The 55,221-nt window shown below is 60.3% G+C and carries 56 protein-coding genes, 1 tRNA gene, 1 pseudogene and 2 riboswitches (2 of these 60 cut by a window edge); of the genes and pseudogenes, 24 read left to right on the forward strand and 34 right to left on the reverse strand.

Translation table 11 applies throughout. The features are described 5' to 3' along the window. The 3 genes in view from OIK44_RS07625 to OIK44_RS07635 are tightly spaced (at most 57 nt apart) and all read right to left on the reverse strand, a layout consistent with a single transcriptional unit that may run on beyond the window. Positions 1-131 carry the 5' portion of a hypothetical protein gene (locus tag OIK44_RS07625; protein WP_273670128.1) on the reverse strand. The gene continues 97 nt to the left of window position 1, outside the view, so only the first 131 of its 228 coding nucleotides appear in the window; the start codon lies at positions 129-131; its stop codon lies off the left edge, out of view. 57 nt (positions 132-188) lie between these two features. Further along, a complete protein-coding gene (locus tag OIK44_RS07630; RefSeq protein ID WP_273670129.1) occupies positions 189-1,106 on the reverse strand; it encodes a LysR family transcriptional regulator in 918 nt (305 codons plus the stop codon). Between the two features lie 17 nt (positions 1,107-1,123). Further along, the gene (locus tag OIK44_RS07635) at positions 1,124-1,423 is read right to left on the reverse strand and encodes an antibiotic biosynthesis monooxygenase family protein (protein WP_273670130.1); all 300 of its coding nucleotides are present in this window, start codon (positions 1,421-1,423) and stop codon (positions 1,124-1,126) included. Positions 1,424-1,599: 176 nt separating this feature from the next. On the opposite strand from OIK44_RS07635, the gene OIK44_RS07640 reads away from it, so the two are divergent. The 4 genes from OIK44_RS07640 to OIK44_RS07655 all read left to right on the forward strand — a co-directional run bounded on the left by OIK44_RS07640 (position 1,600) and on the right by OIK44_RS07655 (position 5,022). After that, complete coding sequence (locus OIK44_RS07640) at positions 1,600-2,181, forward strand: DJ-1/PfpI family protein (RefSeq protein ID WP_273670131.1); 582 nt, start codon at positions 1,600-1,602, stop codon at positions 2,179-2,181. Between the two features lie 87 nt (positions 2,182-2,268). Further along, positions 2,269-3,534, forward strand: a complete 1,266-nt coding sequence (locus OIK44_RS07645; protein WP_273670132.1) for a GAF domain-containing sensor histidine kinase — start codon at positions 2,269-2,271, stop codon at positions 3,532-3,534. A gap of 39 nt (positions 3,535-3,573) precedes the next feature. After that, the gene (locus OIK44_RS07650; protein ID WP_273670133.1) at positions 3,574-4,227 is read left to right on the forward strand and encodes a response regulator; all 654 of its coding nucleotides are present in this window, start codon (positions 3,574-3,576) and stop codon (positions 4,225-4,227) included. 102 nt (positions 4,228-4,329) lie between these two features. Continuing rightward, positions 4,330-5,022, forward strand: coding sequence for a Crp/Fnr family transcriptional regulator (locus OIK44_RS07655; RefSeq protein WP_273670134.1), 693 nt, complete (start codon positions 4,330-4,332; stop codon positions 5,020-5,022). 46 nt (positions 5,023-5,068) lie between these two features. On the opposite strand, the gene OIK44_RS07660 is transcribed toward OIK44_RS07655, so the two are convergent. Next, on the reverse strand, positions 5,069-5,815 hold the full coding sequence (locus OIK44_RS07660) for a GntR family transcriptional regulator (RefSeq protein ID WP_273670135.1): 747 nt from the start codon (positions 5,813-5,815) through the stop codon (positions 5,069-5,071). Between the two features lie 195 nt (positions 5,816-6,010). On the opposite strand from OIK44_RS07660, the gene OIK44_RS07665 reads away from it, so the two are divergent. The 5 genes from OIK44_RS07665 (at position 6,011) to OIK44_RS07685 (ending at position 14,201) form a co-directional block, all read left to right on the forward strand. Next, positions 6,011-6,790 (forward strand): ABC transporter ATP-binding protein, encoded by a 780-nt coding sequence (locus OIK44_RS07665; RefSeq protein ID WP_273670136.1) that lies wholly within the window; start codon positions 6,011-6,013, stop codon positions 6,788-6,790. A gap of 27 nt (positions 6,791-6,817) precedes the next feature. Further along, the gene (locus OIK44_RS07670; RefSeq protein WP_273670137.1) at positions 6,818-7,804 is read left to right on the forward strand and encodes an ABC transporter substrate-binding protein; all 987 of its coding nucleotides are present in this window, start codon (positions 6,818-6,820) and stop codon (positions 7,802-7,804) included. A gap of 3 nt (positions 7,805-7,807) precedes the next feature. Next, positions 7,808-8,563: an ABC transporter permease gene (locus OIK44_RS07675; RefSeq protein WP_273670138.1), complete on the forward strand. Its 756-nt coding sequence runs from the start codon at positions 7,808-7,810 to the stop codon at positions 8,561-8,563. A gap of 134 nt (positions 8,564-8,697) precedes the next feature. Next, the gene (locus OIK44_RS07680) at positions 8,698-11,112 is read left to right on the forward strand and encodes a hypothetical protein (protein ID WP_420213833.1); all 2,415 of its coding nucleotides are present in this window, start codon (positions 8,698-8,700) and stop codon (positions 11,110-11,112) included. A gap of 464 nt (positions 11,113-11,576) precedes the next feature. Next, the gene (locus OIK44_RS07685; protein ID WP_273670140.1) at positions 11,577-14,201 is read left to right on the forward strand and encodes a TonB-dependent receptor; all 2,625 of its coding nucleotides are present in this window, start codon (positions 11,577-11,579) and stop codon (positions 14,199-14,201) included. Between the two features lie 89 nt (positions 14,202-14,290). Here the strand turns inward: OIK44_RS07685 and OIK44_RS07690 are convergent, their stop codons facing one another. Continuing rightward, a complete protein-coding gene (locus OIK44_RS07690) occupies positions 14,291-15,511 on the reverse strand; it encodes an MFS transporter (protein ID WP_420213834.1) in 1,221 nt (406 codons plus the stop codon). Positions 15,512-15,615: 104 nt separating this feature from the next. Here OIK44_RS07690 and OIK44_RS07695 point away from each other — a divergent pair, with 104 nt between their 5' ends. After that, positions 15,616-16,080 (forward strand): winged helix-turn-helix transcriptional regulator, encoded by a 465-nt coding sequence (locus OIK44_RS07695; RefSeq protein WP_273670141.1) that lies wholly within the window; start codon positions 15,616-15,618, stop codon positions 16,078-16,080. Positions 16,081-16,186: 106 nt separating this feature from the next. Then, positions 16,187-16,287, forward strand: a riboswitch (glycine riboswitch). A 4-nt stretch (positions 16,288-16,291) separates the two neighbouring features. After that, positions 16,292-16,391: riboswitch (glycine riboswitch) on the forward strand. 52 nt (positions 16,392-16,443) lie between these two features. Beyond that, the gene (locus OIK44_RS07700; protein WP_337587196.1) at positions 16,444-17,712 is read left to right on the forward strand and encodes a D-amino acid dehydrogenase; all 1,269 of its coding nucleotides are present in this window, start codon (positions 16,444-16,446) and stop codon (positions 17,710-17,712) included. 129 nt (positions 17,713-17,841) lie between these two features. Here OIK44_RS07700 and OIK44_RS07705 read toward each other — a convergent pair whose 3' ends face one another. Beyond that, entirely contained in the window at positions 17,842-20,163 is a 2,322-nt protein-coding gene (locus OIK44_RS07705) for a putative bifunctional diguanylate cyclase/phosphodiesterase (RefSeq protein ID WP_273670143.1), read from the reverse strand. A 208-nt stretch (positions 20,164-20,371) separates the two neighbouring features. Here OIK44_RS07705 and OIK44_RS07710 point away from each other — a divergent pair, with 208 nt between their 5' ends. From OIK44_RS07710 to OIK44_RS07720, 3 genes are all read left to right on the forward strand, one after another. Then, on the forward strand, positions 20,372-21,229 hold the full coding sequence (locus OIK44_RS07710; protein WP_273670144.1) for a PA4780 family RIO1-like protein kinase: 858 nt from the start codon (positions 20,372-20,374) through the stop codon (positions 21,227-21,229). A gap of 89 nt (positions 21,230-21,318) precedes the next feature. After that, positions 21,319-21,395 (forward strand) — tRNA-Gln (locus OIK44_RS07715). A gap of 131 nt (positions 21,396-21,526) precedes the next feature. Next, complete coding sequence (locus OIK44_RS07720; protein WP_273670145.1) at positions 21,527-22,033, forward strand: GNAT family N-acetyltransferase; 507 nt, start codon at positions 21,527-21,529, stop codon at positions 22,031-22,033. A 65-nt stretch (positions 22,034-22,098) separates the two neighbouring features. On the opposite strand, the gene OIK44_RS07725 is transcribed toward OIK44_RS07720, so the two are convergent. Then, entirely contained in the window at positions 22,099-22,395 is a 297-nt protein-coding gene (locus tag OIK44_RS07725; protein ID WP_273670146.1) for an addiction module antidote protein, read from the reverse strand. A gap of 90 nt (positions 22,396-22,485) precedes the next feature. Next, positions 22,486-22,671 carry a type II toxin-antitoxin system RelE/ParE family toxin gene (locus tag OIK44_RS07730; protein WP_337587197.1) on the reverse strand — a complete coding sequence of 62 codons (186 nt, stop codon included), beginning with the start codon at positions 22,669-22,671 and terminating at the stop codon, positions 22,486-22,488. Between the two features lie 370 nt (positions 22,672-23,041). On the opposite strand from OIK44_RS07730, the gene OIK44_RS07735 reads away from it, so the two are divergent. Both OIK44_RS07735 and lanKC read left to right on the forward strand, forming a co-directional pair. Next, positions 23,042-23,236, forward strand: coding sequence for a hypothetical protein (locus tag OIK44_RS07735; RefSeq protein WP_273670147.1), 195 nt, complete (start codon positions 23,042-23,044; stop codon positions 23,234-23,236). An 84-nt stretch (positions 23,237-23,320) separates the two neighbouring features. Beyond that, positions 23,321-26,014 (forward strand): class III lanthionine synthetase LanKC, encoded by a 2,694-nt coding sequence (gene lanKC / locus OIK44_RS07740; RefSeq protein WP_273670148.1) that lies wholly within the window; start codon positions 23,321-23,323, stop codon positions 26,012-26,014. Positions 26,015-26,145: 131 nt separating this feature from the next. On the opposite strand, the pseudogene OIK44_RS07745 reads toward lanKC, so the two are convergent. From OIK44_RS07745 to OIK44_RS07755, 3 genes and pseudogenes are all read right to left on the reverse strand, one after another. Then, positions 26,146-27,109, reverse strand: a pseudogene (locus OIK44_RS07745) (IS481 family transposase). Between the two features lie 138 nt (positions 27,110-27,247). Next, the gene (locus OIK44_RS07750) at positions 27,248-27,661 is read right to left on the reverse strand and encodes a MerR family transcriptional regulator (protein ID WP_273670149.1); all 414 of its coding nucleotides are present in this window, start codon (positions 27,659-27,661) and stop codon (positions 27,248-27,250) included. Then, the gene (locus OIK44_RS07755) at positions 27,658-28,482 is read right to left on the reverse strand and encodes a type 1 glutamine amidotransferase domain-containing protein (protein ID WP_273670150.1); all 825 of its coding nucleotides are present in this window, start codon (positions 28,480-28,482) and stop codon (positions 27,658-27,660) included. Before OIK44_RS07755 ends, OIK44_RS07750 begins: the two co-directional genes overlap by 4 nt. 238 nt (positions 28,483-28,720) lie before the next feature. Between OIK44_RS07755 and OIK44_RS07760 the strand changes: the two genes are divergently transcribed. From OIK44_RS07760 to OIK44_RS07785, 6 genes are all read left to right on the forward strand, one after another. After that, complete coding sequence (locus tag OIK44_RS07760; RefSeq protein WP_273670151.1) at positions 28,721-29,959, forward strand: NADH:flavin oxidoreductase/NADH oxidase family protein; 1,239 nt, start codon at positions 28,721-28,723, stop codon at positions 29,957-29,959. A gap of 445 nt (positions 29,960-30,404) precedes the next feature. After that, a complete protein-coding gene (locus tag OIK44_RS07765; RefSeq protein ID WP_273670152.1) occupies positions 30,405-31,217 on the forward strand; it encodes a hypothetical protein in 813 nt (270 codons plus the stop codon). 388 nt (positions 31,218-31,605) lie between these two features. After that, positions 31,606-32,771, forward strand: a protein-coding gene (locus OIK44_RS07770; RefSeq protein ID WP_420213835.1) for an IS3 family transposase whose coding sequence is annotated in 2 segments (ribosomal slippage) — positions 31,606-31,882 and positions 31,882-32,771 — 1,167 coding nt in all. Because the reading frame shifts where the segments join, the coding sequence is not laid out codon by codon here. Positions 32,772-33,164: 393 nt separating this feature from the next. Next, a complete protein-coding gene (locus OIK44_RS07775) occupies positions 33,165-33,398 on the forward strand; it encodes a hypothetical protein (RefSeq protein WP_273670154.1) in 234 nt (77 codons plus the stop codon). A 344-nt stretch (positions 33,399-33,742) separates the two neighbouring features. Then, positions 33,743-34,642, forward strand: coding sequence for a radical SAM protein (locus OIK44_RS07780; protein ID WP_273670155.1), 900 nt, complete (start codon positions 33,743-33,745; stop codon positions 34,640-34,642). 203 nt (positions 34,643-34,845) lie between these two features. Next, positions 34,846-35,622 (forward strand): hypothetical protein, encoded by a 777-nt coding sequence (locus tag OIK44_RS07785; protein ID WP_273670156.1) that lies wholly within the window; start codon positions 34,846-34,848, stop codon positions 35,620-35,622. A gap of 736 nt (positions 35,623-36,358) precedes the next feature. On the opposite strand, the gene OIK44_RS07790 is transcribed toward OIK44_RS07785, so the two are convergent. The 10 genes from OIK44_RS07790 to OIK44_RS07835 form a co-directional block, all read right to left on the reverse strand. After that, entirely contained in the window at positions 36,359-37,918 is a 1,560-nt protein-coding gene (locus OIK44_RS07790) for a hypothetical protein (RefSeq protein WP_273670157.1), read from the reverse strand. Between the two features lie 47 nt (positions 37,919-37,965). Further along, positions 37,966-39,120, reverse strand: coding sequence for an Arm DNA-binding domain-containing protein (locus tag OIK44_RS07795; protein WP_273670158.1), 1,155 nt, complete (start codon positions 39,118-39,120; stop codon positions 37,966-37,968). Positions 39,121-39,286: 166 nt separating this feature from the next. Beyond that, positions 39,287-39,508, reverse strand: coding sequence for a hypothetical protein (locus OIK44_RS07800; protein WP_273670159.1), 222 nt, complete (start codon positions 39,506-39,508; stop codon positions 39,287-39,289). Continuing rightward, complete coding sequence (locus tag OIK44_RS07805; protein WP_273670160.1) at positions 39,505-39,654, reverse strand: hypothetical protein; 150 nt, start codon at positions 39,652-39,654, stop codon at positions 39,505-39,507. Before OIK44_RS07805 ends, OIK44_RS07800 begins: the two co-directional genes overlap by 4 nt. Next, positions 39,651-41,486, reverse strand: a complete 1,836-nt coding sequence (locus tag OIK44_RS07810) for a replication endonuclease (protein ID WP_273670161.1) — start codon at positions 41,484-41,486, stop codon at positions 39,651-39,653. Before OIK44_RS07810 ends, OIK44_RS07805 begins: the two co-directional genes overlap by 4 nt. Continuing rightward, on the reverse strand, positions 41,476-41,853 hold the full coding sequence (locus tag OIK44_RS07815; RefSeq protein WP_273670162.1) for a hypothetical protein: 378 nt from the start codon (positions 41,851-41,853) through the stop codon (positions 41,476-41,478). Before OIK44_RS07815 ends, OIK44_RS07810 begins: the two co-directional genes overlap by 11 nt. A 101-nt stretch (positions 41,854-41,954) precedes the next feature. Then, the gene (locus OIK44_RS07820) at positions 41,955-42,398 is read right to left on the reverse strand and encodes a hypothetical protein (protein WP_273670163.1); all 444 of its coding nucleotides are present in this window, start codon (positions 42,396-42,398) and stop codon (positions 41,955-41,957) included. A 128-nt stretch (positions 42,399-42,526) separates the two neighbouring features. Further along, positions 42,527-42,787, reverse strand: a complete 261-nt coding sequence (locus OIK44_RS07825; protein ID WP_273670164.1) for an Ogr/Delta-like zinc finger protein — start codon at positions 42,785-42,787, stop codon at positions 42,527-42,529. Next, positions 42,784-42,972, reverse strand: a complete 189-nt coding sequence (locus OIK44_RS07830; protein ID WP_273670165.1) for a hypothetical protein — start codon at positions 42,970-42,972, stop codon at positions 42,784-42,786. Before OIK44_RS07830 ends, OIK44_RS07825 begins: the two co-directional genes overlap by 4 nt. 50 nt (positions 42,973-43,022) lie before the next feature. After that, on the reverse strand, positions 43,023-43,220 hold the full coding sequence (locus OIK44_RS07835) for a hypothetical protein (RefSeq protein WP_273670166.1): 198 nt from the start codon (positions 43,218-43,220) through the stop codon (positions 43,023-43,025). Between the two features lie 313 nt (positions 43,221-43,533). Between OIK44_RS07835 and OIK44_RS07840 the strand changes: the two genes are divergently transcribed. Both OIK44_RS07840 and OIK44_RS07845 read left to right on the forward strand, forming a co-directional pair. Next, positions 43,534-43,983 carry a helix-turn-helix domain-containing protein gene (locus tag OIK44_RS07840; RefSeq protein WP_273670167.1) on the forward strand — a complete coding sequence of 150 codons (450 nt, stop codon included), beginning with the start codon at positions 43,534-43,536 and terminating at the stop codon, positions 43,981-43,983. Positions 43,984-44,011: 28 nt separating this feature from the next. After that, positions 44,012-44,701, forward strand: coding sequence for a hypothetical protein (locus OIK44_RS07845; protein WP_273670168.1), 690 nt, complete (start codon positions 44,012-44,014; stop codon positions 44,699-44,701). Here OIK44_RS07845 and OIK44_RS07850 read toward each other — a convergent pair. The 13 genes from OIK44_RS07850 to OIK44_RS07910 all read right to left on the reverse strand — a co-directional run. Continuing rightward, positions 44,698-45,957, reverse strand: a complete 1,260-nt coding sequence (locus tag OIK44_RS07850; RefSeq protein WP_273670169.1) for a phage late control D family protein — start codon at positions 45,955-45,957, stop codon at positions 44,698-44,700. The genes OIK44_RS07845 and OIK44_RS07850 overlap by 4 nt on opposite strands. Continuing rightward, complete coding sequence (locus tag OIK44_RS07855) at positions 45,954-46,562, reverse strand: phage tail protein (RefSeq protein ID WP_273670170.1); 609 nt, start codon at positions 46,560-46,562, stop codon at positions 45,954-45,956. Before OIK44_RS07855 ends, OIK44_RS07850 begins: the two co-directional genes overlap by 4 nt. A gap of 12 nt (positions 46,563-46,574) precedes the next feature. Further along, the gene (locus OIK44_RS07860; protein ID WP_273670171.1) at positions 46,575-49,232 is read right to left on the reverse strand and encodes a phage tail tape measure protein; all 2,658 of its coding nucleotides are present in this window, start codon (positions 49,230-49,232) and stop codon (positions 46,575-46,577) included. After that, entirely contained in the window at positions 49,233-49,346 is a 114-nt protein-coding gene (locus OIK44_RS07865) for a GpE family phage tail protein (RefSeq protein WP_071650277.1), read from the reverse strand. Positions 49,347-49,354: 8 nt separating this feature from the next. Further along, positions 49,355-49,663 (reverse strand): phage tail assembly protein, encoded by a 309-nt coding sequence (locus OIK44_RS07870; RefSeq protein ID WP_273670172.1) that lies wholly within the window; start codon positions 49,661-49,663, stop codon positions 49,355-49,357. Between the two features lie 69 nt (positions 49,664-49,732). Beyond that, on the reverse strand, positions 49,733-50,242 hold the full coding sequence (locus OIK44_RS07875) for a phage major tail tube protein (protein WP_273670173.1): 510 nt from the start codon (positions 50,240-50,242) through the stop codon (positions 49,733-49,735). A 56-nt stretch (positions 50,243-50,298) separates the two neighbouring features. Next, positions 50,299-51,474, reverse strand: coding sequence for a phage tail sheath protein (locus OIK44_RS07880; protein WP_273670174.1), 1,176 nt, complete (start codon positions 51,472-51,474; stop codon positions 50,299-50,301). A gap of 96 nt (positions 51,475-51,570) precedes the next feature. Further along, positions 51,571-51,786, reverse strand: a complete 216-nt coding sequence (locus tag OIK44_RS07885; protein WP_273670175.1) for a hypothetical protein — start codon at positions 51,784-51,786, stop codon at positions 51,571-51,573. Further along, complete coding sequence (locus OIK44_RS07890) at positions 51,787-53,316, reverse strand: phage tail protein (protein ID WP_273670176.1); 1,530 nt, start codon at positions 53,314-53,316, stop codon at positions 51,787-51,789. Then, positions 53,313-53,933, reverse strand: a complete 621-nt coding sequence (locus OIK44_RS07895) for a phage tail protein I (RefSeq protein ID WP_273670177.1) — start codon at positions 53,931-53,933, stop codon at positions 53,313-53,315. Before OIK44_RS07895 ends, OIK44_RS07890 begins: the two co-directional genes overlap by 4 nt. Continuing rightward, the gene (locus tag OIK44_RS07900; RefSeq protein WP_273670178.1) at positions 53,926-54,837 is read right to left on the reverse strand and encodes a baseplate assembly protein; all 912 of its coding nucleotides are present in this window, start codon (positions 54,835-54,837) and stop codon (positions 53,926-53,928) included. The genes OIK44_RS07895 and OIK44_RS07900 overlap by 8 nt, the downstream gene beginning before the upstream one ends. Next, positions 54,834-55,178 carry a GPW/gp25 family protein gene (locus OIK44_RS07905; protein ID WP_273670179.1) on the reverse strand — a complete coding sequence of 115 codons (345 nt, stop codon included), beginning with the start codon at positions 55,176-55,178 and terminating at the stop codon, positions 54,834-54,836. The genes OIK44_RS07900 and OIK44_RS07905 overlap by 4 nt, the downstream gene beginning before the upstream one ends. Continuing rightward, positions 55,175-55,221, reverse strand: partial view of a phage baseplate assembly protein V gene (locus OIK44_RS07910; protein WP_273670180.1) — the final stretch only. Its footprint extends 616 nt past the window's final position; 47 of the gene's 663 nt are visible here — the last part of the coding sequence; the start codon falls outside the window, past its right edge; its stop codon occupies positions 55,175-55,177. Before OIK44_RS07910 ends, OIK44_RS07905 begins: the two co-directional genes overlap by 4 nt.

Raw genomic sequence — 55,221 nt, forward strand, 5'->3', positions numbered from 1 at the left:
GGACCGCCGTCGGCGATCCAGCCCAGCGCCAGCGTGTCGAACTGCTGCACCGGCAGGCGCAGCATTTGCGCCGTGATGACAAAGCGCGCGCCATCCTTTTGTTTGTTAATGAAGTCGTCAATTGCGGCCATCGGCTTATCCTGTTGTGCTTGAATTCGCGGCCATGATACCGCGCCCGGCTTTGCGTCTCAAAAGCCGCGCTCCAGCAAATGCGGCAAATGCCCGGCGAAGCGATCCAGCAACCACTGCGCGGCGTGGCCCGGCTGCTGGTCGCCGCGGTGGATCAGGTGGACGGGATAATGCATCACGTCGCCGTCGCCCAGGTCCAGTCGCACCAGCCGGCCCGACGCCAGGTCTTCGCGCACCATCGACTCCGGCATGCTGCCCCAACCCAGGCCGGCGCGCAGCAGCTCGTGCTTCGCGCCCAGGTCGCCCAAACGCCAGTTGCGCAAAGCCAGCACGCCGAAGTCCTGGCCCTCGGTCAAGGCGCTGCGGTCGGTCAGCACCAGTTGCGTGTGCTCGCGCGCCAGCGAGGTGGGGATGGTGCCGCGCAGCTGCGCCAGCGCATGGCAGGGCGCGGCCACCGGCATCATGCGCACATGGCCGGAGGCGAGCCGCTCGATGGCGTCCGTCGCCACCGGCATCCAGCCGCCGACGCCGATATGGCAGACGCGTTCGAGCACCAGTTGCGTGACGGCGCCCAGCGCCTCCACGCGCAGGCGCAGCGCGACGGTGGGGAATTCCAGCTGGAAGGCTTCCAGCACCTCGACCAGCACGCTGGTCGGGAACATCACGTCGACCACCAGCGACACCTCCGCCTCCAGCCCGCCGGCCAGCGCCCTGGCGCGGGCGCGCATGCCGTCGACCTTCAGCGAAACGGCGCGGGCGTCCGCCAGCAGCGCCTTGCCGGCCTCGGTCAGCGTCGGCTTGCGCTTGCCGCGGTCGAGCAGCACGACGTTGAGCTGCTCCTCCAGGTTGGCAATCGTGTAGCTGATGACCGATTGCGTGCGGTGCAACTGCCGCGCGGCGTGGGCGAAGCCGCCGGCGTCGATGACGGCGATAAAGACGCGCAATTGGTCGAGGGAGGGCAGGCCGGGTTCACGCATCTCTGGGCGTCGTCTGCTCAGAAGCCCGTCAGCACGGTGTGCATGTGCTCAACCTGCGGCGGCGCCGCGAAAAAGCCGCCGACCAGTCGGCGCCATTCCTGGAAGTCGGCGCTGCCGCGGAAGTCCACCGTGTGGTTTTCCAGCGTTTCCCAGCCCACCACCAGGCGGTAGTGGTCGCCCTGTTCGATTGAACGTTCCAGACGGGTCGAGAGGCAGCCGCGCGCGCGGCGGAACAGCGGCACGGCTTCCTTGACGGCGGCCTCGAAGGCGGCGTGCGTGTCGGGTTTGATGTGGATGTGGGCGATTTCAAAAATCATGGTCGGATCCTTGGTTGAGAGCGCATATTCTGCCTGAAAGCGGCCGGCCGCGTGCACGCCGCGCGCATGTGCCGCCGCGCCGTCCGCCCGTCGCCGGCCGCAAGACGCGCTAAGATAGGGGCTGCAAGCCGGTCCGGGCGGAGCGGCATCGTGGTGATCTTTCATGGGAGAACTCAATGGCAGCGAAGAAAATTCTGTTTTTGACGGGCGATTTTGCGGAGGACTATGAAACGATGGTGCCGTTCCAGGCGCTGCAGATGGTCGGCCACACGGTGCACGCCGTCTGCCCCGGCAAGCGGGCCGGCGACAAGATCAAAACGGCGATCCACGACTTCGAGGGCGACCAGACCTACACGGAAAAGCCGGGCCACCTGTTCGCGCTCAACGCCGCCTTCGACGGCGTCGACGTGGCCGCCTATGACGCGCTGATGATCGCCGGCGGCCGCGCGCCCGAGTACCTGCGCCTGAACCCGCGCGTGATCGAGGTGGTGCGGCAGTTCGCCGCCGCCGGCAAACCGATCGCCGCCGTTTGCCACGGCGCGCAACTGCTGGCGGCGGCCGGCGTCATCGACGGCAAGCGCATCTCGGCCTACCCGGCCTGCGCGCCGGAAGTGCGCCTGGCCGGCGGCCACTACGCCGAGATCGACGTCAGCGCCGCCGTCACCGACGGCAACTTCGTCACGGCGCCGGCCTGGCCCGCGCATCCGCAGTGGCTGGCGCAGTTTCTCACCCTGCTAGGCACGGAAATCCGCCTGTAGGCCCGCCGCCGTTTTTTTGCCATGGGCGGCGCGCATGCGATGATATGGCCTGTCGCCCGTTTTTTTAACCAACACCCGAGCAAGAGCATGAATTTGCCCCGCAGTGCCACACCCGGCAAGCGCACCTCGTTGCGCACCTCCAACCGTTCGCCGGCCGACGGGCCGGACGGCCCCGCCGCGCTGGCGCGCCGCGTGCGCGAGCAGGCCGCGCTGCTGGACGCCCAGGGCGAGCAGATGGCGGCGTTGCAAGACATCACGGCCCTGCTGGCCGGCCAGCACACCATCGAGGAATTGTGCCGCGGCTTCCTGCGCCGCGTCATGCGCTACGCCGGCGCCGACGGCGGCACCGTGCGCACGCTCGACCGGCCGCGCGACAACGTCCACATCGTCGTCCACGAAGGCATCTCCGAGCAGCTCATCGACGAGGAGCATTGCATGAAGACGGACGCCTGCCTGTGCGGCGAGGCGATCAACGACGGCGTCATCGTCATCCAGGATTTCCGCAAGCTCAACACGGGGCGGCGCTACCGTTGCCAGGAGGAGGGCTTCGTCTCGCTGGCCGTGTTCCAGATCGTCGCGCGCGAGGCGGTCATCGGCAGTTTCTCGCTGCACTTCGCGCGCCAGCACGATCTGGCCGCCGACGCCCTGCGCCTGCTGGAAACGCTGGGCTGCAACCTCGGCATCAGCATCGACAACCAGCGCCTGATCGCGCTGGAAAAAGAGGTCGCCGTGGCGCAGGAGCGCAGCCTGATGGCGCAGGGCTTGCACGACAGCATAGCGCAGGGCTTGAACCTGCTGAACCTGCACGCCCAGATGCTGGAAGACTCGGTGCGGCGCGACAACCTGGCCGAGGTGGCCGAAGTCGTGCCGCTGCTGCGCGCCGGCGTCGAGGAAAGCTACCGCGACGTGCGCGAGCTGCTGCTCAATTTCCGCACCCGCTGGCCCGGCGGCGACGTCGACGCCAAGGTGCGCGACGTGCTCGGCAAGTTCGAGCAGCAGAGCGGCCTGCCCTGCAAGCTCGACATGCGCGGGCGCGGCGCGCCGCTGGCGCCTGAGCAGCAGTTGCAAGTCCTGTTCATCCTGCAGGAAGCGCTGTCGAACATCCGCAAGCACGCCCAGGCCGGCGGCGTCGACGTGCGCATCGACAACGGCCGCGACTTCACGCTGCGCGTGCGCGACGACGGCCGCGGCTTCGCCCCGGCGCTGCTGCTGGAATCGGACGAGCACGTCGGCTTGAGCATCATGCGCGAACGGGCGCTGCGCCTGGGCGCCCAGCTCGACATCAGCAGCGCGCCGGGCGCCGGCGCCACCGTCTCGCTGCTGCTGCGGCGCGAAGGCCGGCTGGTGGCATGACATAATGTGAGTAATTAGGCAAACTGAAGGCGCGTTGGCATGACTATCAAGATTCTCATCGTGGACGACCACACCCTGCTGCGCAGCGGCGTCAAGCTGCTGTTGCAGCGCAATCCGGAATTCGACGTCGTCGGCGAGGCGGCCGACGGCCTGGAAGGCGTCAAGCGCGCCAAGCAACTGCGGCCCGACGTGGTGCTGATGGACTTGAACATGCCGGGCCTGTCCGGCCTGGAGGCGCTGCAACTGATCATGCAGGACTTGCCGCAGACGGCCGTGCTGATGCTCACCGTGTCGGAGGAGGCCGACGACCTCGGCGCGGCGCTGCAGAACGGCGCCCGCGGCTATCTGCTGAAAAACATCGAGGCCGACAAGCTGATGCAGGCGATCCGCCGCGCCGCCGCCGGCGAGGCCGTCATCGCCGAATCGATGACGGCGAAACTGGTGGCGCAGTTCCGCGCCGGCCCGACGGCCGCCGCCGCGCCCAGCGCACCGCCGCTGGTCAAGCTGACGCCGCGCGAGCGCGAGGCGATGACCTTCCTGGCGCGCGGCCAGAGCAACAAGGAAATCGCCCGCGAGCTCGACGTCGCTGAAAGCACCGTCAAAATCCACGTGCAGAACATATTGAAGAAACTGCAACTGAGCAGCCGCGTGCAGATCGCCGTCTACGCCGTCGAGCACGGCATAGGCAAATAGCCCCTTCCTTTGGCGCGCCGGCCTAGTTCCATCGGCGGATGGTCGGCGTCTGGTCGCGCCTCTACACTTGATCTTAGTCAAATTGATTGAAAAGAGTGTGTCATGACCAAGATCAATGTCGGTGGTTTGCTGTCGACCCAGGCGCTGTTCCGCCATATTTCCCCGTTCCAGCTTGAGCAATTGCGCAAGGACGTCAGCCGCGTCGAACTCGACAAGGGACAGATCCTGTTCCGCAAGGGCGAGGCCGCCGAAGGCGCCTATATCGTCGTGTTCGGCATGATCAAACTGAGCATCACCACGCCGGACGGCGGCGACAAGGTGCTCGAACTGATACGCCCGGGCCACAGCTTCGGCGAACCGATGATCTTCCTCGACGAGCCCTATCCGTTCTGCGCCGAGGCGCTCGACAACACGCTGCTGCTGCGCATCCCGCCGGCCGCGCTGCTGCGCCTGCTGGACCAGTCGCCGCGCATCGCCCGCCAGATGATGGCCAGCCTGTCCGACCATCTGCTGGGCTTCATCCGCAACGTCGAGCGCTGCTCCGTGCAAAGCGCCACCCAGCGCGTCATCGAGTACCTGCTGCAGGCATCGCAGCTGCAGCGCTCCACCGAAGTGCGGCTGGAACTGAAAAAGAGCCTGCTCGCATCGCTGCTGAATCTGGCGCCGGCGACGCTGTCGCGCGTGCTGCACCAGCTCACCGACCTGCACCTGATCAAGGTGAGCGGCTCGCTGATCCAGATCGAATCGCCGGACGCGCTGAAATCGTACTCGCACGGCACCGCGATGCTGCAATAAACGCCGGCGCCGAACCGGGGCCCGTCCCCGGCCAGGCATTCGCGCCTCACCCCGGCTTGAACGCGCAGCTCGCCACGAACTCGTAGCGCTCCGGCCGTATATAAAAAACGGAATAATCGCAGCAATCGCCATTCAACAACGTTGACGTGCGCGTCATCACCAGCAGGGCGCTGCCCGTCTTGACCTTGAGCACGCTGGCCAGCTCGCGGTCGGCCAGGCGGGCGCCGATCGCCACGTCGGCGCGCGCCACGCCGTGGCCGTCGAGGCTCTTCAGCAGCGCATAATTCGGCTGGCGCTGCGTCTCCTCCCAACCGAGGGCCGCCAACTGGCGCGGCAGATAACTGGCGCCGAAGGCGATCGGCTCGCCGTCCACCAGATGCAGGCGCTCCAGCAGCAAGGCATGCGTGGCCTGGCCGCCGAAGCGCGCCGGCAGATGCGCGGGCAGGGCCACCACCGCGCGCGACAACAGCCGCATCTCCGGCTTCAAACCCTGCATCAGCAAGGAATCGTGGAAACTGCGCACCGCGTCGAGCCCGTGCCGCACCTGGCGGCCGGCCACATACGTGCCCTTGCCCTGCTTGCGCTCGACCGTGCCCTGCTGCGCCAACTGCTGCAGCGCCAGCCGCACCGTGATGCGGCTGACGGCGAAGCGCGCGCACAACTGCGCCTCCGACGGCAGCTTGCCGGACGGATCATACAAACCGCTCAAAGCCTCGTCGCGCAATTGCGCGGCGATCTGCTCGTACAGCGAAGTGACACTCTGGCGTACCAGTGGCGTTGCTGCGTTCATCATCCCATTTCCATCATCGCTAAGCCGGTCGCGGCGGCCGCCGCCGGCACGCAATTATTCCCCATCCGGGCCAATGATTGAAAAGTTAAAACGCATATGGATATGCGGATAGCTTCGTTTGTTATTCATACATTAATACGTAATATAACAAGTTGACGGTGCGCGCCCGCGCCGCCCGACCCAGCCGGAGACACCACCATGCACACCCAACAAATGGCGCAGCTATCCGTCAACCACCTCGACTTCGCCTACCCGAACGGCCAGCCGGTCTTCCGCGACCTGTCGCTGCACGTCCGCCCGGGGGAATTCATCGCGCTGCTGGGGCCGTCCGGCTGTGGCAAAAGCACCTTGCTGAACCTGCTGTCCGGCTTCCACCAGCCGAGCCGCGGCAGCGTCACCGTCAACGGCGCGGCCGTCACGCCGGAAACCCCGGAGCTCGGCTACGTCTTCCAGTCGCCGCAACTGTTCCCGTGGCTGAACGCCCTCGACAACGTGCGCTTCGGCCTGCGCATGGACGGGCGCATCGGCGCCGCCGCGCAGCGCGAACGGGCGCACCACTACCTGGCGATGGTCGGCCTGGCGGACGCCGCCGACAAACTGCCCTACCAACTCTCGGGCGGCATGCAACAGCGCGTCGCGCTGGCGCGCACGCTGGTGATGGAACCGACCCTGCTGCTGATGGACGAACCGTTCGCCGCCCTCGACGCCATCTCGCGCAACAGCATGAACGAAGAAACCCTGCGCCTGTGGTCGAAGCTGGGCCAGACGGTCGTCTTCATCACCCACGACATCGACGAAGCCGTCTTCCTGGCCGACCGCGTGGTGGTGCTGGGCGCGGCGCCGGCCGGCATCCAAAGCGAACTGCGGATCGAACTGCCGCGCCCGCGCATCCACCGCGACACGCGCAAGCTGGCCCGTTTCAACGACTACCGCAACGAACTGCTGGACCGGATCGCGCCGGCCGCGCAGCCCGCCTGAAACGGCCCCGACGACGAAAGCGCACACATGATCAAAACACTCCTCACCGCCCTGTGGCTGCTGGCGCTGGCCGCGCCGGCGCACGGCAAGGCGATCCGCATCGGCTGGGTCCACGCGATGGCCAACGCGCCGGCCCTGATCGCCGACAAAAAAGGCTACTTCGCCGACGAGGGGCTGCAAGTCGAACTGCGCGCCTTCGGCGACGGCCCCGTGCTGCAGCAGGCGCTGGCGGCGGGCGAAATCGACATCGCCTACATCGGCGCGCCGCCCGTGTTCCAGTGGTACGCGCGCGGCCTGAACAGCCGCATCCTGGCCAAGGTCAACTACGGCCAGGCGGCGCTGATCGGCAACGCCGGCATCACCGGCGTGGCCGGGCTGCGCGGCAAAAAAGTGGCCGGCGTCGCCAAGGGCAGCGGCATGGACGTACTGCTGCGCGGCTATGTGCTGAAAGAAGCGGCGCGGCTGGAACCCGAGCGCGACGTCGACATCGTCAGCATGCCGGTCGGGAACATGGCGGCGGCGCTGGAGCGCGGCCTCGTCGACGCCGCCTTCACCTGGGAACCGTTCGTCTCCGACGCCCTGCTGCGCGGCAAACGCCTGCTGCTCGACGTCAACCAGAGCCTGCCGCGCTACCCGTGGTACGTCGTCATGGCCGTGCCGAAAACCCTGGCCGAGCGGCCCGACGACGTCGTCAAAGTACTGCGCGCGCACCGCAAAGCCATCGCCTTCCTGGAACAGCAGCAAGACGAATCGAACCGGCTCATCGCCGCAGCCTTCCAGATCGCGCCCGTCAAAACGGCGGGCGGCGTCACCATCGAAGCGGCCGCCGTCGTGCGCGAAGCGCGCAAACGCCTGGGCTGGTCCGACCGGCTGGAAGAGGCCGACCTGCGCTTCATCCAGCGCCTGATGGACTACTCCTACGCGCTCGGCTACCTTGGCAAAGAACTGCGCGTCAGCCAAGTGGTCGACCAGAGCTGGCAACAGCGCGCCGACCAGCCGCGGGCGAAACGCTGAACCATGCGCGCGGCCACCCTCAAACCCTCATGGAGCTGGGCCGCGCTGCCCGTGCTGCTACTGCTGTGGAGCGCGACGGCGAGCCGCTTTCCCGCCTACATCCTGCCGCAGCCGTGGGACGTGGCGCGGGAAGGCTGGCGCTGGCTGGAAAACGGCACACTGTGGCCGCAACTGAGCGCCAGCCTGCTCGAAGAACTGGGCGGCTTCGGCGCGGCGGCCGTCGTCGCGCTGGCGGTCGGCACCACGGCCGGCATCTCGGCGCGCTTCCGCGACTTCATCACCCCGCTCAACAGCCTCTTCATGGCCATCCCGCCGATCGCCTGGGCGCCGCTGGCGATGATCATCTTCGGCCTGGGCTACCTCGCCATCGTCGCCGTCATCTTCATCGCCGCCGTCTGCCCGATGGCGCTGACGATACAAGAAGGCATCCAAACGATACGCGGGGGCGAAGTACGGGCCGCGCGCATCCTCGGCGCCAGCCGCGCGCAACTCCTGCTGCACATCTACCTGCCGGCCTCGCTGCCGGCGCTGACGGCGGCGCTGCGGGTCGGCTTCAGCCAAGCGTGGCGGGCCCTCGTCGCGGCCGAAATGCTGGGCGCGACGCGGGGCATCGGCTGGATGGTCTCGCTGGGCGGACAAATCGGCAACGCCAGCCAAGTCCTGCTCGGCATCGCCCTCATCGGCCTGATCGCCTGGCTGGCAGAAAACCTCCTCTTCCGCCGCATCGAACGCCACTACCAAAGCTGGCGCAGCCACTAAACAACAATGGGGTCAGGTCTAGACATGACGGTTTTTACATAAGCAACAATGGGGTCAGGTCTAGACATGGCGGTTTTTTTGATGAAAACCGCCATGTCTAGACCTGACCCCAAAGTTTCTATTTGGGAGGATTTATGAGTGAGCAAGATTTGGCGTTGCGGTATGCGGCTTTGTGCGAGCGGCTCGGGCCGCATGTGGCGCCCGCCGGTTTGTATGCGCGGAATAAGGCGCTGCCTTTTGTCGGCCGGGTCAGTTGTGATGTGGTGCGCCTGGAGGCCGGGAGTTGGCATGAGCTTGTGCTCGATTTCGAGGTCGGCGCCGCCGGCCTGGCCGACGGCGGCTGGTTTAAGGCGACTTTTAAGTTTTATTCGGATTGGGCTTTGTTTCAGACGAGCGATCCGGCCGCCGCCAATTTTGTCAGCGCCGAGTATCAGGCCGGGCCGCTGGTCCCCGGGCAGAGCCCAGGCACGGTGCAGTCGCTCAGCGTGCGCTTCGATCAGAAGGGCCATGAGCGGCCGTTCCAGAAGGCGGTCATTGTCGATGTCGTCGACGGTTATTTGAATGCCGGCGACCATATTATCGTGCGGCTCGGCGACCGCCGCGGCGGCGGCGCCGGCACGCGGGTGCAGACGTTTGTCGAGGACCGTTTCCGTTTCCGCTGTTATGTCGATCCGCTGGGGACGTCGCGTTTCGCGCCCGTGCCCGGCGATGTGGTGATCGATGTGGCGCCCGGCGCGCCGGCCCGCCTGTTGGCGGCCGGGCCGCGTTTCGCCCGCCCCGGTGCGCGCTTGCCGTTCCGTTTTTCGCTGCAGGATCGCTGGGGCAATGCCTGCGTCGCGGTCGGCGGCGCGCTGCTGGTGCGCGCCTTCGCCGGCGCCGGGCAGGTGTATGAGGCGCGCCTGGCGTTGCCGGCCGAGGGGTGGGCCAGCGTCGGCGTCGACGATTTGCCGGCCGCCGCCGGCGAGTTGCGCGTCGTCGCCGAGTTCGTCGGCAGCCGCACCGTGCGCCCGGCCACGTCGCTCGTCAGCGTGGCTGCGCGCTTTCCCGCGTCCCGCTCGTTTTACGCCGATCTGCATGTGCACGCCAGCGATACGGTCGGCACCAACAGCCCCGCCTACAATGCCGCCTACGCGCGCGATATCGGCGGCATCGATGTGCTCGGTTATACGGCGAACGATTTCCAGATCACGGACGCGAACTGGCAGTTGGGTGTGGCGACGGTCGAGCGCTTCAATGAGCCGGGCCGCTTCGTCTGCTATCCCGTGCAGGAGTGGTGCGGCAGTTCGACGGCCGGCGGCGACCATAATGTTGTCTTTCTCGGCGACGAGGCGCCCGGCTTCCCGTACAACCGCCGCGGCGAGCATAACCGCACTTTTGTCTGGAACGAGGACATGCGCGGCGACGCCGTCGAGCTGGGACGCTGGCCCGTCGAGGAGTTGTGGGCCGCCTATGTCGACGAGCCGGAGCAGCATTTGATCATGCCGCACGTGGGCGGGCGCCGCTATATCCCGGACTGGCACCATCCGGAGCTGGAGCGGCTGGTCGAGATCGCCTCTAGCTGGGGCCATTTCGGCTGGTTGTACCAGGATGTGATTGAGCGCGGCTACCGGATCGGCGTGGCCGCCAGCGGCGACGAGCACCGCGGCCGCCCCGGCGGCGGCCCGCCCGGCACCCAGGTGTTCGGCGTGCACGGCGGCCTGACGGGGGTGCTGGCCGAGCGCCTCGACCGCCAGGCCGTGGGCCGCGCGCTGCGCGCCCGCCACACCTGGGCCACGACGGGCGAGCACACGGCGCTGCTGGTGCGCTGCGGCGCCCACGTGCAGGGCGATGCGTTCGCGCTGTCCGGCCCGGCCACGCTGGACTACGACTTCCTCGGCGCCGCCGGTTGGGAGGAGCTGGCCGCCTACGACCACACGGGGCAGATCTGGCGCCGCAATCTGCACCGCGAGCTGGGTTTTTCCGAACGCCTGATCCGCCTGCGCTGGGGCGGCGCGCGCATCCCCGACCGCTACCGCTGGGCCGCCTGGCAGGGCCGCATCACTATCCTGAACGGCACCATCAACCGCTTCCAGTCGCACGGCTTCGAGCATGACGAGGAGGTGTGCTGGCGCGCCGGGCCGACCGATATCGGTTTCCGCAGCGAGACTTACGGCGACGCCGACGGCGTCGAGATCGACGTCAGCAATCTGCGCCACTGCCGCATCCGCGTCGAGGGCACGATAGACGGCTACGCGAAGACGGGCGGCGCGCTTACCCGCCATCCCTTCGTCCACGCGCCGACGTTTTGCTGGGAGCTGCGCGGCGCCGATTTGCTGGATGCCGGCGAGTTGACGCTGCCGCTGGGCGGCGCCGGCCTGTTCCTGGCGCTGGAGCGCTTGACGGAGCGGGCGCTGCCGGCCGGCGTCTCCGGCAGCCTCGACGTCGCGCCCGTCAACGCTGCCTTCGGCCACCGCCCCGTGTATCTGTTCGGCCGCCAGCGCGACGACAGCAAGGTGTGGTCGTCGGCGCTGTTCATCACCTTCGACGCCGGCAGCCAGGCGGGCGGCTAGCCCGCGCTGGGATGCGTCGGCAAAGCATGCAGGCAGTCACAAAAAACGCGCTACGGGGCGTTGTTCCGTGGCCGATCGGCGCGCCGGACCAGGCGCGATGCCAAGCGCCAAGATGAGGAAATATATGGCTTATTTGATAGCTTTTATAAAAAAAGCAAGATATATTTGTCGGAAATACACTTGTTTCGTTGTTATTTAGCCACATCGCGGTTCTGCAGGCTTGAGCGGAGATGTATAGTACGGCTGGATTTTATTGAAAATATTGATTTTAAATCAACGCATAAAATCCAACCGGTAGAGGGCCGCAACGTTTGGAAGATCATTGTAATTTCTGGTTCAAAAGATCCAGTCGTGATTCGCCGAATTGCTGTTTGTTATAGTTAATTGATGTTCTGTGAGAGTATCGAAATATGATTTTTCAAGAGAAAAAAAGCGTTCATGCCGTGAAAATTGCATTGAGTGTCATGGCCGGCACCATCCTGATGGCAAGCCAGGCGCAGGCGCAAAAAGCTGAAGGTGCCGAGAATATTCAACGCGTTGTCGTGACCGGTTCCAATATTTCCCGCATCAATATGGAAGGCCCGACCCCGGTCGAGGTCATCAAACGTGCCGACATCTCCAAGTCCGGCGCCACCACCGTGGTGGAACTGCTGGCCAAGCTGCCGTCCGTTTCCGTCTCGCTGGACGGCAATTCGAGCAGCACCTTCGCCTCCGGCGCCTCGTCCGCCGCGCTGCGCGGTCTGTCGTCCAAGTACACGCTGATCCTGTTGAACGGCCGCCGCCTGGCCAACTACGGTTTCGCCATCGGCGCACAAGATTCCTTCGTCGACTTGAACAGCCTGCCGCTGTCGGCGATCGAGTCGGTGGAAATCCTGCGCGACGGCGCCTCGGCCATTTACGGCTCCGACGCCGTTGCCGGCGTGATCAACTTCAAGACCCGCACCAACTACCAGGGTATCGAAGGCAGTGTCAACCTCGGCGCCAACGAGCAGGGCGATGCGCGTTCCGGCAACGCCACCATGACGGCGGGCTGGGGCGACCTGGAAAAGGATGGCCGCAACGTCTTGATGACGGTCGATATGTACCGCCGCAATCCGCTGGTTTCCCGCAAACACGAGAATCTGTCGGCGCATGACTACCGCCAGTTCGGCGGCACCGACAATCGCACCACCACCCAGTACATGGGCTGGGTGCGCAACCAGAACACGAAAAAGGCCGAGAAGGGCTATGTGATCCCGGGTTGCCTGGGCACCGCGGAGCGCAACAGCAGCGGCGACATGGTGTGCTTCACGAATCCATCGACCGATTTGAGCCCGACGCAAGAGCGCGCCGGCATCTCGACCATTTTCACGCAACGCCTGAACGGCAACGATGAACTGTTCCTGGAAGCCGGTTACACGGAGAATTCCTCGTCCTTCGTCAAGGGCATGCCAGCCTTTACCAACGCCAACTACAGCACCGTCGGTTCGACCAACGCCGGCCTGGCGTCGCTGCCGTCCGGTTTCGCTAAGGGCGACCCGCTGCAGGTCTTCCGCAGCGTCTATGAAGCGGGCAACCGCACCTCGAAAGTCACCAGCAAGACGGCGCGTCTGGTTGCAGGCTGGCGCGGCACCATCGGCAAGTGGGACAGCGAAGGCGCAATCGGCCTGAACCAGAACAAGCTGAGCGATGTCAACGACAAACAAGTATTGAAGGATAAATCGACGCTCGCCTTGCAGGCTGGCTTGCTGGGCAAGGTCGGTGGCTATGACCCCTTCGTCCTGAACAATCCGGCCAGCGCCTATCTGCCTTTCCTGACGACGACGCACCACAATTCGACGTCGAAGCTGAGCAGCGGCGAATGGAAGATGAGCACGCCTGATCTGTTCACGCTGAACGGCGAGCAAGTCGGCTTCGCCTGGGGCGTACAGGGCAGCCACGAATCGATCGACGACGTCGCCGATCCGGAAGCGGCGAAGGGCAATATCGTCAACGTCGGCGCGACCAGCAGCAAGGCCAGCCGCACCGTGTATTCTGTCTACGGCGAGTTCAACGTGCCGATCGTCAAGCAAGTGGAAATGCAACTGGCCCTGCGCGGCGACCACTACAGCGACTTCGGCACATCCTACAATCCGAAACTGGCCCTGGCTTGGCGTCCAAGCAGCACCGTCCTGGTGCGCGGCTCGGCGACCACCTCGTTCAAGGCGCCTACCCTGCCGCAGATCGCCTCGACCACGACGGCCTTCAGCACCGTGGCGGACTGGGCGCGTTGCGGCCCGCTGGGTTATGTCGGCGCGAATTGCTCCTACTCCCCGACGGTCTATCTGGCCGGCAGCAAGGATCTGAAAGCGGAAAAGGCGAAGAACTACTCGCTGGGTATCGTGCTGCAGCCGATGAAGAATCTGTCGGCTTCGCTGGACTGGTATAGCGTCCGTCAAACCGACACGATCCAATCCCTGGACGCGCAATACGTGTTGGACCACGAAGACTCGATTCCAGGTTTCGCCGGCTTGATCGGCCGCGACCCGCGCAATCCGGGCCTGGAGGCAGCCAACCCTGGTCTGAACAAGGGCCGCATCAAGGACATGCGCCTGCCTTACCAGAACGTCGGCAAAACCAATATCGAGGGTCTGGACCTGGACGTGAAATACTCGTTCAAAGTCGGCCAGTACGGCACCTTGAAGCTGCGCGAAACCAACAGCTACAGCTTGAAGTATGAGCAAAGCATCACCCCGGGTTCCGCGCCGACCGACCGTATGGACGGCACCGACCATCCGAAGTGGTCGAACACCCTGCGCGCGGCGTTCGAATGGGCTGACAAGGAAGTGGCGCTGACGGCCCGCACCTCCGCCAGCACGAAGAATATCGATGACCCGACCAAGACGCAGAAAGAGGCAATCACCAATGCCCGCATCGGCGCCTACACGGTTTGGGACATGAACTTCACCATGAAGCCAATCAAGGATCTGGATCTGAACTTAGGTATTAACAATTTGTTTGATAAAGGCATTGTGTATTCGAACAGCGCCTACAACAATACCTACGTCAATTCCCTGAACTACGTGGTTGGCCGTTACATCTACCTGAACGCACGCTACAAGTTCAAGTAATCCGCCGGTTTGGCATTTTTCGGAATGCCATGAACAAAAAATCCCCGCTCGCGTGAGCGGGGATTTTTTTTGGGGGTGCGCGCCGCGTTTCAGGCGGCCGGCATGTGGCGCAGCGTGAGGCGCCAGAACAGCAGGGCGGCCAGGTTGACGGCGGCGCCGAGCAGGCACACGCCGGTCCAGCCGGCGGCCGCGTGGACGGCGGTGGCGGCCAGCGCGCCGGCGCCGCTGCCGAGCGCGTAGAACAGCATGTAGCAGCCGACCAGGCGGCTGTGGGCGTCGCCGTGGGCGCGCAATATCATGCTCTGGTTGGTCACGTGGATGGCCTGGCCGGCCAGGTCGAGGGCGACGATGCCGGCCAGCAGCGCCCACAGCGACTGCCGCGCGAAGCCCAGCGGCAGCCATGCCGCCAGCATCAGCAGCAGCGCCGCGCCGCTGGTCCATTGGCCGCGGCCGCGGTCGGCCAGCCGCCCGGCCCGCGCCGCGCCCAGCGCGCCGAGCGCGCCGACCAGGCCGAAGGCGCCGATGGCCGTGTGCGAATACGCGTATGGCGGCGCGCTCAAGGGAAACACCAGCGCGCTCCAGAAGATGCTGAACGCGGCGAACAGCAGCAGCGCCAGCACGCCGCGTATCTGCAGCGTGCGCTCGCGCGCCAGCAGCGCCGCCATCGAGGCCAGCAGCCGCGCATAGCCGAGGCGCGAGGGCGGCGGCGCCTGCGCCGGCAGCACGCGCCACAGCACGGCCAGCATCAGCAGCGCCAGCGCCGCGGAAGCGAAATAGACGGCGCGCCAGCCGGCGGCGTCGGCCACGGCGCCGGCCAGCGCGCGCGCCAGCAGCAGACCGACGACGACGCCGCTTTGCGCGGCGCCGACGACGCGGCCGCGTTCGGCCGGCGCCGCCGCGCTGGCCGCGTAGCCGATCAAGCCCTGCGTCATCGCCGTGCCCAGCAGGCCGACGGCGAGCATGCCCGCCAGCAGCGCGGCGGCGCTGCCGGCCAGGCCCACGGCCAGCAGCGCCGCGCAGAGCAGCAGCAATTGCGCCAGCGTCAGGCGGCGCCGCTCCAGCATGTCGCCCAGCGGCACCAGCAACAGCAGGGCCAGCGCGCAGCCGGCCTGGGTGGCCGTGATGACGAGGCCGGCGGCGGCGGCGCCGAAGCCGAACTCGGCGGCCAGCGTGTCGAGTAGCGGCTGCGCGTAGTAGACGTTGGCCACGCTCAGGCCGCAGGCGGCGGCGAACAGCAGCACCAGCGGCTGCGCCATGGCGCTCGGGACGGCGGCGCCGCGCGGGAGGGGGATTTCGGAAATCGTGGACATGTTTGCATCTTTCTGGTTTCAAATTAAAACCAGTTGGAGTGTAGGTGTTTTAGTTTTAAAATGCAACCAGTGCGCGGCTGCCGCGTTTTTATTTGAGGAAAGAAATGGCCAAGCGAAAAAGCCTGAAGGGCGACCTCTGTCCGGTGGCGCGCGCGCTCGACGTCATTGGCGACCGCTGGGCGCTGTTGATCGTGCGCGACGCCTTCGACGGCATGCGCCGCTTCGGCGAATTCCAGAAAAGCCTGGGCGTGGCCCGCAACATCCTGGCCGACCGCCTGCACACGCTGGTCGCGGAAGGAGTGTTCGCGGCGGTGCCGGCGTCCGACGGCAGCGCCTACCAGGACTATGTGCTGACGCCGAAAGGGGCGGCGCTGTTCCCCGTCGTGGTCGGCCTGCGCCAGTGGGGCGAGGCGCAGCTGTTCGGCGCCGCCGAGGCCCATTCGGCGCTGCTGGAGCGGGCCAGCGGCCAGCCGGTCGCGGCGCTGGAGCTGCGCGCGGCGGATGGCCGCCGCCTCGACGCGGCCGACACGCTGGTGCGCAAGCTTGGCGGCGCCGCGGTGCGCGCATAAAACAACTATCGGTATGAAAAAATTTGAACTCGCGGTCATCCTTGCTGTAAGCTGGTCGCGCCTGTTCGCGCAAGCGGCGGCAACGATTTGACTGGCCCTTGCGCCATGCGCGATATCGGGAGAGCCTGAACTGCGGTCGACCCACTGGACAGCGCCGAAGGAGCAACCGCCCCGGAAACTCTCAGGCAAATGGACCGATATCGCAGTTGAACTCTGAAGAGCTGCCGGAGCAAGCGTCGCCGGTGCACCGAAGGAGCAAGCGATGTCCGCCGCCGGCGGCCCTACGTGAATCTCTCAGGTCCAGAACAGAGGGGGTGTCCGCTGCGCGTGTGCGCGTGGATTGAACCCTCGACGCGTTGGAGCTTGACGAGTATGAAAACTATCGCAGTCATCGGCGGCGGCATCACCGGCGTCACCACGGCCTACGCGCTGGCCAAACGCGGCTTTGCCGTCACCCTGATCGAAAAACACCGCTACGCGGCGATGGACACCTCGTTCGCCAACGGCGGCCAGTTGTCGGCCTCGAACGCCGAGGTGTGGAACCACTGGTCGACCATGCTCAAGGGGATCAAGTGGATGCTCAGGAGCGACGCGCCGCTGCTGGTCAATCCCAAGCCGAGCTGGCACAAGCTGTCCTGGTTCGCCGAGTTCATCGCCGCCATCCCGCACTACGACAAGAACACGGTAGAGACGGCGCGCCTGGCCGTGGCCGCGCGCGCCCACCTGTTCGCCTGGGCCGAGGAAGAGGGCATCGACTTCGACCTGAAGAAAAAGGGCATCCTGCACATCTACCGCGACAAGGCCGGCTTCGAGCACGCGGCCAGCGTGTCGAAGCTGCTGGCCCGGGGAGGACTGGCGCGGCGCGCCGTGACGCCGGCGGAAATGCGCGCCATCGAGCCTACGCTGGCGGGCAACTACTACGGCGGGCATTTCACCGAAAGCGACGCCACCGGCGACATCCATAAATTCACCACCGGGCTGGCGGCGGCCCTCGTCCGCCTCGGCGTCGACTGCCGCTACGGCCAGGACGTGCAGGCCGTCGGCGCCGACGCGCGCGGCGCCAGCGTCACCGTCGGCAGCGGCGCCGACGCCGGCACCACGCGCTTCGACGGCGTCGTCATCTGCGCCGGCACCGCCAGCCGGGCGCTGGGCGCGGCGCTGGGCGACCGCGTCAACATCTACCCGGTCAAGGGCTACTCGATCACCGTCAACCTGAACGACGCGCAAAGCCAGGCGGCGGCGCCGGTCGTCAGCCTGCTCGACGACGCCACCAAGCTGGTGTGCAGCCGCTTCGGCGCCGACCGCTTCCGCGTCGCCGGCACGGCCGAATTCAACGGCTACAACCGCGACATCCGCGCCGACCGCATCCGCCCGCTGGTCGAGTGGGTCGAGCAGTGCTTCCCCGGCGTGAGCACGCGCAGCGTCGTGCCGTGGGCGGGCCTGCGGCCGATGATGCCGGACATGCTGCCGCGCGTCGGCCGCGGCCGCCATCCCTGCGTGTTCTACAACACGGGCCACGGCCACCTGGGCTGGACGCTGTCGGCCGTGACGGCCGACATGGTGGGCGGCGTCGTCGCGCAGGCGCTGGCCGCGCCGGCGCGGCAAAGCGTGCTGCAGCCGGTCGGCGCGTAAGAGCCGCAACGCGGCAGGGGCCTCGGACCAGGGGTCTGACCCGTTCTTTGGGTCAGACCCCGGCTTTTGCCGTTGCCGTAACAGCCGGGGTCAGACCCCGAGAGCGGGTCTGACCCCGGCGCGGCCCGTCTATGCGTCGAGCGGGTCGGCGGCGGGCGCCAGCAGGCGCTCGAAGGCGTCCGCCGGCAGCGGCCGGCTCGCCAGGTAGCCCTGGTACAGATCGCAGCCCTGGGCCTTCAAAAAGGCCAGTTGGGCGTTCGTCTCGACGCCCTCGGCCAGCACCTTGAAGCCCAGCGTGTGCCCCATCGTCACGATGGCGGCGGCGATCGCCATGTCGTCCGGCTGGAACGGGATGTCGCTGATGAAGCTGCGGTCTATCTTCAGCACGTCGAGCGGGAAGTGCTTCAGGCAGGCCAGCGAAGAGTAGCCGGTGCCGAAGTCGTCGATCGCCAGCCGCACGCCGAGCCGGCGCAGCCGCTTCAGGATCTGCACGGCCTCGTCGCCGCACTCCATCAGCGCGCCCTCGGTCAGCTCCAGCGTCAGCCTCTCGGCCGGAAAGCCCGTCTCGGCCAGCGCGCCCTCGACCAGCGCGCAGATGTCGCCGTGCAGGAACTGGCGCGGCGACAGGTTCACCGCCAGCGTCATCGGCGCCAGCCCGGCGGCGATCCAGGCCTGCCCCTGGCGGCAGGTTTGCGTCAGCACCCAGTGGCCGATCTCGCCTATCATCCCGGTGGTTTCCGCCACCGGGATGAAGCGCTCCGGCGCGATCAGGCCCTCGTCCGGGTCCTGCCAGCGCACCAGCGCCTCGGCGCCGATGATGCGGCCGTCGGCGATGTCGAGCTGCGCCTGGTAGTGCACGCGCAACTGGCCCAGGCTCAGCGCCTGGTGCAGGCGCGCCTCCAGGTGGATGCGCTCGCGCGCGGCGCGCGTGAGCTTCTCGGAAAAATAGCGGAAGCAGCCGCGGCCCTCCTGCTTGGCCTGGTACAGCGCGGCGTCGGCGTGCTGCAGCAGCGCCTCCGTGCCGCCGCCGTGCTCCGGGTAGATGCTGATGCCGATGCTCACGCCGATATGCACCTCCACGCCGTTCGACAACTGCCAGGGCTTGTTGATCCAGCCGATGATGTCGTTGGCGATGCGGCCGGCGTCCTCCGGGTGCGTGCTCTTTTCCAGCAGGACGACGAACTCGTCGCCGCCCAGCCGCGCCACCATGTCCATTTCGCGCAACTGCCCGCGCAGGCCCACGGCCACCTGGCGCAGCAACTCGTCGCCGGCGGCGTGGCCGAAGCTGTCGTTGACGTCCTTGAAACGGTCCAGGTCCAGCATCAGCAGCGCGAAGCCGGTCTGCTCGCGCTGCGCCGTCTTGACGCAGTGCTCCAGCGCCGCCATCAGCTTCAAACGGTTCGGCAACTGCGTCAGCGGATCGTGGTGGGCCAGGAAATTGAGCTTGTTCTCCGAATCCTTCAACTTCGAGATGTCGGCGAACACGCCGACATAGTTCAGGATGGCGCCGCCGCCGTCCCGGACGGCGCCTATGCTCAGCAGCTCCGGATAGATCTCGCCGTTCTTGCGGCGGTTCCAGATTTCGCCGCGCCAGTAGCCGGTGTCGGCCAGCGACTGCCACATCGCATGGTAAAACTGGGCGTCGTGGTGGCCCGAGCCGAGTATCGACGGCGGCTTGCCCAGCACCTCGGCCTCCGAATAGCCGCTGATCTCGGTGAAGGCGTGGTTCACCATCGTGATGCAACCGGCGCTGTTGGTCACCATCACGCCCTCGCGCGTGGTCTCGAACACGGTCGCGGCCTGGCGCAGGCGCTCCTCGGCCTGTTTGTGCTCGCTCAAATCCATATTCGTGCCGGACAGGCGGATCGCCTTGCCGTCGGCGTCGCGCTGGACGCGGTAGCGCGTCAGCAGCGGCACATAGTGGCCCTGCTTGTGCCGCAGATGGGTTTCCAGCGCATATGTGCTGGTGGCGCCGTCGGCCAGCGAGGCTTGCAGCACGGCCTCGGCGCGGGGCAGATCGTCGGCGCGCATCAGGCGGCGCCACAGGCTGCTGTCGGCGGGCAGCTCGTCGACCGCGTAGCCGAGCATTTCCCACCAGCGCGGCGAGTAGTACAGCAAATCCTTGCGCAAGTCCCAGTCCCACCAGCCGTCGTTGGAGCCCTGCAGCGCGCGTTCGAGCTTGTCGCGGTACTGGCCGGCCTTGTAGCCGGCGCGCGTCATCGAACGGTGCCAGCTGCGCAGCAGCATATACAGGGCGGCGCCGGTGACGGCGATGAACAGGAAACCCTTGATGCGGCTGACGGACTCGATGGCCTCCGGACTGCGCACCAGCAGGATCAGCACATGGTCGGAGACGGCGATCCACAGCATCGAAAACAGCACATACAGCAATACGATGCCGGCCGGGCTACGCAGCTTGAACTTGGGACGCGGACGAGATGCGTGGCTCATGGCATGGCGGGCGGGCGGGGGAGGGTGGCGGGCGTGATTCCACTATAACAGCAAAGAAAACGGCGGCGGAAAAAGAGCGGGGTGGCCGGCCCGTTGTAGTTGCTTCTGCAACACAAGATGCGCGCTGTATAATGGAACGCGCCAACACCGGCGCCATTCACCCCCGCTTTCCGCTCGCCTGGAAAGCCAACGCCACACCGGCATCCCTATGAAAACACCAAAACGCATCCAGCCCCTGGTTGAAGAAGGCTTGATCGACGAAGTCATGCGCCAGCTCATGAGCGGCAAGGAAGCCACCGTCTACGTCGTGCGCAGCGGCGACGACATCCGCTGCGCCAAAGTGTACAAGGAGGCCAACGAGCGCAGCTTCCACCAGGCCGTGGCCTACCAGGAGGGGCGGCGCGTGAAAAACAGCCGGCAGGCGCGGGCGATGGAAAAAGGCACGCGCTACGGCCGGAAAATGGCCGAGCAGGTGTGGCAGAACGCCGAAGTCGACGCGCTGTACCGGCTGGCGGCGGCCGGCGTGCGCGTGCCGCGGCCCTACATCTGCCACGAGGGCGTGCTGCTGATGGAACTGGTGACCGGCGCCGACGGCAACGCCGCGCCGCGCTTGAACGACGTCGAGCTGGACCGCGAGCGGGCGCTGGCCTACCATGCGGCGCTGCTGCGCGAAGTGGTGCTGATGCTGTGCGCCGGGGTCATCCACGGCGACCTGTCCGAATACAACATCCTGGTCGACGCCCACGGCCCCGTCATCATCGACCTGCCGCAGGCGGTGGACGCGGCCGGCAGCAGCGTGGCGGCGTCGATGCTGGAGCGCGACGTGACGAACCTGGCCAACTTCTTCGGCGCCTTCGCGCCGGAGCTGCAGGGCAGCCGCTACGGCGCGGAAATCTGGATGCTCTACGAGGCCGGCCTGCTGACGCCGGACACGCCGCTGACGGGCGTGGTGGCGGCGCCGGAGGGGCCGGCCGACGTCGGCGCGGTGATCCACGAAATCGCCCTGGCGCGCTTCGAGGAAGAGGAGCGCGAGCGCCATCAACTGGCGGCGCAAGGCTGGGCCTGATGCGCTAGCGCGCCAAGGCGCAGGCGCCGCAAACGCGGCCTTGCAACAATGCATTTTGCATTATCGTTCACTTATGTTATTCTCTCGGCGGGGGAATCGCCAAGCTGGTTAAGGCACCGGATTCTGATTCCGGCACGCGAAGGTTCGAATCCTTCTTCCCCTGCCAACTGGCCTCATTTTTGCAGCGCCTAGAGCTGACTCCACATCCCTTTTCTCCGTCAAGTTCCGAGCTTTGCTGCGGAGCCTGAGCCGCCGCGCGGCAATTTTCCAGGCGAACCGACAACTGTGTGGAGCGACATGATTATTCGCAAGCTTACCCCTGCCGATGCTGAAGCCTATCGGGAGCTCAGACTGGCCGGCATCCTCAACGCCCCCGCCGCATTCTGGGCCGGCTACGACGAAGAAAGCACCCTGCCGCTGGAAGCGATGCAGGCGCGCCTGGAAGAAACACCATATCAAAGCATCTTCGGCCTGTTCTCCGGCGAGAAACTGCTCGGCATGGCCGCGCTCAAACGTGAAAGCATCGCCAAGATCAGCCACCGCGCCACCATCTGGGGCGTGTATGTCGATCCGTCGGCGCGCGGCACCGGCGCGGCGCGGCGCCTGGTGGACGCGCTCATCGCCCACGCCAGGACGCTGCCGGAACTGGTGCAACTGACGCTGTCGGTGCGCAGCACAAACGAAACCGCCATCGCGCTGTACGCCAAGGTGGGCTTTGAAGCGACCGGCGTCGACCGCCGCTCGATGTACGTCGACAATGCCTACCACGACGAAAACCGCATGGTGCTCATGCTGGATGCGTGAATGTGTTTTTTGGGCGGCCGCGACGCCGGCTCGCCGGTCTGACGATGCGCATCGTGCCAAATGAATTACGCGTGATCCAGCTTGGCATGCAAGCGTAAGCCTAGCGCATGCGTTACCTTCAGGATGGTATCGAAGCTCGGATTGCCTTCGCCGGAAAGCGCTTTGTACAGGCTTTCGCGTCCCAGTCCGGTATCCTTGGCCAGTTGCGTCATGCCACGGGCGCGGGCGATGGTGCCAAGAGCCTTGGCGATGAAGGCCGCATCATCGCCAGCCTCTTCCAGGCAGGCTTCGAAATACAAAGCCATATCTTCCTTGGTCTTGAGATGCTCAACACTATCCCATTTTCGCAGTTTCAATATCATGGCGGTCCCCTAAAGTTCGCGCGCCAGTTTCAACGCCGTGCTGATGTCCTTGCTCTGCGTAGACTTGTCGCCGCCTGCCAGCAGTATCACTCATTTCATGCCGCGCTGCGTGAAGTACACAGGGTAGCCCGGCCCGTAATGAAGCCGCATTTCCGACACACCTTCACGTACCGGCGCACAACCACCGAAGTTGCCGTCTTCAGCACGGTCGATGCGCACCTGAATGCGTACTGCCGCCCTGACGTCGTTCAGGCCGCTGGCCTGAATGCTTTTTATGTGGTTGGTGTATGTTTTGGGTTACGAAAAAACAAAATGTATTGGTATTGATATCGCGTACAACGCAGGTGGTTTGATCTGCGGCAAGTCCGGCCGATACTGGCCGAGTTGCAAAACTGGTTGCCGGTCATCAGCCTGACCGTGGTGTCGGCACCGGTACCGGCAAGGTAGCCGCACGGGGCCATCGCATCGGCACAGTACTGCGCCACTTAATCCACTCGAAAAAAGTTGACAAATAACCAGTATTTACGTAATACTAACTTGTCGAAATAATTCTGTTCCGACACCGCATGCTACATAAACTATTGGATGACAGTGGTTTTTTAGTCTGCGCACATTCAATGTCTCCATTTTTAATAGAGGAATTGTTATGGAAAATAATATCGAAAAAACGCAAAAAACAAAAATGAAAATGCGGGTTCTGGAGTTGCAGGAATTGTCTGAAGTTAGTGGTGGCGTCGGCGGGGACCCGGAACAACCTGATGGTTGGAGCACTAAAAGCATGGGCTGCCGTACCGTTCGACCAGACGAGTGGAGCACGTTTAGTAATGACTGCCGTAAATAAATAGCGGGGTCGGCGCAAAACGGGAGTTGCGGTTTTTGCGCCGTTTTATTTTTGGGCCGAAATAAAGCGTATAGGGGTGGAAACATGGAAGCGCCATCGACTGGATTGGTCATTGACCCGCATGTGTTTGTTCCGCAATCATCTTATAAGCCGTTGAAGCAATACTACGATCATGTTTTGCCACTCTTGCCGAAAATATGGCGTTTAAAACAAGATAGTTTTTGGACCTACTCGATTCTCCCCAACGCCAGAAACGTTGTGCAGGGGTGGAAAATCCATGTTTCGGCCATTCCCGAGTCGGCCCTGCGGATTCTTGGGAAGGTAGTACCGGTCTGTGTGGCGTACGGCGTTGATTTTAAATTTGCAAGTGATCGGAAGATACTTGGAGGCTTGTTGTCGAAAAATTGCAGCCGCGGGTCCGGCGGAAAATTCATCACCATTTACCCCCCCAATTACGAAGCGTTCACGAACATGCTAGATGCGCTTTATCCGCAACTGATGGATGAAAATGGCCCACACATACTTTCTGATAAGCAATACAAGGACTCAACAGTTTTGCACTATCGATACGGCGGATTCCATAGTTTTCCTATTTTGAATGTTGATGGCAGTAGCAAACTTTGTATTTTAGACGATAAATTTGAGTATCTCGAAGATGTGCGAACTCCCGTTTTTTCCCTTCCCGGCTTTGTCTCCGATAAGCTTGATTACCCCGACCCTGAGATGGATGGGGAGCTTGAATCCGAGGAGGACAACGAGCGGCGGCCGTTCGGTGGGAAATACGAAATTCTTTCCGTTATAAAATTCTCAAATGCCGGTGGCGTGTATTTGGCGAAAAACGCGCAGACTCAAGCATCAACAATTGTCAAAGAGGCCAGGCCGTTCATCGGCCTGGATATAGCGAATACCGATGCCGTTGCAAGGCTAAAAAAAGAATTCAGGATACTGGCGCATATCGCCGACCTGAAGATAGCACCCAAACCATTCGATTTGTTCCAGGAGTGGGACCATACCTTCCTGGCCGTTGAATTTATAGAGGGCATGACGCTTCGGCAGCATGTCGTAAAAACAAACAAACTCATTCACGCCAAGACATCTGCTTCCGATATGGTGAAATGGCTCACCGATATCGTCACGATATCAATGGATATCATACGGATATTTATAAAATTGCATGGAAGGAGCATTGTGTTCGGCGATTTGTCGCTCAATAACATAATGATCAATCCTTCGACATTGGAGCTTACCCTGATCGATTTCGAGGCGGCGGCTGAAGCGGGCGTGGATGACCCGAGCAATATGTTCACTCCTGGATACGCCAGGGATTCGCGGATGGAGAGGGATGAAAGCACTTTGTCCGACGACCATTATGCGCTTGGATGCACACTGTTGGCCCTGCTTGCTCCGAACGTGACCTTGCTTGAGAAAAGGAGTGATTTCGTCGATGTTTTCTTTGGCGAGGTGTGCAAGGAGATTGACGTGCCGGCAGCTTTTATCGAATGCGTCCGCCATTTGCTTGCTGACGGAGACGTGGATTTGGGGCGCTGCCTGGAAAAACTCAAGTCGTGCGTGGTGGAATCTACCCGGGGAATTTCGCCCGAGACATGCAAGGTGGAGCGCGACGGCCATGTATTCGCCGAAACGATAAAAAGAATTTATGACTATAATTTGAGCGTGATGGATGTTTCTAGCCGCGAACGAGTTTTCCCGGCCGGCCCGAAATTGGGTGATCCAATGGCCGTAGATAATGGCATGTTGGGCATCGCCTATGCCTGGAAAAGGATAAACGGCAGTATTCCCCCCGAGTTCGAAGCATGGATTGAACAAAAATCACGCATCAGTGGACAACGTCCCGGCTTGATGAATGGTTTGAGCGGATCGGCCTGGGTTTTATCCGAACTCGGTTTTGCAGACGCGGCCGCCCTTGCCATCGACGGCGCGGGCAATCATGCCCTGTTGTTCCAGAATATGTCGCTTGGATACGGCGCGGCGGGATATGGCCTCAGTATCCTTAATTTATGGAGAAAAACCGCGAACGAGCAATATTTGAGCGAGGCGGTGAGGATCGCCGATGTGCTTTGCGACACAGCGACTGCGCATCCACATGGCTACGCGTGGGGTGACCCCGACGGCGGTGGGGGCATTAGCGTGGGGTTGATGGAGGGCGCAAGCGGTATCGCACTGTTCTTATTGTACGCATTCTGCGCGACGGGTGATGTTCGGTACTTGAACACGGGTGAGAAGGGCATGCTCTTCGACATGGCATGCGGCAGGGAAATCGATGGCGCGCTGGGATTTCCGCGGAATTCGGGCGCCGCAAACAAGGTGCTTTTTCCATATCTGGCCTATGGCAGCGCCGGCGTTGCCAGCGTCGCCCTGCGTTATTACATGATGACTAAAAAGGCTGAATATATCAATCTCGTGCATGGCGTCAAGAACGCCGTGGCTCAGAAATATTCGATTTCACCGGATCTATTCAATGGGCTGGCTGGGCTGGGAAATTATATGCTGGACGTGTATCAGCACCTGGGTGACGAAACCTATCTTGATCTGGCATACCGGCTTGCGCACGGCTTGAAATTGTTCGAGATGCCCCGCCTGGAAGGTTCTGCATTCATAGCCTTTGAGCGCGCCAAGATTAATTCCGATTACGCCTCCGGCTCCGCTGGCATCGCTCTTTTCCTGCATCGGATGATCAACGGGGAGGGGAATTTTAATTTCATGATGGATGATCTGCTCGAGATTCCTGCGGTGAGTGTCGCCTTGACTGACACGTAAATCCGGCGGCGGGAGGTGATGGCGTTGGTTGGCCTGTTCTGCGGGGCATTGGTTATCCATCGGGTATCTCGCGTATTCCGACTTCAGAAAATTGGGTGTTTGCGAGCGAATCCCTACTACAATTTCTCTATTTATTTGTCCAGTCCCGTTTGATCATAGACGCGTTTAGCGAATAATTCCGGCTTTCGATCCTGCCATTCTTTGAGCGCCTGAATGGGCGTTTTGGCGCCGATGGCGCGTTGGGGAATGTGGTGGTTGTAAAGCTTCAGGTAGTTGAGCAAAGTCGCCTCCAGGTCGGCCCGGCTATCGAAGCGGGTTTGCTGCAGCAGTTCGCTGATGCGGCCGTTGAAGCGCTCCACCATGCCGTTCGTTTGGGGGTGGCGAGGCGGCGCCAAACGATGCTCGATTTCCATGCCGGCGCACACCTTGTCGAAGGCATGCTGGCCGCTTGGCTTCTTGTCCTTCATGGCGAAGCGGTCGGTGAATTGCGAGCCGTTGTCGGTCAGAATCTTGGTGATCTTGACCGGCGACGCCAGCTTGAGCCGGCGCAGGAAATCGACGCTGCTGCGGTCGCTCATGTCGCCGTAAATGTGCGGAAACACCCAGCGCGTGGCGCGGTCGATGGCCACGAACAGGTAGCGGCGCGAGGTTTCGTCGGGCATTTGCGGCAGGTATTTGATGTCGATGTGAACGAAGCCAGGCTCGTAGTCCTTGAAGGTCTTCTTGGCCGAGATCGTTTCACCCTCGGCCTTGGGGATGACGTCTTCAAGGCGCGCCATGCCTTCGCGCTTGAGCAGGCGGGCGATGCCGGATCGGGACACCTCGGCGTTGATGTATTGCCGGGTAACGTAGAGCAGGTCGTCGGGCGGCAAGTAGAGCGTCTGGCGCAGCGACAGGACGATGGCCTCCTGCGTTGCGTTCAAGGTGGGCGCGGTGCGAGCGGTCTTGCACGTCGTCGCGCTTGAGCCATTTGGCGGCGGTGGTATGGGTGATGTTGAAGACCTTGGCCGCCTGGCGATCAGACAGGCCGGAGTCCTTGATTTCCTGCCGAATCTTCGGGGTAGTGCGGGCCTGCGGGTGGATACGTGTGCTCATGCGGTCAAACGTTTCGGTGACGCACTGCGATGGGTAAAGGGCCGCGACGGAAAGCCGGCGACCAGCTCGTCAAGCGCGGCCTTGGCGCGAAACAGGGGCATGCTGCGACGGGGGATATGATCGCGCGAAACTAAACACCTAGTCGCTGCTCGTGATTCCCATGCTGGCCATAACTCTTACCGCATTGTCCTTGCAATCAATGTCGTCAGGTCTGGAATCGATCAGCAGAATCAGGGAGCGGAGATGGGCTTTGTTTTGAGCCAACCGCACTTCCAATGATTCGATGTCGGCAATCTTCTTTTTGAGGGCCGCCATCAGTTCATCATGTCTCCATGAAGAAATATCTTCTGGCAGAACTTGTTTGATCTCTTGAAGTGAAAAACCTGCCTTTTGTGCGTCATTAATGATGGCAAGCAGGGCTACCGCCTCAAGCGGATAGTCTCGGTAACCGTTGGACTGGCGGCTGACAGCCTTCAACAGACCCTTTGATTCATAAAACCGAATTGTTGATGCCGGTGTGCCGCTACGTTGGGCCAATTCGCCGATTTTCATTGGGACCAGCCTTCCTCAGCTTGTTTCGGATTTCCAGTCTTGAGCGCGTTTAATAAGACTTGAGCCACTTCCTTGCTTGACCCCGGATTTTGACCTGTGATGATTCGGCCGTCGGTTACTGTAAAGCTCCGAAACGGAATCAACGATTTTTCATACTTAGCTCCTTTGCTCTCCATCTCGCTTTGCAGGGCATAAGGGACTTGATCTTTGACGCCGGAGAGCGTCTCTTCGAAGTTCGAGAATCCAGTGACGTGGCGCCCCTCTATCAAAGGCTTGCCGCTATCGTCCTGGAGGTCTAACAATCCTGCCGCGCCGTGGCAGATAGAAGCAACGATACCGCCGTCGCGATAGATGCCTTCGGCGATTCGTTTTAGCTCTTTGCTGCCGCGAAAATCCCACATTGTTCCGTGGCCGCCGGTATAGAAGATGGCCTGATAGCCCGCTGGACTGGTATCGGCCGCAGCTTTCGTCGACTGCAAGGAGGACATGAATGCAGGATCGTTGAGATGCGCTTTGGCTGCGTCATCGACGTAGAGCCAGCCAAGACTACGTTCATCCAACGGTGTCTTACCGCCACTCGGACTGACAAAATCGACTGAATAGCCTGCTTCTCTTAGTTCATCGTATACGTGCGTTAGTTCAGTAAGCCAGAGGCCGGTGTGGTCGCTTCTGCTTGGGTACTGTGAATGGTTGGTCATCACAATCAATACCTTTTTGACATTGGTTGCCGAGGCTGGACTTTGTGCCCCCGGCGCAGCTGCAACAACCTTCATGAACAGTACTGGCATCGCGGCGCAGAGAAGCTTCTTGAAAATCGACATGGTGATTGCCCCTAAGGAGGTGAGCTTGCACAGCTCGGTGCGATCAACTATAAGCTTAAAGCTAAGTTGAAGGTCAAGTCATTCAAGTGGAAACCGTGGGTCAGATGGCGCTGAGGGCAACAATGTTGCGCTATTTTCATGCTATCGAGCAGGACTTCTAAAAATTGTTCGCACCCAGGCTTGACCTTCAAGTTTGCTTCAAGCTTATTGTGGAGTCATTGTAACTCGGGAGATCGCAATGAACCCTTTTAGTGAGCTTGTTTTACCTAACGGAACTGTCGTTCAAAATCGTCTTGCCAAAGCGGCGATGGAGGAAAACATGGCCGATGAAAATCAGGCGCCCTCGGATGAGCTGATTCGGCTGTATCAATCGTGGGCGGAGGGTGGCGTAGGTCTGATCATCACTGGGAATGTGATGATTGACCGACGGGCCATGACCGGGCCGGGCGGCGTGGTTCTTGAATCAGAAAAATTTTCCCTCCGCTTCAAGGAATGGGCCAGGACGGCTCGTTCTCATGGCGCGCAAATCTGGATGCAGATTAATCACCCAGGACGCCAGATGCCTGCAGCGCTTGGGCAGGAAACGATTGCGCCATCGGCCATCGCGATGGACCTCGGTAATTTTTCCAATCAGTTTTCCACGCCGCGAGAGATGAGCGAAAACGACATTGTCGACGTTAAGCGCAGATTCGTCAGGACGGCGCAGTTGGCACAAGAATTTGGTTTCAACGGTGTGGAAATTCATGCCGCGCACGGTTACCTCATCAGTCAGTTCTTGTCCCCGCTCACCAACAAACGCGCTGACCGCTGGGGTGGTGCCATCGAGAATCGAGCCCGGCTGCTGATAGATATCGTCAAGGAGATTCGCCAGGCTGTGAGCGAGGACGTCGCCGTCGCCATCAAGATCAACTCGGCAGACTTTCAGCGCGGTGGTTTCAGCACCGACGATGCGAAAAAAGTCGTCACTATGCTTAACCCGTTGGCGGTGGATATGATTGAGCTTTCCGGTGGCAGCTACGAGGCGCCTGCGATGAATGGACAAGCTCGCGATGGGAGGACGCTTGCCCGCGAGGCATATTTCCTGGAATTTGCCAAAGACATAGCCACGGTGGCTGAAATGCCGATTATGGTCACCGGTGGAATACGCCGGTATCAGATCGTGGACCAAGTCCTGAACAGCGGCATCGATATGGTGGGAATGGGAACTGCTCTCGCGCTCAATCCCCAATTACCTCAAGCTTGGCGCTCGGACCAGGCTGCGACAGCGGTTCTGCGAGCCGTTACCTGGAAAAATAAAGTGATGGCCTCGGCCGCCCACATGGCAATGGTGAAGTACCAGTTGCGCCGCCTCAGCAGAGGGAAATCCACTATTCCCAATGTCCTTCCTGTTTTTGCGCTACTCAAACAGCGGCTGCAAACCGGAATTCAGAACAAACGCTATCGTCGCCGGATGAGCAATTCTTCGGTGTCGGTATAACGACCGAAAGACGGGTGGCACATGAGAGATCGTGATGATTTTGTAATTCATGCCGGCATGAGCGAAGTTCTCCTGCATCTACGGGCGGCATTTTGGGCGGCGGATCTGGCGGCTTGATCTGCATCCGGCGCTACGCCCCGTGTCCGTACCGGACGTGGATTTGATACCCGCGCTCTGCATGCATAGAATAACTAAAAAAGGCCTCTCCGCCAAAACGGGGAAGCCTTTTTATTTATTCAGTGGTGGAGGTGGCGGGAATCGAATCTACCGTAAACTTCGATTTCTTAGGCATCTTGGCGGTTTTGCTGGCAGAATGGATACAATCTGTCAGCGAACGTCAGTTATTAGGTAAGGTAGCTGTTACGCTTAACGAGATGATTTTATGATATTTTTTAGCTCCGTACACCTGCTTGGTCCGTTTCAAAAATAACGATGGAGAAAAACATTGCCGCTATATATTTTGGATAAAAATATTGTCGAAGACATTCGAAAATCTCTTGTGGATCATCCATCAGTTGAACTTGCACGGAGTGTCGACATAAAAGGAAATTCGGTCAGCCCCATTCTCTCAATTGCTGAAGGACGTGTCCGAAGGCCTCAGGGGAAGGATGAAATGCATAACAGCCTATTAAATGATACTCGTCTCGTTGAGAGTTTTTACAAAAATGCCCGTACGGATACAGAGTTCCTGAAACATTTCGGTATGGAAATGATTGAAACGTTTGGAGTCCATTGGGAGGAGAAAGCGTCAATATTAATGCCAATAGTTAAGGAGCTTCAGGTGCTCCTTGCGCGTACATATTCGCTAACTGACGCCAAGGATATTTTTATGAAAATTGACTCGCTTCGCCAACGTCATCGGTTAAACCGACGACATCCGCTGGTTGCGTGCGCTGTAGCATGCCTGTATGGCAATCTCTCGGCTAGAAAGGTTCTCAAACCCGCACACAATCCCGAAGAGGGAGATTCGTACAACGCGGTTGCAGATATCCGCATGCTTATGGAAACCGCGTATATACGCCAAATGGTGCGCGAAATTTTTCCTTTGGCAGAGGTAAATCTTCTTTCCAGTGACAAAGGATTAAATGAGTTTGCGCGAGAAAGTATGATAACAGCAGATGCAAGTACACCCTTCTATGACTTGAACGTTCGAATCGTGGATTTCAAGGCAACAATCACCGATGAGCTCTTTCCATTTTTGAAGTCAAAGCCAAAGAATATGATTAAAGTCAAATCTTATTTTTCTGAAGGTGCTTAAGCAGATGCCTAGCTGCCCTGAATATCAGGGCAGTTTTTTAGTTGCCTCCAAAAATATTTTTTCTGCCCTTTGTCCTCTATTCATATTTGTATCCGACATCCACCTTCCATATACTCGCGCAATCATCGTCCAGTCTGCATGCCCCATTTGCTTGGCAACCCACATCGGGTGTTCGCCGGCTGAGAGCATCATGCTGGCATACGTGTGCCGCGTTTGATAAGGGGTGCGGTATCTTACGTCAGCGCATTGCAAGATACCTGTCCGCAGTGTTTTGCGGATCGGCTGATCCCTCTCCCAACGCCGTTCCAGGCGCGGATTTTGAAACACTGAGGTAGCCTGACATTTTCGGACACTTCCATTTGATAAACTTGTCAAAGGGAGTGAAAACATGAAATCAACTACATACACGCCGGAGTTCCGGGCCGAGGCGGTCAAACTGGTACTGGCGCAGGGTTTGACGCTGGAAGAAGCGGCGCAGCGTATCGCGATGCCCAAAGGGACCTTGGCCAACTGGGTGAGCGCTGCTAAGCGCGGCACAGACCCCAAGGCACCGCCAGGTAGCCGCAGCGTCGCTGAACTGGAAGCTGAAGTGGCCAAGCTTCGTGAAGAACTGGCTGTCGAACGGATGGAAAAGGACGTGTTAAAAAAGGCCACCGCGTACTTTGCGAGGGAGTCGCTGCTCGGTACGCGTTCATGAAATCGGTGCGACTCGAATACCCGCTTGGCTTGTTGTGCCGCGTCTTCGACGTGTCGCGCAGCGGCTCTTATACGGCACTCGATCGCCCGCCATCGCAGCGCGCGCAGGACGATGAACGATTGAAGGTCGCCATCAAGGCGGCCCACGTCCAGACTCGTGAAACCTATGGGCCGCTGCGCCTGCAGCCGGAACTTATTTCCCAAGGATTCGATACCGGCCATGATCGCATCGTTCGACTGCGGCGAGAGCTTGGCCTGCGCTACAAGCAAAAGAAGAAGTTCAAGGCCACGACGAATTCGAACCATAACTTCCCGGTGGCGCCGAACCTGTTGGAGCCGACCTTCGCACCGACGCGCCCAAACGAAGCCTGGGTCAGCAACATCACCTACGTCGCCACCGACGAAGGATGGCTCTACCTGGCGGGCATCAAGGACGTCTTCACGTGCGAGATGGTGGGCTACGCGCTCGGCGCAAGGATGACGCAGGAGTTGACGGCGCAGGCGCTGTGGCGGGCCGTTCACAGAAAACGGCCGGCGCCAGGGCTGATTCTCCACTCGGACCGCGGTAGCCAATACTGCGCCGACGACTATCGAAAACTGGTCGTGCAATTCGGCATGCGGGCATCCATGTCGCGCAAGGGGAACTGCTACGACAACGCACCGATGGAGAGCTTCTGGGGCAGTTTGAAGAACGAAATGATTCATCATCTGAGGTATGCCACTAGAGCCAACGCGGAGGCGTCCATCAAAGAGTACATCGAAATCCTCTACAACCGCCAGCGGCGCCACTCGCGTCTCGGCTACGTATCGCCAGTGACGTTCGCTGATAATTTCAGAAAACAGGCACTGGCTGCTTGAAACGGACGTGTCCATTATTGACAGTGCACCTCAATACTGCATTGCTTCCTTTCTGAACAAAGATGAAGTTGGCAAAGTATCTGGGCAGGAAGAGGAGTTCGGCATGTTTTTAGGGTTGACAGGCAGCGCAAGCAGTTGTCGAAAGCAATGGAAAGCAACTGTGGCGAAACCACTGGTTGTGCCGCGTCAAAGATTATCTATCACCTCCCGTCCAAGGTCAAATTAATTATTTTTCTACTAAGGTTGCTCGAAAATTTCGCTTCCGGCTTGCCTAAATTTCTGGTAATCAAACGAAAACAATGCATAAAAGACAAAAACATATTGACACGGATGCCACACTTACGCGAACATTTCTGGTAACGCAATATTGCTGTTAAATTAATAAATATCCGAATGAAACAGTCTACCTCCCAAGGTATTGAAATCAGTTCCATCACCTTCAATGAGCATGGCGAAATGGTCGTCCTGGATGCTGAACTGCTGCATCTTATTTCTGGTGGTGCAGGTCCGAAACCGCCTACGCCGGTGCCTGTTCCACCGATCGGCAGTGACAATAACGCGCTCTGCGGTATCAACGTCTATTGCCCAGGCAATCCGCAGACTCCGCCGACTCCAAAGCCACGATAACAGCAATAAACCACACCACTTGGTGTAAATGTTTCTGTTGAGCTAATTTGATTCAACAGGAGATGTGCAAGTCTTGTTGCTTACTTGCCCGTGGGCAGCATTAGCTGTCGAATTTGGAAAGCCAACGTCTCATATTAATGACCGCGTTCATCTGATGGACGTTACGAAAATAGAAAACCTGGAAAGATTATTGATGCAGCAAGATCAACTCGTAAATCTGATTAGTCCGACGCACCTGCAACTGATTGTCCTGCCCACGGAAGATTGCAATTTTCGCTGCACATACTGCTATGAGGATTTCGAGATCGGCCGCATGGAAAAAAAATACCGTTCAGGCGATAAAATTGCTGATCGGCAAACGTCTTCCGAACCTGCGCACTCTCTCGTTAAGCTGGTTTGGCGGAGCGCCACTTATTGCCAAAGATATAGTGAAGGATTTGACGCAATACGCGCAAGAGTCGGCTTCTTCAGCAAAAATCACTTTTAGTTCGGATATGACGACAAATGCCTATACTATGAATAGGGAAACTTTTTCAGATTTGCTGGAATTAGGTATAACTAGTTACCAAATCTCGCTCGATGGAAACGCGGAAGAGCACGATAAAACGCGAAAATTGGTATCACAAAAAGGTACGTTCGAAAAAATATGGCAAAATCTGCTTGCGATGCGCGCTCTATCAACACCGTTCAATATTGTATTGCGCGTTCATCTTCATGCAGACAACGTTGAGAGCGTAAAGGAATTGTTGTCAAGAATTTCTCAGGATTTCGCTGAGGATCCGCGGTTCTCGATCTTCCTGAAAGCGGTGGGAAATTGGGGAGGCGAGAAGGTTGGTGCGATGAACCTCATTAAATCGCCGACTGACACTATCTCCGATCTGAACCAGATCCTTCGCCAGTCCGGTTGGTTTGAGCGAAGGGAAACGCGGCAGTCGAATGCCGCCACCAAAAACCAAGTCCCACAGGTTCGGGCATGTTATGCTGCGCTTCCGAATTCCTTTGTGATCCGTGCTGACGGCTCGTTGGCGAAATGTACCGTGGCCTTTAACGATCCTCGAAACCGGATCGGCCAGCTCAACGATGACGGCACCCTGTCGATCGAAAAGGAGTCCATGCACAGCTTTATGCGTGGTTTGAAGAGTATGCAGCCTTCGGATCTGGCGTGCCCAATCAAAGAAATGCCACAGCGAACACAAGTGATTTCTTTCCACAAGTCTGTAGAAATCGGCGGTACTGCTCAATGAATGTTATCGCCTGGCCGCCCAGTTACAGCCTGTCGATTCGATCAGTAATTCTCGGGCTTGCGACTATCATGTGTTGCAATATGAACACTGCAACTTGCGCGGATTGGCGGTCCTTCACATGGAGTGAAATCCAACGTGGCGACAAGATAGTAAAGCACGGCGCGATATTGTTGCCAGTTCGGCTAGACGGGTCAAAATGCGAGATGCAGCTAGACACCGGTGCCGGGCTCAGCTCGCTCTATCGTGATGCGCTACCCCGTCGATATAGGAGTGCCTTAAATGCAGACAGTATCGTCATTGAGCGGTTCGAGCTGGCGGATGTGGCTTCGCGTTCTTTTAAGCTCATGTACACGGCTACACGGCGGACCTCGAACTCATGTGGCGCAAGACCTCGCAGCAGACTTGCTGGGACTATCGCGAACGATTATCTCCTCGACAAACGCCTGACCCTTGATCTTGGACGAGGCCTGTTTCGTATTGAACAAGGCCCGTTCAGCCCGGCAGAAGGGCAACAGCACACATCAGCACCGCTTGAGATCCTGACAACTGAGAATCAGGGCAGCTTTCCGGTAATAAAGACTGTTCTTGGCAGTGGCGAAGAATGGAAAATGGGATTCGATACCGGCTCGGCGTCAACAAGCCTAGTTATCTTGTCTAAGAAAGATTGGCTGAATCTGGTGGGACTAAAGTCGCCAGAGGAGGCGATGTCTGAACTAGTTTCCCGTTGGGGACAGCAAGTGCCATGCTATTCCGCGCCTATTCGCACACCGATTTTTGTGGGGACATTCAAGATCGACTCAAAGGCCGAGGCGGTCTATTGTGATGATCCGCGTGCGGATCCCAGCGCACCGAATCCGATTGCCGGTTTCATCGGACTCGCCCCCTTCGGCCAAGGTGGCGTTACGATCGACTACATCGGTAAAAATTTGTATATTTTTCCACGATCCGATGACGCCGCGAATTCGCAAAAACAGAAGTAGTCAAATGAGGTGTACTGTCAATAATGGACACGTCCGTTTCAAGCAGCCAGTGCCTGTTTTCTGAAATTACCAGCGAACGTCACTGGCGATTCAAGCTGATCAAGCTGATTATCCGCAATGGAATTCCGGACTGGGGCGAGTTCGACATTCGATAAGGTCATTGGAGCTTATGCGGCGCAAAATTGGGCCGCATGCTGCCCACCATCGGTAGCTCCATTGGGTCGAATATCTTGATCTTTGCGCCGAACTGCTCAAGGATGGCCGCCCCAGCCTTGTTGGCCAAGGCAAGTGGGCTGTCGGTGTTTGCGATGTAAGCGTCTGGCTAAAGGGAGCGATACTTTACGCCAGCGCTTTGCAGGACCCAAGTCCAGAATGTTTTTCGGGGGAGCTGGGCAGGTCTGCCACTCAGCCGCGGCCTGAGCATCAGATGATGCTTTTAGGAAAAACTGCCTGCGGCGCAAAAGCCAGTCAGACGAATCGGAGAGCCGTTGCGCTGCAGCGCAACGTCGCTTCGCGGGCGCCCCGCATGCGGGGCGAATTCCCCGCTACGCCCCGCGCCCGTGCCGGACGCGGATTCGATGCCCTGCGGTCGGCATCGAAAGGATCAAAAACAAAGGCCCCCTCGCTTGCGCTCGGGGGCCTTTGTTTTTGATCCAGTGGTGGAGACGGCGGGAATCGAACCCACCATAAAATGAGTATTCAGGCCGGTTAGCCATGAAAAGTTGTCATAAGACAGTCATTGTGCAGCAGTAAAGGCGTCGCCAATGTGGCGACTGGCTGCTGTATTTTCATTTAATATTGAAGAGAGTAAGGATTGAAAATCCTCTATAAATAATTCACGGAGATTGAGGTTTTTGAAATTCTGAGAAATAATTCCGCTTACGCTCCAGGCGAAATGATCTTTGCTTGTCAATTTAGAGAAAACATTTTCTATACCATCAGATTTTATTGCATAACAAATATCCTCAAACTCCTCTGCTGAACAAACAATGTAAGGTACGCGGTCTAAAATATTTTCATTAATTCCGCTTTCATTCAGTCTTTTCTTTACCAATTCCTGGAGGCGGGTTAATAAAGTTGGGCTTATCTGGAACCACTGTTCTAAAGTTGTTATTACAGAATAAGATGGAAGGTTGTTATTTTCCCAGTGGGTATGTCCGTTTAGCGAGTCTGAAATATTTGCGTAATTTTGATGAATTGCTTTTGCCAAAACATCTAGTTGCTCATCAAGCTCATTTTTGATTAATAGATATTTTTCGCTATGAGGAAGTCTTTTGGTTTTGCATTCAATAAATAAATTTGCTGTATTGTCAAAGAGAATCCAATCCATCCCATCTTTGGTTTTTTTATTGAGAATATATTTTTTCTCTGGAAGGAGGTTGTATTCCTTATTCCTGAGGCTGTATTCTATTACGGAGCCAATATAATCTTGGAAGGCTGTTCCAAATGGGTTTGCGAATTTATTGTGACTGTAAAGATCGTAATAGAGTCCGCTAGTTATTCGTCGAATTAGGAAAATTGGAATCGGACATATTAATTGTTCTGGTTGTTCATTTGATAGTGCTAGTAAGGGCCGAGCTTCAAGTGGGTTTACGGTATAAAGCCAGTCTCTGTCCATTGATGATTTTTTTATTAGGTCATTTTTTAGAGTTGATAGAGGTATCGAAATCAAATTGTAAAACCCATCTGACTGCTCTTTTGATATTCCTAGATGCTCATAACTTTGAGACGCATTTATGCCCCAATTTGTTAAGAAATTTCCGGAGACTGCGTACCCAAGTTGTAAAAATTGTGTTACGGTCATTTTCACCTTATCTTCAACAATTTGAGCTAAGGCAGGATGTGAAAATATTTTAAAATAACGAGTAATTCTTCTGGTTGTTAATGGTTGTTGAAATATAATTTGGCGATGTGATAATCTATGAGTTTCGTCAAGCACATTATATTTATCCCCCTTTTCTTTAATTTCATTTTTTGATATTTCATTCTCTATATCTCTGATTATCTGAATGCTTTTTGTTAATGGTTGAATTCTTGAAAATCTATTTCCAATAGTATTTTCTGCATTTATTATCAATTCTCTAGCCAATGTTTCAAGTTCCCATGGAAATATTTTCCATGGTGGATTTCTTGTGGATATTGGTTTTCCTGATTTTTCTGAAAATTTAATATGTTGTAGTAGCGGCATATTTTCAACTATGTGATTCGACACGCTCCAGATGTCAATTAATGAATTCTGGAGAGAGAAACTTTTCAAATGGTTGCGTAAGGGTTTGTAGTGGTGATAAATGTCCATAATTTTTCTTGGTGATGGTTTTTTATCTATTATGGCCTATGTCTTGTCTAAAATGTCGATAAGCCAAACAATGTTTCAGCTTTCGATCCAGCTCCACGGTCCGCGTCAGGCATCCACCGTCCATACACTCGTGCGATCATGGTCCAGTCCGCATGCCCCATCTGCTTTGCAACCCACATCGGGTGTTCGCCTGCAGAAAGCATCATGCTGGCATAAGTGTGCCGCGTCTGGTAAGGGTTGCGGTACCGTACGCCAGCGCGTTGCAACACCCCTGTCCATAAAGTTTTACGGATCGGTTGATCCCCCTCCCAGCGCCGCTCAAGTCGGGGATTTTGAAAAACTTCCTCACCCTTCGACCAAGTGAAGGCCTTTTGTACCTGCAGCGCATGCATGGCGCGTTCCAGCAGCTTGACTTCGCGGCGGCCAGCATTTGTCTTCGTATTTTCCGCAGCTTTGGAGTGCTGGGTGAGCGCTCGTGTCACCATCACAACGCCGCGCACGAAGTCGACGTCGGTCCAGTCCAGTGCCACCAGCTCGGACGTGCGCAAGCCGGTCCAGAATGCAAACTGCAGCAGGTTGCGCCCTTGGCCGGTCGCGTGCTCTAAAATCGCCGCTTGCTCCTCTTTTGTGAACGGGTCGATATCGTCCTTCGACTGCGGCGCCTCTACCTTGGAGTAACACCAGCGAGCCAGAGGATTCACCTCGATCAGCTCATCCTCTATCGCATCGTCCAGCGCCTTGCGTAACACGCTCTGGATGTTCGCCATGGTCTTGTTGGTTGCCATCATGGGCTCCAGCTTCGCCCGTACATCCTTCTTTCGCAGCGCCGACAGCATCATGGCGCCGAACCAGGGTATCAGCTGTCCAACGACGATCTTGCGATATCCGTTGTACGTGCTGACCTTGAGGTGCTTCCTCTGCCTGTCGATCCATTTGTCGAGGTATGCCTCGATGGTCTGGACATCGCCGACCTGGTCGGCGAACTTGACCGCATTGGACGAGTTTGGGAAGGTCGCCGTGTAGTCAAAGCTGTTGGTCGCAATCGCGTGCAGGATCGCCGCGCGGTGGTTCTCCGCCCGCTTCAGATTAGCGGAGGTGGGCTTGAGCGCGATCCTTTCCCTACACCTTGTGCCGCGATACATGAAGGTGATTTCGATGCTGCTTTCTGATGCAGCTTTAATACCTCGCCCGTCTCTACCCATGTTTCATATCCTTTCACATCAATTAAAATTCGATTGTCTGGTGCCTTGATCCAGACGGCGTCTTTCGGCCAGATCCCATCCCTGATCTTTGTTCGGATCGCGTCAGGGGTGTAGCCCGATTCAGCCGAGAACTTCGGTATGGTCATGTAGCGCAGCATTGCCTCTCCTAAATGCAGGCATTCGCCGCAGTCTTGATTGAACCCAGCGGCACAGCGCGGAACATGCCGGGCCATTGGTGATCCAGCTGTACCCATGCGTGCAGCTCGCCATTGCCCACGTCACGGCGCAGGTCGCTGACGGTGCCGGCCTGGTGGCCCTCGTCGCTGTCGAATCTCACGCGGTCGCCTACTGCGACGGGGCGCTTGTTGTTCTCAAGGCTGTGGATCATTGCGGTTTTCCTTTCAGTTTCGCGGTAACGCCGCACACGCCGAAGCGGTCGATGGCGGCCTGGATCACGTCGCCGCTGGATGCGGCAATCGCGGCGTATTCAAAGCGTTCGGTTTGCGTGCGAACGATCACGGCAAAGGTGCTCATGTGCCATTTCCTTCATGGTGTGGATTGTCGGGGACGATCAGCCGGGGATGCGGACAGGCGTTGACGGCCGCCCAGGCGTTGATGACGTCGGTTTTGTCCAGATCGGACAGGTCGGGGACGGGCGGCGCCGGCGGTCTGGCCGGGGCGGGTTGAACGGGGTGCGTACAGTTATTTACACGAGTCCGAGGAACTGCAACCCCAACACCAACCCCGGCGCCCGTGGCCGCTACGGGCGTCCACGTATGGCGCACTGACTTGAACACGACCCCTATTAGCTGGCTGCAGCGCACGCCGTAGGGCGTGACGCGCTGTGTTTCACCGTAGCGGCCGATGACCGTTTTTTCATCCTTGGCCAGGGTGATCGTCAGGTCTTTGCGCGGCACCAGGGCGCCGCCCTGGGCGCGCAGGTACTCGGCCCAGCAGGCGCGCTTTTCGCCGTCGATTTTTTGCACCGCATCCCAGGCGCGGCGCATGACGGGCGGCGCCTCGTTGAGCATGTCTTCCTTTATCCGGCGCAGCTCGCGCCAGACCGTGACCGGCGCACCGCCCCATTGTTGGAACTGGCGGATGCCCCAGCACGCGGCCCAGGACTCGACGCGCGCCGATGGCGTCAGCTCGATTTCGCCCTCCACTTCGGGCGTGACGACGTAGCCCTCTTTGGTTTTGTGGGTATCGACGCCGTCGATGTTCTTGGCGACGTACTTGGCGATGTAGCCGGCGGCGCTGCCCTTGCTCCAGTCGATCCGCTTGACGTCCAGGCGGCGCGCGAACGCGCCAGGCTCGCCACGGTCCACGCGCCAGGCATAACGCTTCATGATGCGAATGGCGCGGCCGGCCACGTCCTGCAGGTGTGTGGTTTTATACGTCGCCGTGGGGCGGACGAACAGCAGCAAATGCCAGTGTGGACAGCCATCGTGATGGGGTTCGGCGATCCTGAAGCCATATAGGCCGATGCCACGGCGCGCCAGGGCGGAGCGGCACAGCGATGTCATTTTTCCCAAGTAGGCATTGGCTTCGCGCGGCGTCGAGCCGTCGTATTTCTGATTGCTCTTGCCGCTGTGGTGCGTGGCGTGAAAACGCGACGGACAGGTCCAGGTGATGAAAATGCCCTGGTCGCCGCACTCCCTGGCGATCTGCTCAAAACCGTTGATGCGCAGCATCAGTTCGCCACGCCTGATTGCCTTGTTTGCGGTCGTTTTTTCCGCCAGCTCGGCGATGCTGAACTGCTGGCCGTTCTCGTTCTGCACCAGGGTCGCCGCCAGCGCCGCCGCGTTGCGGCGGTTCTGCGCAAGGCGCGACAGCACAGCGTCATTGCTGGCATACGGTTCGCCGCGATAGTTGACGTAGCCCAGGCGAATATTGCCCGCTTCGAAGGCGCGCTTGACCTTCTTGCGCAGTTGGCGGCGCCACCAACGGGCGTCGATCACCCGCGCGACGACGTCGGCCTGTTCTTCGAATTCCGGCATTTCGATGCCATAGGATGCGCATTCGCATTCCATGATTTGCAGCGCATGCACGCTGGAGGTAGCCGTCCACAGCATTTTGACGACGCCGGCCGCCGCTCTTTCGGCGGTCGCCACGATGTCGGCATCGTCTTGCGACAGATCGACGCCGGCCGGCACGTATTGCGCGGCGAACTCGCGGACGTAGCTCACGGCGATGGACTCGTAGACCTTGTTCCAGGATGACCAGGACATTTTCTGCATGGCTTGGCCGATGACGCGGTTGCGCCATTTGAACGGAATGCCGGCCAGCTCCGGCGCAAAATGGCCGGACCGTAAAAATAATTCGTGCCGCTGGGTGACGGGCAGTTCGATTTGTTTAGATTGCATTCAACAGTCTTTCGTACACGCGGATTGCCGCGCCGGTGGCGGCGCGCAGCTCGATGCGTTCGGCATCGGTAAATGAGTGGATGGGCGATTCCCAGCGCTCGGCGTCTAGGCCGGCCGCAATCAGCACGGAGCGCCGCGCGCCGCGCGGCGACAATCCCCACGCCTGGGCAATGAAGCGCGCTTCGCTTGCGCGCCGCTGCTCGATGGCGCGCAAGGTCGCCCGGTCCGCCAGACTGGCTTTCGCCGCCGCGATGGCCGCCAGCGCCTCCGGTGCTCCCGGCGGCGTCGGCACATCCTTGTCGCGCGCGGCAAGGATGGCCGCTGCTGGCAGGAACGACAGGTGATTGTCGATAAGGGATGCCGGCATGGCTCAGTCCTTGATGGCGCCGACGGCCTGCAGCAGGGCAGGGGCGATGACGATCAGGAGCGACAGTAGCCAGATGGCGCCGGTCTTGACGAGGCGCGACATTAGCTTGCCTTTGGCAACGCGGACTTCTTGGCGAAATACTTGCCCCAGTAGGACACAGCATGCAAAGGGCCTCCGAAGTGGAAAGCGCCTTCTTCGCTGGCAAACAGGTAACGTAATTCAATGGGCAAGTTGCCGACCAGTTTGCGCTGGTTCTCAAGGCTGAAAAAGCCCCCAAGCTGCAGCCTCCGCAGATCGCTTACGATGAACGTGAGATTTGCCGCGCCATAGGCGTGATAGGTCTTGGCGACCGTATGGAGATAGTCGGTCAAGCCGCCGATGTCCACCTCGCCGCTGGCCTGCAGCAGGAGGCAGGTGTGGGCCACCGGGACGACGCATTGTGCAAGCGACGAGTGGCCCGCGCAGCTTGCATTGCCCGGTGATGTCATTGGTATGTCGGCTTCGCGCAACGAGACTGTCCCCGCCGCTTTCAGGCTGCTTTCCATCGAATTTCCTTTTTTTAGGTTGAACGAATCCCGCGCGCTCAAAAACGAGCGCAGCAGGGCATAACAGAACAGGGAGTTACAGCGGCCGGTTTACGGCGGTGCGAGGATCGGCGAAGAGCACATAGTCGTTAGCAGACCGTCAGATCGAAAGCGAGTTGATTGGTGGCCGCATTGCGCGCATGCTGCGACATCGGGATGCGGATATCGGCCTTGGGCACAGCGGAAAGCGAGAGCGTGCGCAGCACTTCGAGGCCGGCGACGAAGACGTGGCCGCAGTCCGGGTTCTGGCACATGTAGGTGATTTCCTTGAACATGGCCGACATCGTGCGACTTTTTACCGCGCGAACGGTGTAGTCGCAGTGCGGGCAGGGCAGGCCAATGACTCTCATTTGTGCTTTCTCTCAACTTGGTACAGTGCGCGACCTCGGCCGGTGATTCCCTTGGCGCTCTTGCGAACGCTGGATTTAAGTAGCCACTCGCCGGCTTGCTCGATGCTGCTCAGCCCTTGCTGTTGACGAATGCGCTCCAGCAAGTCGCGCTCGGTGTCGTCCAGGGTAATTGATTGGTCAGGCATCTTTTCGGTTGCTTGTAAGTTGCTATTAAGTTGCTTTTTGCTGCCTTTGCTTAACCGGCATTGCGGGGTAAGCTGGCGTTGTTGTCGGAAGCAAGTACCGCCGCCGCTTCGCGCATGATGATGATGCGGGCGATGGTCGCTACAGATTCACCTTGGTAGTTCGCTAGTGCCGCGACAAGATCGTGCTCATAGTCGTCGAGGCGCAGCATGATGCGGTTGTTGCGGACGCGCTTGGGATCGGGATACATGGTGCCTGTTCCTCTGCTGTTAGGCGTGCTGGATGGGGATTGATTGGCTGCGCTCGACCTCATAGGATTGCAGGCCGCGAAGAACCATAAGGCGCATAAACGAGGCGCGCGAGCGTGAATCCTGCTGTGCGCATTGCTCTACCCGCTTGACCTCTTCGGGCAGCAAACGGATAGGAATGGGCTGCGAAAGGACGTTCTTCGGCTGGCGTGTCACTGGGGCTATAGTTGTCATAGGGTATGATTTGTATACATCACTTAATAATGACGCCACTTTAGTACAAAAAATTGTACTTTGCAACTAAAAGATTGAAATATGGATACATTTGGTCAGCGCTTAAAGAGCGAACGCAAGCGACTCCGCATGACGCAGCCTGAACTTGCACTGGTTGGAAAAGTCGAGAAGGGCACGCAAATCAACTATGAACAGGACAAGAGATTTCCGAGCGCAGACTATTTGATAGCGGTCGCGGCGGTCGGAGTGGACACGCACTATGTGTTGCATGGAACTCCAGCAGGCAACAATCTGACAGACGATGAAAACGAACTCTTGATCGGGTATCGCAAGCTCGATCTTCGGGGGAAAGCGCGTGTACTTGGCGTCGTGGAAGGCATTGCCGAACCCGCTAACGTACCGGCTTCCGTATCGGCGCCGAAATCGGCGCCGCGTACGCAAAAGGTCGTCTTTCATGGCGAGGTTGGCCAGCAGGTCAGCGGGGATATCTCCGCGCCGCAAACAATCAATGTCGGTCGCAGTAAAAAGTGAGCACGCGTATTTAGAAGCAAGGTAATAAATGTCTGAAAAAGTTGAATTCAAAGGGAATGTCGGCCAGGCCGTTATGGGCGATGTGAACGAGGCGCCAAGACTAAGCAACGTCGTCACGCTGCATGTCGGCGAGCAAGAGAAAGAGGTGGAACTGATCACCGACTATCAGCGCAAAAGCATCAATGTTCTGGTGAAGGAGTTCGCCGCGTTGACGGGTGATGACGACCTCAAGATTTACAAGGTCTTCATCACCGACTATGGCCTGAAGAGATTTCGGGAGCTGCCGCGCGACAAGTATCACGAAGTGAAGGCGTCGCTGGAGGAGTGGATACAGGATGCCAAAAACGCGGCGGCCCCTTCCAAACCGGCGCCGCCTCCCGTAGCTAGTCACCCACCCGCATACCCAACTCCCCACCACGGCGCTACCTCATGCTTGGCCTGCGCTGAAAAATCGGCGAGCTTTGCGCGACTGCAGCGCACGGCGCGGATGCGCTTGTTGGCGCTTGTGGCGAGCCTCGCCGCCTGCGGTTGGCTGCTGTACAAGGTGCCCATGGCGGCGGACGGGGCGATCACGCCGGCGGAGAATAAATGTTACATCGATGGGAATGCCTATTCGATTGGACATACCACCAAATCCGTTTTCGGCGTCGCGGCCGAGTGCGTGCCGGCGAGCGGCGACAGCCCGGCCAGGTGGGCGAATGTCAAGCGAGGGCGCTAGAGATCATCCGCGCCGGTATCTTCCGGCTTCGAAGGTGCGTCGCTGTTTTCCCGGATTATGTCGCGCACCTCTTTGATTTTCGACCATTCCAGCTTCGCCGCGCGCTTGGCGCTGTGCTTGCTCTTGTAGAGGTGCGCAAGGGTCTTGAGTGCCGCCTCCCGGCCGGCCTGCTGCTGGCCGGTCTTCTTGGTGACGACGTCCTTCCACTTGGCCAGCACGCCGGTGATGCCCTCGTCCGGGTCTTTCTCGTCCTCCCGCTCCGCCTCCACCGCCTCGGTCTTCGTTTCGAACTCGACGCGCGTGGTGAAACCGTTGCCGCCCAGGGAGTGCGTGACCTTCGTCGATAGCCACTCCGTGGCGTCGATCTCGGGCTTGAAGCCTGTCACCGTCACGGGCGATTGCGGAAACACGGCCGGGTTGCCCAGGGCCAGCGTCATTTCGAACGTGGCCAGGCCGCGCTGGATGCGCTGCCATTCGCCCACGGCCGCCGTGCGTGCGTCGGGTTCGCTGGCGAAGGTGGTGCGCAGGCGCTTGCTGTTGCCTGGCACGCCCGCCACGACGCTGCGGCGCCGCGCGTAGCGCTCGTCATGCCAGAAAGCGCGCACGCCGGTGTAGGAGTCGCTTTCGGCGCTGTGGTAGCGGTGCCCGTCACCCAGCGCCCGCGTGATCGCAATGACTGGCAGCGCCTGGCCGCTGGCGGTGCGGCTTTGGTTGATTGGGATGAACAGCAGCTTGTCGTTCTTGACGGTGGCGACCGCATCGTATTTCTTACCCAGCCGGCGCAGGAACGCCGCGTCGCTTTCGTGGGTCTGGTCGATGTGTTTGATGACGGTGTCGCGCAGGCGCGGCGACACGCCCGACGCCAGCTCGTTCTGGAAGGCGATCACGTCGATGATGGCGCCCAGCGTCGTGTTGTGAAAGCTGCGCTCTTGCTGCTGCTTGAAGGTGTCGATCAGGTTCGCCGACCTGGCGCGCAGGGTGACGGTGTCGGGCGCGCCGGCGTGCTCCACTTCGTCGACGGTGAAGCGCCCCATGTCCACCAAGCCGCCGGCACGCCAACCCAGCGCCAGGGCGATCTTGGCGCCGCGCGGCGGCAGGGCCAGCTTGCCGTCGCTGTCGTCCAGGGAAATATCGAGCTGGTCGCTGTCGTCGCCACGGCACAGCGTCAACGTCAGGTTGATCAGCCGCGCGGAAACGACGCTGGTCAAATCCTTTTCCTCAATGGCCACCTTGAAGGCCGGGGTATTGCCGCTCATTTGAACTTGCCGGCGGCACTGCCGATAGCGCCGCTGATGGCGCCACCGATTTTGTCCTTCACGCCGCTGACGACGCCGCCGTATTTGCCGGTGATGCCGCCAACGACGCTACCTACAACGCTGCCGACTGCGTTTTTTGCGGCGCCGGCGATGCTGCTGGTTATGCCGTCGAGACTCAACATATTTTTGAGGTCGCCGATATCGCCCAGGCCCACCATCGACAGCACGCCGTCGTCATCGCGCTTGAGCGATATCGAGAACTCGACGCGCTTGGCGCCGCCCTTGCCGTCCAGGATAGTACGGCCTTCGGTCATGCCGGTGATACGGAACGAGCCGTAAATACGCCCCGATCCCTGGATCAAAATCCACGATTTGCCGGTATCGGCCATAGTGCGCAGGGCGTCGAGCGAGTATAGGCTACCTGTCAGTTCCGGCGCCACCCAGCCCGACAGGGTGATGGTGTCGTCGCCCGGACCGACAAACTGGTGCGCGTCGCGCAAGCCCACGCGGGCCGTGCTGGCGTGCTTCCATTCGGTTTGCCGCTGCAGTTCGTGATAGGCCAGCGTCGGCAGGCTGAACACGAACATTCCTAAAATCATCATCATGGTGGTGCGTCCTTATTCTCGGTCAAACAGGCTTGAACGCATGCGCGCGGCCTTTTCCCGGTCGCGTTGCTCCATCGCCGCGTACACGGCGCGCGCAATGGCCTGTGGATCGGACCCCGGCTGCGCCTGGATCACGATTTCGATTTTGTCGCCTTGCACGGTCATGCCCATGCCTGTGCGCTGGGACAGCGGGGCGCGGGTATCGAACGCGGCGGCCGGCAGGGCGGTGGCGCCCGTTGCGCCGATGGCGACGCCGGCGCCCAGTTCTGTTAGGCGCCGCGCCAATCCTGAAACCTTGGCAATCGGCGCGTCTTCGCTGCGGTCCAGGCCGACGGCCAGGCCCTGCATGGTGAAGTCGCCCAATTCCGCGAACACGCGGCTGGGGCTGCGAATGCCGAGCTTTTCTTTAAACCAGCCGATGGTGCTGGCGCCGGCGCCGACGATGGCATCCTTGACGGTGCCCAGGGAGCCTGTGATGCCGTTCGCCAGCCCGCGCAGAATGTTGGCGCCGAAGTCGAAAAACTTCGCCGGCAGCTCGATGCCGAACCAACCCAGCACACCCGAAAATGCCTGAGTAAACAGGCCCAGCGGCGACCAGTTCACGATCAGGCTGGTGACGCCGCTGATGCCGCCGGCAAACGCCGCCTTGACCTGGGACCAGATACCGGCGAAGAAAGCCGTGATCGGTTCCCAATATCTGTAGATCAGGTAAGCGGCACCCGCAATGGCGGTCACGGCCAGGCCAATGGGGTTCATCAGGAAGGCGCGCCCGAGCCACAGAACAGCCTGGCCGACCCACATGAAGGCGCCGCCCAGGCCGCGCAAGATAGGTGTCAGGACGCCGCCCGCGATTCCCATCTTCGCAAACATCACATGCAGCATGGCGTAGGGGCCTACCAGGGCGGCGATACCCAACATCAGCGGGCCGAGCACCAGCAGCACGCCGGCCAGAATGGCGAAGCCTGCAATCATGATCTTGGCCGTGACCGGGTTACGCTCCATGAACCCGTTCAAACTCTTGACCGCGTTGATTGCCATTTCCAACCCTTGGGCGTACAGCGGCAGGATTTTTTCGCCCATCGTCAGCTTGAGGTCGGCCAGCTTGGCCTCGGCTTCCAATTCCTTGCCGGATGCTTGGCTGCGGCCGAGCTGGTCGAGCTGGCCAATATCCGCGGCGCCACGGTTCAGCTTTTCATTTTTGTGGATCTGCGCGCGCTGCAGGTACATTTGCGAGTACAGATTCGATGCCGTGCGGTTCGAAAACATGCTGCCGATTGCGTCCAGCACCTGATTCTTTTCCGTGATGCCCTTCTTGGCGAGCTGCGGCAACAGGATTTTTTCCATCCATTCAAACTGGTTCTCGCGGAACAGGTCGGCGCCCAGCAGCGCGCCGGGGTTCAGGAACGACACCTGCCCGGCCTTGTCGTGCTTGACCTTGCTCTGGTCGCCGATCAGGCCGAACTCTTCCAGCTTCAGCGCGGAGCGTTTCGTGGTCCGTCCCTGGTACAAGTTCTGATAGGCGCTCATCAGCGAGGTGCCCACGCGGTTGCCGCTCATCTCCTGCACCAACGGTTCCATCTGGTAATAGAACGCGTCGTCCTTCAAGCCCTTGGCGGCGATGCCGCCCGTCTTAATCATGTTCAGCCATTCATTTGGTCCCACACGCCCGCCGGTGGCCGTGATCACCTGCTGCACGATGTTGGCCTGGGCCTCGAATTTAGCCTTGCTCTCCAGGCCGCCGCGCAGCTCGATCACCTTGAGCATGTCCATGAATTTGCGTTCGTTCTCGACGCCCTGCTCTTCGCCGAAAAATGCGCGGTTGGCGAACTTCATTTTCGCCAGCGTCGGGGCGACCATTTCCGCATGATGCACGTCGGCGAACGCGCTCATGCCGTCGCGCATCAGTTGCAGGTTGTCGAGCTGGCTCGTGCCGTAGGTTTTCATGTTGCGCGCGAAGGCGACGGCTTCGGCCGACACCTTGTCGCCCAGGCCAAGCGCGTTGACGCGGCCCACTTCGGTCTGGTAGTGCTTCGCCTCCGACACCCCCTTGACGAGGGGGGCGGCGAGCACGGCGCCGGTCGCGGTGGCGCCGGCGCCGGCCGTGGCCACATTGCCGGCCACGGCGCGCATCTTGTCGGCGTGCCGCATCGCGCCGGCGACCCGCTGTTGCTTCGCGGCCGTTCCGGCCAGTCGCTGCTGTTGCGCGGCCAGGGTTTTGTTGGTTGCCTCGATCTCGTGGCGCAAGGTGCGTTCGTGGCTCGCCAGTTCCCTTGTGCCGATACCGGCGCTGGAAAGGCGCTCGCGCATGGTTTGGAGTTGCTGGCTTTGCTGCTGACCGGCGGTCTTCAGTGCGCCAGCCGCCCTCACCGCCGCATTGAATTCGCGCGTCATGGCGCGCGTCGGGTTTTCGGTTTGCTTCATCTTGGCGGCTAGGCCGGCGACGCGCTGTTGCGCCGCCTCCAGCTTGGCCTTGGTGGCGTCCAGACCGCGATGCAGTTCGCGGAATTGGCCGATGCTCCGTTGCTGCGCATTGAGGTCGCGCAGGCGGTCGCTGGTCGCCTTGAGCGCCTTGGCCGTCTCGCCGGAGCCGCCCATGATCTTCTTGAGCGGGCCGGTGATCTTGTCCAGCGCCGAAAACACTACCTGCAACCGCAAATCACGACCAGCCATCTATTCCGCTCCGCTTCGTTGCCTGGCGCGCTCGCGCCAGGCCATTAATTCATCGATCGTAAAATCATCCATCGCCGCCGGCGTCCAGTGAAAGACGCCGGCGATATCGGCCATCGCATCCTCTACTTCGCTGGGGATACCGAAAGGCGATCTGCTTTGCTCACCAAAAAACCGCCGACCTCCGCGCCAATGCTCAGCAGGTCGGCCGGGTCCATATTGGCGATGTCGTGTGCGGTCAGGGTCGGTTCGGTGATGCGCGGCAGCACGATCTGCAGGGCCGAGACGCTCAGGTTCGCCAGCTCGATCAGTGAGACGCCGCGCAGCGCGCCGGCTTTCGGCTTGCGCAAGGTGATCGAGGTGATCAAGGTGTCGCCGCGTTTGATGGGCTCGTCCAGCTCGATGACGGCCTGGTGTTGGGTGTCGTTGTTCATGATGTGTTCCTTTTTCTTGGTGGTGGTAAATGTGGGTAAAACGGTGGCGCTTGCCGCCGGGCCCGGCCCTTACAGGCCGATGGCCTTGCGGATGGCGTCGTTGGTGCTGGCGCCGCCGATGGATTCGGTGCCGCTCATGAAGTCCAGTTCGATGATGACGGCGCCGTCGATGGTCAGCTTGTAGTAGCTGCAGGCCATGCTGTACTTGTGCGTGGTGTCGTCGGCCATCTTGGCCGTGCCCATATCGATTTCCTTGTAGCGGCCGCGCACGACTGCCTCGACGGCCGCCACGCTGCCGTCGTCGTCTTCCTGGTAGGCGCCGGCGAAGCGCAGTTGCACGGCGCCGTGCGATTTGGCGCCGTATTGCTTCAATGCCTCCGCGATCAGGCCGCCGGCGCTCCATTCCAGCGACAGCGCTTCGTTGCCGAAATCGACCATGACGGGGCCGCTCATGCCGCCGGCGCGGTACTCCTCCATCTTGCGGCTGAGTTTGGGCAGGGTGACTTCTGGAACCATGCCCATGAAGGACACGCCGTTTTGAAACAGATTGAAATTTTTCAGTTTGCGGGGCAGGCCCATTTCGTTCTCCAGTTATTCGATAGGCCCGCGCGGGGCGGGCATGATGGTGCCGATGGTTACGCCGTGATGCGCGAGGCGAAGTCAACCAGATAGCGATCGGTGATGCGCTGCTGGAATTTCAGATTTTCCAGCGGCGGCACGGGCGTGTAGTCGTAGTCGATGGCCAGGGTGCCGGCCTTGAGCGTTTCCTTCTGGTTGTATTGCTCGTCGTACCAGGCCGTGCCGTCGATGATGTAGCCCTGGCGTTTCAGGTCGCGGAATTTGGAATTGATGCTTTCCAGCATGTCCCGGACCAGTGACGGGTGCAGGGGCAGATCGACGTAGGCGAAATGGGCCTCGGCGATGGTGTCGGCCAGCACCTGGGCGGTGCGCGTGTAGTTCTCAAAATAGAAGAAGCCGCCCGGAGCTTCGCAGGTGCGCGACCCCCAGAAGCGGTAGCCGCCCATGTTGACCAGAGTGGTCACTTCCTTGGCGTTGAGCACGCCGGCGTCGGTGGCCGGGTCTTGCAGGTCGAAGAACACATCCGTTGTGATGCCGGTAGGCCCGTTGACGACCACGTTCGACAGCGTCTTGTGCCAGCCCGTTTCCTCGTCGATCTTTGCGCGCAAGCCCATTGCGTAGGCGACCGCCGAAATGCTCGCTTCCGCGTCGGTGGCGGTATTCCAGTTGACGAAGTCCGGCCAGATGATCATTACTTCGCGCTGGCCGAATTGGCCGCGATAGGCCGTCGCCTCGACCACCGTGCCGCAGCCGTGGGCCGAGGCGTAGAGGAAGGCGCGCAACTGCTGCGCGACGGCGGCCAGGGCGTTGGTTACTGCCTTGGTGTCGAGGCCCGGCGCGCCTAGGATGCGCGGCTTGACGCCGAGTTTGCTTTGCGCTGCCAGCAGCGCCTTGGCGCCCAGGTATTTGCCGTTCGGCGAGACGCCGCCGACGGCGTTGGTGGTCGTCTCCGCCTCGGTTTCGCCTTCGGCCACTCGCACGACGACGGTCAGCGGCTTTGTTTGCGCCGCGATGGCCTCCAGCGTGCGATACAGCGTGCCGGTCTTGCCTGCCTTCGCCATCGCGGCCAGGACGTTGGTGACGAGCACGGGGGTGTCGAGCGGGAAAGCGGCCGGGTCGGCGTCGTCGGCCGTGGCGATCAGGCCGATGACGGCCGTTGAAACGGTGCGGATAGGGCGAGAGCCTTCATTGATTTCAATGACGCGCACGCCATGATGGTAGTCAGTGGCCATTGCTGTTACTCCTGTTGATTGAGGCGATAGGTTGATGTGGTGCGCGCGTCAAGCGCCCAAGGGAGGGCGGAAGATCGTGCTGCAAGGTCAGGTGGTTCAACTTGCTTCGGGGCTTTCTCTGCCGACGTCTTGGCCGCCTGGCGCGGGTGTCTGCGGAACGGATTGCCATTCGTCATTCACAAGGCGCCAATCGCCTGGATTCAGATTGAAGTTAAGGGGTTCGGACCGAGAAATGTCGCCCGACATGTTGGTGTCAACAAAGCCCCACGCTTTGAGGATGTGCGTTGCGGGGTCACGAAAAGATTTTTTCATTTAGCAATCTCCATTTGGGATGACATAACCCATGACATCGACGTATGCGCCGCCGGTCGCTCCCGCAGTAATTGCGTAGCTAAAGCGTCCGGCATTGTCGAGGGGAATCTCAAAAATTCCAGCTCCATGCATGGCGGTGTTGGCGGTGGCGATGGAGAACTTGATTGGCACAAACTGCATATTGAAAACCTGGATTTGCAACACGAACGTCGCTGTTGACGAGCTTGAAATCTGCAGCTCGCCCCGCAATATGGCCCGCGCCGCGTTCGACGGCACATACTGGGAGCAGTCGACAAACGAGGGTGGCGATGTAACCGCGCCGCCACTAAGAACGCGGGTCGCGCTAGAGTCGATGGTGTAAAAAATTTTCGAGCCGTAGGCCATCATCGCCGTGATGACGTTTGCTCCCTGGTAGCGGACTGTCGTTGCATAGGCGAAGAATGCGAACCCGGCCGGCAGCATCGGGGCACTAGCCGATGCGCTCCAAAGTAGGGCGGTTACACCTGTGATGGGATTGAATATGTAGTGCAGATGCACAGCCGAGGTGCCGGAAATAACGGCGACCTGATCCCGGCCGTTCGCCCCCACCACAGACAAATCAGCCGTCAGTGTGCCGGTGCCATACCTCGTTATGGTTTGCCCGGTTGCCGGATTGCGCATCGTCACTGCGAGCGCGGACACGGTGAATTTGTTGAGGGGCGACGCTGCATTATTTGCTCCGACCAAACCCTGCACGCTGGCGCGCCCCTGCGTCGCCTCGATCAAGGTGTGTGCGTTGACAAGGCGCTGAGAATCGTCGCCGAACGTGATGTTGGGAGTTTTCGGCGCGCCGGTGAATTCTGGCGACGCGAGCGGAGCTTTTAGGGCGAGCGCATTGGTGATCGTGGTAGCGAAATGCGGATCGCGCCCCAGCGCTTCGGCCAGTTCGGCCAAGGTATTCAGGGTTTCAGGCGAGCTATCGACCAGGGCGGCAATCGCCGCGGCGATCTTGTTCTCGCCGTCGATCTTGCTCAAGTACTGCGGGTGCGGGTTGGCCTTCGCCTCATGCGCCATGACAGCCTCGGTGACCTTGTCGTCGGCATACTTGCGCGTGGCCAGCACCACCGACGGATCAATTTTCAGCTCGACGGCGCCCGTGCTGGCGACGATGAGCACGACGCGCACCACTTGCGTGCGTCCGCTGCCCTCGACCATCAGCGGCTTGTAGCTGGGCGGACAGTTGGCCACTGCGCACAGGTCGCCCGCCTCGTCGTAGATGCCGATTTCGCGTATCCACCAGCCGCCCACGTCTTCAGGCAATACTTGCTCGACGATGATCTGGCTGGCGTTGGCTGGATCGACCGTCAGCTGGTTCAGGCCAGCGCGGCGCACTTCATGGACCAGCGCCTTTTGCGTGCTCGATGGCATCGGCAGATTGCCGTTGCCGTCGCCCACGGCCAGGGTGGCGAGTTTTATGGTACGTCCCAGGGCGATGGCGTTGGCCAGCTTGGCCTCGCCCACGTCGGTCAGAATGGCGAAATATGTGCTCATGGATAGATGGTCATGGTGTCAATGGTATGGGATGCGCCGGCCTGCAACAGCGTGCCGCGCACTTCGATTTCTTCGGCCAGCCAGGGATAAACCGTCATGACTTCGCCGTGATAGGCGGCCAGGCAGATTTGCACCTGGCCACGGCTTTCCAGGTAGATGGCCAAACCCGTCAGGTGCCGGCTGACGGGCTTAGCGTCGGCGATCAGGCGTTCCATTTCCTGAAACATGGCGTCGGTGATGCCGGTGTCGAGCACGCCCACATCGAGACGGAAGGTGCCCGGCACGCCCGGCGGCGTGGTTTGCCACCATTCAGTGATGCGGATCAGGTAGCCCAGGGACTCGACCACGCGGCGCACGGCGGCAATCGTGCCCTTGTGCTTGTGGATGAAATAGGACGCCTTGATGGTGCCGCGCTTGATCGACTCGGGCCAGTTGTCGTCCCAGCGGTCGACGGAACAGGCCCAGGCCAGAAACGGCAGCAGGGCAACCGGGCAGCGGTCGGCGCTCCACAGGTCGCGCAGCGGCACGGGCACGTTGACCAGCTCGGCGCAGGCGACGGCAATGGCGCGTTCCAGCGGCGTGGTGTTGGGCGGCAGGGTTGGCACGTGCTTATTCATCGAGCACCACCACGTTCAGGTTGATGGCCGTGCAGCGCGCGGCCTGGGTGGCGTCCAGTTCGATATCCTCCACTGGGCTGGCCAGCACTACCTTGCGCACGCCCTCAACATGGACGGCGGCGCTGCAGGCGGAACGATAGATGCTGTGACCCAGCGGGCGGCGCGGCTGCGATACGCGCACGGCGTTGGAGCGCGCGGCGGCCAGCAAGATCGGCACTTCCGGGCCGACGCCGATAAACAAGGTGGCCTCGATCTGGTAATCGATCACGTCGGCCGCCTGCACCGTCAGGCGGTCGCCCAGGGGGCGCACTTCCTCGGCATTGAGCGCGCGCGCCACGGTGGCCAGCAGCGCGGCGCTGGCGATGCCGGTGGCATCGTTCGACAGCACGGTGACGGTGACGTGCGCCGGCGCTGGACTGGTGGCGCTTGCGTCCTTGACCTGGCCGTCGCTGCTGCGGGCATGGAATTCATACGACGCTTTCGGCCCGGCCACGGACAGGCCGTCCGGCGCTTCCTGGATGCGCAGGCGGTAGGCGTCATGATCCTCCATGACGGCGGCCACGGGCGGCATGGCGTCGGGCTGGGCCGGCGTGATGGCCAGGCGCGCCACGTTGACGTTGGCGCCCAGTTGATCGAGGTCACCACCGACGGCGAAGGCCAGCATGACGGCCTTGCCCGCATCGTTGACGCGGTTGCGCAGGATGGTTTCCTGATACGCGTTTTCCTCCAGCAGCTTGGTGGCCGGCTCCGATTCCAGTTCTAACAGGGCCGTGACGGCCGCGCGCTCGGCGTCTGGCAGCAGGCTTACCAGATGTGCCTTGCGGCCGGCCAGGATGGTTTCGAAGTCCAGCACCTCGACCACGCTGGGCGCCGGCAACTGGGTCAGGTCGATGGGCGTGCTCATACGACGCCCCCTTGCTTGACGGGCACGGCCAGGGTGATGCCCTGGCCATTAGCCGTGCCCTCCAGCAGCAGGGTGATGGCGCCGTCCGTGTCGCGCGTGAGTTGCACACTGGAGAGCTGCAGGCGCGGCTCCCAGCGGCGCAGGGCAAAGGCGGTGGCGGCATAGATGCGCAACTGCGTCGCGCTGTTCAGCGGCTGGTCGATCAGCTCGGGCACTTCGGAGCCATAGCGGCGGCGACGGATGCGCGAGCCGATTGGCGTGGTGAGGATGTCGGCAATTGACTGGCGCAGGTGGCCCAGCCCCGTCAGGCTGCGCCCGGTGGCGGCGTGCATGCCCATCATGGCAAAGGCCCGCCCGACTGGTCGCCGCCGGCTTTCACGTTGC

It is taken from the genome of Janthinobacterium fluminis (genome assembly GCF_028595325.1).
GTDB classification, from domain to species: Bacteria; Pseudomonadota; Gammaproteobacteria; order Burkholderiales; family Burkholderiaceae_D; genus Janthinobacterium; species Janthinobacterium fluminis.

What these genes read in the sequence shown, in the direction of transcription:
- OIK44_RS07840 (WP_273670167.1), top strand. Translation starts at nt 43,534, where the DNA reads ATGGATACATTTGGTCAGCGCTTAAAGAGCGAACGCAAGCGACTCCGC.
- OIK44_RS07865 (WP_071650277.1), bottom strand. Translation starts at nt 49,346, where the DNA reads ATGGCCGATATCGCCGGCGTCTTTCACTGGACGCCGGCGGCGATGGAT.
- OIK44_RS07720 (WP_273670145.1), top strand. Translation starts at nt 21,527, where the DNA reads ATGATTATTCGCAAGCTTACCCCTGCCGATGCTGAAGCCTATCGGGAG.
- OIK44_RS07805 (WP_273670160.1), bottom strand. Translation starts at nt 39,654, where the DNA reads ATGAGCACCTTTGCCGTGATCGTTCGCACGCAAACCGAACGCTTTGAA.
- OIK44_RS07695 (WP_273670141.1), top strand. Translation starts at nt 15,616, where the DNA reads ATGGCCAAGCGAAAAAGCCTGAAGGGCGACCTCTGTCCGGTGGCGCGC.
- OIK44_RS07775 (WP_273670154.1), top strand. Translation starts at nt 33,165, where the DNA reads ATGAAACAGTCTACCTCCCAAGGTATTGAAATCAGTTCCATCACCTTC.
- OIK44_RS07855 (WP_273670170.1), bottom strand. Translation starts at nt 46,562, where the DNA reads ATGATGATGATTTTAGGAATGTTCGTGTTCAGCCTGCCGACGCTGGCC.
- OIK44_RS07790 (WP_273670157.1), bottom strand. Translation starts at nt 37,918, where the DNA reads ATGGACATTTATCACCACTACAAACCCTTACGCAACCATTTGAAAAGT.
- OIK44_RS07685 (WP_273670140.1), top strand. Translation starts at nt 11,577, where the DNA reads ATGGCCGGCACCATCCTGATGGCAAGCCAGGCGCAGGCGCAAAAAGCT.
- OIK44_RS07640 (WP_273670131.1), top strand. Translation starts at nt 1,600, where the DNA reads ATGGCAGCGAAGAAAATTCTGTTTTTGACGGGCGATTTTGCGGAGGAC.
- OIK44_RS07905 (WP_273670179.1), bottom strand. Translation starts at nt 55,178, where the DNA reads ATGATGGGCATGCACGCCGCCACCGGGCGCAGCCTGACGGGGCTGGGC.
- OIK44_RS07670 (WP_273670137.1), top strand. Translation starts at nt 6,818, where the DNA reads ATGATCAAAACACTCCTCACCGCCCTGTGGCTGCTGGCGCTGGCCGCG.
- OIK44_RS07875 (WP_273670173.1), bottom strand. Translation starts at nt 50,242, where the DNA reads ATGGGCCTGCCCCGCAAACTGAAAAATTTCAATCTGTTTCAAAACGGC.
- lanKC (WP_273670148.1), top strand. Translation starts at nt 23,321, where the DNA reads ATGGAAGCGCCATCGACTGGATTGGTCATTGACCCGCATGTGTTTGTT.
- OIK44_RS07850 (WP_273670169.1), bottom strand. Translation starts at nt 45,957, where the DNA reads ATGAGCGGCAATACCCCGGCCTTCAAGGTGGCCATTGAGGAAAAGGAT.
- OIK44_RS07655 (WP_273670134.1), top strand. Translation starts at nt 4,330, where the DNA reads ATGACCAAGATCAATGTCGGTGGTTTGCTGTCGACCCAGGCGCTGTTC.
- OIK44_RS07830 (WP_273670165.1), bottom strand. Translation starts at nt 42,972, where the DNA reads ATGCCTGACCAATCAATTACCCTGGACGACACCGAGCGCGACTTGCTG.
- OIK44_RS07630 (WP_273670129.1), bottom strand. Translation starts at nt 1,106, where the DNA reads ATGCGTGAACCCGGCCTGCCCTCCCTCGACCAATTGCGCGTCTTTATC.
- OIK44_RS07785 (WP_273670156.1), top strand. Translation starts at nt 34,846, where the DNA reads ATGCAGCTAGACACCGGTGCCGGGCTCAGCTCGCTCTATCGTGATGCG.
- OIK44_RS07735 (WP_273670147.1), top strand. Translation starts at nt 23,042, where the DNA reads ATGGAAAATAATATCGAAAAAACGCAAAAAACAAAAATGAAAATGCGG.
- OIK44_RS07835 (WP_273670166.1), bottom strand. Translation starts at nt 43,220, where the DNA reads ATGTATCCCGATCCCAAGCGCGTCCGCAACAACCGCATCATGCTGCGC.
- OIK44_RS07755 (WP_273670150.1), bottom strand. Translation starts at nt 28,482, where the DNA reads ATGTCGATTTTCAAGAAGCTTCTCTGCGCCGCGATGCCAGTACTGTTC.
- OIK44_RS07665 (WP_273670136.1), top strand. Translation starts at nt 6,011, where the DNA reads ATGCACACCCAACAAATGGCGCAGCTATCCGTCAACCACCTCGACTTC.
- OIK44_RS07870 (WP_273670172.1), bottom strand. Translation starts at nt 49,663, where the DNA reads ATGAACAACGACACCCAACACCAGGCCGTCATCGAGCTGGACGAGCCC.
- OIK44_RS07710 (WP_273670144.1), top strand. Translation starts at nt 20,372, where the DNA reads ATGAAAACACCAAAACGCATCCAGCCCCTGGTTGAAGAAGGCTTGATC.
- OIK44_RS07645 (WP_273670132.1), top strand. Translation starts at nt 2,269, where the DNA reads ATGAATTTGCCCCGCAGTGCCACACCCGGCAAGCGCACCTCGTTGCGC.
- OIK44_RS07675 (WP_273670138.1), top strand. Translation starts at nt 7,808, where the DNA reads ATGCGCGCGGCCACCCTCAAACCCTCATGGAGCTGGGCCGCGCTGCCC.
- OIK44_RS07680 (WP_420213833.1), top strand. Translation starts at nt 8,698, where the DNA reads ATGAGTGAGCAAGATTTGGCGTTGCGGTATGCGGCTTTGTGCGAGCGG.
- OIK44_RS07650 (WP_273670133.1), top strand. Translation starts at nt 3,574, where the DNA reads ATGACTATCAAGATTCTCATCGTGGACGACCACACCCTGCTGCGCAGC.
- OIK44_RS07795 (WP_273670158.1), bottom strand. Translation starts at nt 39,120, where the DNA reads ATGGGTAGAGACGGGCGAGGTATTAAAGCTGCATCAGAAAGCAGCATC.
- OIK44_RS07810 (WP_273670161.1), bottom strand. Translation starts at nt 41,486, where the DNA reads ATGCAATCTAAACAAATCGAACTGCCCGTCACCCAGCGGCACGAATTA.
- OIK44_RS07860 (WP_273670171.1), bottom strand. Translation starts at nt 49,232, where the DNA reads ATGGCTGGTCGTGATTTGCGGTTGCAGGTAGTGTTTTCGGCGCTGGAC.
- OIK44_RS07800 (WP_273670159.1), bottom strand. Translation starts at nt 39,508, where the DNA reads ATGATCCACAGCCTTGAGAACAACAAGCGCCCCGTCGCAGTAGGCGAC.
- OIK44_RS07815 (WP_273670162.1), bottom strand. Translation starts at nt 41,853, where the DNA reads ATGCCGGCATCCCTTATCGACAATCACCTGTCGTTCCTGCCAGCAGCG.
- OIK44_RS07660 (WP_273670135.1), bottom strand. Translation starts at nt 5,815, where the DNA reads ATGATGAACGCAGCAACGCCACTGGTACGCCAGAGTGTCACTTCGCTG.
- OIK44_RS07760 (WP_273670151.1), top strand. Translation starts at nt 28,721, where the DNA reads ATGAACCCTTTTAGTGAGCTTGTTTTACCTAACGGAACTGTCGTTCAA.
- OIK44_RS07895 (WP_273670177.1), bottom strand. Translation starts at nt 53,933, where the DNA reads ATGAATAAGCACGTGCCAACCCTGCCGCCCAACACCACGCCGCTGGAA.
- OIK44_RS07885 (WP_273670175.1), bottom strand. Translation starts at nt 51,786, where the DNA reads ATGAAAAAATCTTTTCGTGACCCCGCAACGCACATCCTCAAAGCGTGG.
- OIK44_RS07900 (WP_273670178.1), bottom strand. Translation starts at nt 54,837, where the DNA reads ATGAGCACGCCCATCGACCTGACCCAGTTGCCGGCGCCCAGCGTGGTC.
- OIK44_RS07825 (WP_273670164.1), bottom strand. Translation starts at nt 42,787, where the DNA reads ATGAGAGTCATTGGCCTGCCCTGCCCGCACTGCGACTACACCGTTCGC.
- OIK44_RS07690 (WP_420213834.1), bottom strand. Translation starts at nt 15,511, where the DNA reads ATGTCCACGATTTCCGAAATCCCCCTCCCGCGCGGCGCCGCCGTCCCG.
- OIK44_RS07880 (WP_273670174.1), bottom strand. Translation starts at nt 51,474, where the DNA reads ATGGCCACTGACTACCATCATGGCGTGCGCGTCATTGAAATCAATGAA.
- OIK44_RS07725 (WP_273670146.1), bottom strand. Translation starts at nt 22,395, where the DNA reads ATGATATTGAAACTGCGAAAATGGGATAGTGTTGAGCATCTCAAGACC.
- OIK44_RS07890 (WP_273670176.1), bottom strand. Translation starts at nt 53,316, where the DNA reads ATGAGCACATATTTCGCCATTCTGACCGACGTGGGCGAGGCCAAGCTG.
- OIK44_RS07845 (WP_273670168.1), top strand. Translation starts at nt 44,012, where the DNA reads ATGTCTGAAAAAGTTGAATTCAAAGGGAATGTCGGCCAGGCCGTTATG.
- OIK44_RS07750 (WP_273670149.1), bottom strand. Translation starts at nt 27,661, where the DNA reads ATGAAAATCGGCGAATTGGCCCAACGTAGCGGCACACCGGCATCAACA.
- OIK44_RS07705 (WP_273670143.1), bottom strand. Translation starts at nt 20,163, where the DNA reads ATGAGCCACGCATCTCGTCCGCGTCCCAAGTTCAAGCTGCGTAGCCCG.
- OIK44_RS07820 (WP_273670163.1), bottom strand. Translation starts at nt 42,398, where the DNA reads ATGGAAAGCAGCCTGAAAGCGGCGGGGACAGTCTCGTTGCGCGAAGCC.
- OIK44_RS07635 (WP_273670130.1), bottom strand. Translation starts at nt 1,423, where the DNA reads ATGATTTTTGAAATCGCCCACATCCACATCAAACCCGACACGCACGCC.